At 45.2% G+C, this 57,671-nt stretch carries 52 protein-coding genes and 1 other RNA gene (1 of these 53 running past the window's edge); 44 read left to right on the plus strand and 9 right to left on the minus strand.

Annotated elements, in window-relative coordinates; translation table 11 throughout:
- The 7 genes from C8D85_RS00005 to C8D85_RS00035 form a co-directional block, all read left to right on the plus strand.
- Positions 1-1,602: tandem-95 repeat protein (locus C8D85_RS00005; protein ID WP_133559325.1), on the plus strand; the 1,602-nt coding region annotated here is incomplete at its 5' end.
- A 20-nt stretch (positions 1,603-1,622) separates the two neighbouring features.
- Positions 1,623-3,131 (plus strand): TolC family protein, encoded by a 1,509-nt coding sequence (locus tag C8D85_RS00010; RefSeq protein WP_133559326.1) that lies wholly within the window; start codon positions 1,623-1,625, stop codon positions 3,129-3,131.
- Positions 3,132-3,938, plus strand: coding sequence for an efflux RND transporter periplasmic adaptor subunit (locus tag C8D85_RS00015; protein WP_133559327.1), 807 nt, complete (start codon positions 3,132-3,134; stop codon positions 3,936-3,938).
- The gene (locus C8D85_RS00020) at positions 3,928-5,274 is read left to right on the plus strand and encodes an efflux RND transporter periplasmic adaptor subunit (RefSeq protein ID WP_133559328.1); all 1,347 of its coding nucleotides are present in this window, start codon (positions 3,928-3,930) and stop codon (positions 5,272-5,274) included. The genes C8D85_RS00015 and C8D85_RS00020 overlap by 11 nt, the downstream gene beginning before the upstream one ends.
- Positions 5,275-7,356 carry an HlyD family efflux transporter periplasmic adaptor subunit gene (locus C8D85_RS00025; RefSeq protein ID WP_133559329.1) on the plus strand — a complete coding sequence of 694 codons (2,082 nt, stop codon included), beginning with the start codon at positions 5,275-5,277 and terminating at the stop codon, positions 7,354-7,356.
- Positions 7,357-7,382: 26 nt separating this feature from the next.
- Entirely contained in the window at positions 7,383-8,366 is a 984-nt protein-coding gene (locus C8D85_RS00030) for a Bug family tripartite tricarboxylate transporter substrate binding protein (protein ID WP_162847509.1), read from the plus strand.
- Between the two features lie 13 nt (positions 8,367-8,379).
- Positions 8,380-8,598 (plus strand): hypothetical protein, encoded by a 219-nt coding sequence (locus C8D85_RS00035; protein WP_133559331.1) that lies wholly within the window; start codon positions 8,380-8,382, stop codon positions 8,596-8,598.
- A gap of 10 nt (positions 8,599-8,608) precedes the next feature.
- On the opposite strand, the gene asd is transcribed toward C8D85_RS00035, so the two are convergent.
- Complete coding sequence (asd, locus tag C8D85_RS00040; RefSeq protein WP_133559332.1) at positions 8,609-9,469, minus strand: archaetidylserine decarboxylase; 861 nt, start codon at positions 9,467-9,469, stop codon at positions 8,609-8,611.
- A gap of 17 nt (positions 9,470-9,486) precedes the next feature.
- Positions 9,487-10,962 carry an HDOD domain-containing protein gene (locus tag C8D85_RS00045; protein WP_133559333.1) on the minus strand — a complete coding sequence of 492 codons (1,476 nt, stop codon included), beginning with the start codon at positions 10,960-10,962 and terminating at the stop codon, positions 9,487-9,489.
- A gap of 128 nt (positions 10,963-11,090) precedes the next feature.
- Between C8D85_RS00045 and motA the strand changes: the two genes are divergently transcribed.
- Both motA and C8D85_RS00055 read left to right on the plus strand, forming a co-directional pair.
- Entirely contained in the window at positions 11,091-11,945 is an 855-nt protein-coding gene (motA, locus tag C8D85_RS00050; protein ID WP_133559334.1) for a flagellar motor stator protein MotA, read from the plus strand.
- 9 nt (positions 11,946-11,954) lie between these two features.
- Positions 11,955-12,857 carry a flagellar motor protein MotB gene (locus C8D85_RS00055; protein ID WP_133559335.1) on the plus strand — a complete coding sequence of 301 codons (903 nt, stop codon included), beginning with the start codon at positions 11,955-11,957 and terminating at the stop codon, positions 12,855-12,857.
- Between the two features lie 29 nt (positions 12,858-12,886).
- Here C8D85_RS00055 and rsgA read toward each other — a convergent pair whose 3' ends face one another.
- Positions 12,887-13,921, minus strand: a complete 1,035-nt coding sequence (rsgA, locus tag C8D85_RS00060) for a small ribosomal subunit biogenesis GTPase RsgA (RefSeq protein ID WP_133559336.1) — start codon at positions 13,919-13,921, stop codon at positions 12,887-12,889.
- A gap of 74 nt (positions 13,922-13,995) precedes the next feature.
- Here rsgA and orn point away from each other — a divergent pair, with 74 nt between their 5' ends.
- The 13 genes from orn to C8D85_RS00125 all read left to right on the plus strand — a co-directional run bounded on the left by orn (position 13,996) and on the right by C8D85_RS00125 (position 27,709).
- Complete coding sequence (orn, locus tag C8D85_RS00065; protein ID WP_133559337.1) at positions 13,996-14,544, plus strand: oligoribonuclease; 549 nt, start codon at positions 13,996-13,998, stop codon at positions 14,542-14,544.
- 115 nt (positions 14,545-14,659) lie between these two features.
- Complete coding sequence (locus C8D85_RS00070) at positions 14,660-16,138, plus strand: NAD(P)H-hydrate dehydratase (protein ID WP_133559338.1); 1,479 nt, start codon at positions 14,660-14,662, stop codon at positions 16,136-16,138.
- Positions 16,139-16,180: 42 nt separating this feature from the next.
- Positions 16,181-16,648: a tRNA (adenosine(37)-N6)-threonylcarbamoyltransferase complex ATPase subunit type 1 TsaE gene (tsaE, locus tag C8D85_RS00075; RefSeq protein WP_133559339.1), complete on the plus strand. Its 468-nt coding sequence runs from the start codon at positions 16,181-16,183 to the stop codon at positions 16,646-16,648.
- 110 nt (positions 16,649-16,758) lie between these two features.
- Positions 16,759-18,087: an N-acetylmuramoyl-L-alanine amidase gene (locus C8D85_RS00080; RefSeq protein WP_133559340.1), complete on the plus strand. Its 1,329-nt coding sequence runs from the start codon at positions 16,759-16,761 to the stop codon at positions 18,085-18,087.
- 24 nt (positions 18,088-18,111) lie between these two features.
- On the plus strand, positions 18,112-20,124 hold the full coding sequence (gene mutL / locus C8D85_RS00085) for a DNA mismatch repair endonuclease MutL (RefSeq protein WP_133559341.1): 2,013 nt from the start codon (positions 18,112-18,114) through the stop codon (positions 20,122-20,124).
- Positions 20,125-20,127: 3 nt separating this feature from the next.
- Positions 20,128-21,060: a tRNA (adenosine(37)-N6)-dimethylallyltransferase MiaA gene (gene miaA / locus C8D85_RS00090; protein WP_133559342.1), complete on the plus strand. Its 933-nt coding sequence runs from the start codon at positions 20,128-20,130 to the stop codon at positions 21,058-21,060.
- 88 nt (positions 21,061-21,148) lie between these two features.
- Complete coding sequence (gene hfq, locus C8D85_RS00095; RefSeq protein ID WP_067097470.1) at positions 21,149-21,394, plus strand: RNA chaperone Hfq; 246 nt, start codon at positions 21,149-21,151, stop codon at positions 21,392-21,394.
- Positions 21,395-21,429: 35 nt separating this feature from the next.
- Positions 21,430-22,719: a ribosome rescue GTPase HflX gene (gene hflX / locus C8D85_RS00100; RefSeq protein ID WP_133559343.1), complete on the plus strand. Its 1,290-nt coding sequence runs from the start codon at positions 21,430-21,432 to the stop codon at positions 22,717-22,719.
- A gap of 38 nt (positions 22,720-22,757) precedes the next feature.
- Positions 22,758-23,996, plus strand: coding sequence for an FtsH protease activity modulator HflK (gene hflK / locus C8D85_RS00105; RefSeq protein ID WP_133559344.1), 1,239 nt, complete (start codon positions 22,758-22,760; stop codon positions 23,994-23,996).
- Positions 23,996-24,862 (plus strand): protease modulator HflC, encoded by an 867-nt coding sequence (gene hflC, locus C8D85_RS00110; protein WP_133559345.1) that lies wholly within the window; start codon positions 23,996-23,998, stop codon positions 24,860-24,862. Before hflK ends, hflC begins: the two co-directional genes overlap by 1 nt.
- A gap of 119 nt (positions 24,863-24,981) precedes the next feature.
- Entirely contained in the window at positions 24,982-25,179 is a 198-nt protein-coding gene (locus C8D85_RS00115; RefSeq protein ID WP_133559346.1) for a DUF2065 domain-containing protein, read from the plus strand.
- A 14-nt stretch (positions 25,180-25,193) separates the two neighbouring features.
- Positions 25,194-26,369: an ATP phosphoribosyltransferase regulatory subunit gene (locus C8D85_RS00120; protein WP_133559347.1), complete on the plus strand. Its 1,176-nt coding sequence runs from the start codon at positions 25,194-25,196 to the stop codon at positions 26,367-26,369.
- Between the two features lie 41 nt (positions 26,370-26,410).
- Positions 26,411-27,709: an adenylosuccinate synthase gene (locus tag C8D85_RS00125; protein ID WP_133559348.1), complete on the plus strand. Its 1,299-nt coding sequence runs from the start codon at positions 26,411-26,413 to the stop codon at positions 27,707-27,709.
- A gap of 119 nt (positions 27,710-27,828) precedes the next feature.
- Here the strand turns inward: C8D85_RS00125 and C8D85_RS00130 are convergent, their stop codons facing one another.
- The gene (locus tag C8D85_RS00130) at positions 27,829-28,824 is read right to left on the minus strand and encodes a GGDEF domain-containing protein (RefSeq protein WP_133559349.1); all 996 of its coding nucleotides are present in this window, start codon (positions 28,822-28,824) and stop codon (positions 27,829-27,831) included.
- Between the two features lie 200 nt (positions 28,825-29,024).
- On the opposite strand from C8D85_RS00130, the gene yegD reads away from it, so the two are divergent.
- Positions 29,025-30,386 (plus strand): molecular chaperone, encoded by a 1,362-nt coding sequence (yegD, locus tag C8D85_RS00135; protein ID WP_133559350.1) that lies wholly within the window; start codon positions 29,025-29,027, stop codon positions 30,384-30,386.
- Between the two features lie 30 nt (positions 30,387-30,416).
- Here yegD and C8D85_RS00140 read toward each other — a convergent pair whose 3' ends face one another.
- The 5 genes from C8D85_RS00140 to C8D85_RS00160 form a co-directional block, all read right to left on the minus strand.
- Positions 30,417-30,821 (minus strand): DUF2069 domain-containing protein, encoded by a 405-nt coding sequence (locus C8D85_RS00140; RefSeq protein ID WP_133559351.1) that lies wholly within the window; start codon positions 30,819-30,821, stop codon positions 30,417-30,419.
- 99 nt (positions 30,822-30,920) lie between these two features.
- A complete protein-coding gene (gene wrbA / locus C8D85_RS00145; RefSeq protein WP_133559352.1) occupies positions 30,921-31,523 on the minus strand; it encodes an NAD(P)H:quinone oxidoreductase in 603 nt (200 codons plus the stop codon).
- Positions 31,520-31,867: an arsenate reductase (glutaredoxin) gene (gene arsC / locus C8D85_RS00150; RefSeq protein ID WP_133559353.1), complete on the minus strand. Its 348-nt coding sequence runs from the start codon at positions 31,865-31,867 to the stop codon at positions 31,520-31,522. Before arsC ends, wrbA begins: the two co-directional genes overlap by 4 nt.
- Before the next feature lie 93 nt (positions 31,868-31,960).
- Complete coding sequence (locus tag C8D85_RS00155) at positions 31,961-33,688, minus strand: proline--tRNA ligase (protein ID WP_133559354.1); 1,728 nt, start codon at positions 33,686-33,688, stop codon at positions 31,961-31,963.
- A gap of 33 nt (positions 33,689-33,721) precedes the next feature.
- Positions 33,722-34,591, minus strand: coding sequence for an SMP-30/gluconolactonase/LRE family protein (locus C8D85_RS00160; protein WP_133559355.1), 870 nt, complete (start codon positions 34,589-34,591; stop codon positions 33,722-33,724).
- Positions 34,592-34,676: 85 nt separating this feature from the next.
- Here C8D85_RS00160 and C8D85_RS00165 point away from each other — a divergent pair, with 85 nt between their 5' ends.
- The 21 genes from C8D85_RS00165 to ftsZ form a co-directional block, all read left to right on the plus strand.
- Positions 34,677-35,105: an HIT domain-containing protein gene (locus C8D85_RS00165; protein ID WP_133559356.1), complete on the plus strand. Its 429-nt coding sequence runs from the start codon at positions 34,677-34,679 to the stop codon at positions 35,103-35,105.
- 79 nt (positions 35,106-35,184) lie between these two features.
- Positions 35,185-36,879: a DUF2786 domain-containing protein gene (locus C8D85_RS00170; protein WP_133559357.1), complete on the plus strand. Its 1,695-nt coding sequence runs from the start codon at positions 35,185-35,187 to the stop codon at positions 36,877-36,879.
- 185 nt (positions 36,880-37,064) lie between these two features.
- The gene (locus C8D85_RS00175; RefSeq protein WP_133559358.1) at positions 37,065-38,582 is read left to right on the plus strand and encodes a fumarate hydratase; all 1,518 of its coding nucleotides are present in this window, start codon (positions 37,065-37,067) and stop codon (positions 38,580-38,582) included.
- Between the two features lie 179 nt (positions 38,583-38,761).
- Positions 38,762-39,457 (plus strand): response regulator transcription factor, encoded by a 696-nt coding sequence (locus C8D85_RS00180; protein ID WP_133559359.1) that lies wholly within the window; start codon positions 38,762-38,764, stop codon positions 39,455-39,457.
- Between the two features lie 25 nt (positions 39,458-39,482).
- Entirely contained in the window at positions 39,483-40,805 is a 1,323-nt protein-coding gene (locus tag C8D85_RS00185; protein WP_133559360.1) for a HAMP domain-containing sensor histidine kinase, read from the plus strand.
- A 62-nt stretch (positions 40,806-40,867) separates the two neighbouring features.
- Positions 40,868-41,219, plus strand: an RNA gene (gene rnpB / locus C8D85_RS00190) — RNase P RNA component class A.
- Between the two features lie 163 nt (positions 41,220-41,382).
- Complete coding sequence (gene mraZ / locus C8D85_RS00195; protein ID WP_133559361.1) at positions 41,383-41,838, plus strand: division/cell wall cluster transcriptional repressor MraZ; 456 nt, start codon at positions 41,383-41,385, stop codon at positions 41,836-41,838.
- A complete protein-coding gene (gene rsmH / locus C8D85_RS00200) occupies positions 41,835-42,773 on the plus strand; it encodes a 16S rRNA (cytosine(1402)-N(4))-methyltransferase RsmH (RefSeq protein WP_133559362.1) in 939 nt (312 codons plus the stop codon). Before mraZ ends, rsmH begins: the two co-directional genes overlap by 4 nt.
- On the plus strand, positions 42,766-43,044 hold the full coding sequence (gene ftsL, locus C8D85_RS00205; RefSeq protein WP_228191752.1) for a cell division protein FtsL: 279 nt from the start codon (positions 42,766-42,768) through the stop codon (positions 43,042-43,044). The genes rsmH and ftsL overlap by 8 nt, the downstream gene beginning before the upstream one ends.
- Complete coding sequence (locus C8D85_RS00210) at positions 43,041-44,828, plus strand: peptidoglycan D,D-transpeptidase FtsI family protein (RefSeq protein WP_133559363.1); 1,788 nt, start codon at positions 43,041-43,043, stop codon at positions 44,826-44,828. The genes ftsL and C8D85_RS00210 overlap by 4 nt, the downstream gene beginning before the upstream one ends.
- A gap of 1 nt (position 44,829) precedes the next feature.
- Positions 44,830-46,293: a UDP-N-acetylmuramoyl-L-alanyl-D-glutamate--2,6-diaminopimelate ligase gene (locus C8D85_RS00215; RefSeq protein WP_162847511.1), complete on the plus strand. Its 1,464-nt coding sequence runs from the start codon at positions 44,830-44,832 to the stop codon at positions 46,291-46,293.
- Positions 46,283-47,644, plus strand: a complete 1,362-nt coding sequence (locus C8D85_RS00220; protein ID WP_133559365.1) for a UDP-N-acetylmuramoyl-tripeptide--D-alanyl-D-alanine ligase — start codon at positions 46,283-46,285, stop codon at positions 47,642-47,644. Before C8D85_RS00215 ends, C8D85_RS00220 begins: the two co-directional genes overlap by 11 nt.
- A gap of 14 nt (positions 47,645-47,658) precedes the next feature.
- The gene (gene mraY, locus C8D85_RS00225; protein WP_133559366.1) at positions 47,659-48,741 is read left to right on the plus strand and encodes a phospho-N-acetylmuramoyl-pentapeptide-transferase; all 1,083 of its coding nucleotides are present in this window, start codon (positions 47,659-47,661) and stop codon (positions 48,739-48,741) included.
- 6 nt (positions 48,742-48,747) lie between these two features.
- On the plus strand, positions 48,748-50,097 hold the full coding sequence (gene murD, locus C8D85_RS00230; RefSeq protein WP_133559367.1) for a UDP-N-acetylmuramoyl-L-alanine--D-glutamate ligase: 1,350 nt from the start codon (positions 48,748-48,750) through the stop codon (positions 50,095-50,097).
- Complete coding sequence (gene ftsW / locus C8D85_RS00235) at positions 50,094-51,284, plus strand: putative lipid II flippase FtsW (RefSeq protein WP_133559368.1); 1,191 nt, start codon at positions 50,094-50,096, stop codon at positions 51,282-51,284. The genes murD and ftsW overlap by 4 nt, the downstream gene beginning before the upstream one ends.
- On the plus strand, positions 51,285-52,355 hold the full coding sequence (gene murG / locus C8D85_RS00240) for an undecaprenyldiphospho-muramoylpentapeptide beta-N-acetylglucosaminyltransferase (RefSeq protein WP_133559369.1): 1,071 nt from the start codon (positions 51,285-51,287) through the stop codon (positions 52,353-52,355). It abuts the gene before it with no gap.
- Positions 52,355-53,776, plus strand: a complete 1,422-nt coding sequence (gene murC / locus C8D85_RS00245; RefSeq protein ID WP_133559370.1) for a UDP-N-acetylmuramate--L-alanine ligase — start codon at positions 52,355-52,357, stop codon at positions 53,774-53,776. The genes murG and murC overlap by 1 nt, the downstream gene beginning before the upstream one ends.
- Positions 53,777-53,778: 2 nt before the next feature.
- A complete protein-coding gene (locus C8D85_RS00250; protein ID WP_133559371.1) occupies positions 53,779-54,732 on the plus strand; it encodes a D-alanine--D-alanine ligase in 954 nt (317 codons plus the stop codon).
- Positions 54,733-54,736: 4 nt separating this feature from the next.
- Positions 54,737-55,429, plus strand: a complete 693-nt coding sequence (locus C8D85_RS00255; RefSeq protein ID WP_133559372.1) for a cell division protein FtsQ/DivIB — start codon at positions 54,737-54,739, stop codon at positions 55,427-55,429.
- Between the two features lie 65 nt (positions 55,430-55,494).
- Entirely contained in the window at positions 55,495-56,769 is a 1,275-nt protein-coding gene (ftsA, locus tag C8D85_RS00260) for a cell division protein FtsA (protein ID WP_133559373.1), read from the plus strand.
- 43 nt (positions 56,770-56,812) lie between these two features.
- Positions 56,813-57,671, plus strand: partial view of a cell division protein FtsZ gene (gene ftsZ, locus C8D85_RS00265; RefSeq protein ID WP_133560722.1) — the 5' portion only. The gene runs 404 nt beyond the window's last position; the window shows 859 of its 1,263 coding nt (coding positions 1-859); it begins with the start codon at positions 56,813-56,815; the stop codon falls past the right edge of the window.

The raw sequence follows: 57,671 nt of genomic DNA on the forward strand, positions 1-57,671 counted from the left end.
AGCAGCAGTGTGCCAGTAGCCACCGATGTGGATGGTACGATTGCCAGCTACCAAATGGTCAGCACGGTAGCAGAGGGCAGTTTAACCTTTAACCCGGATGGTACTTACAGCTTTGATCCAGGCAGTGACTTCGACGACTTAGCTGCTGGCGCGACTCGTGCGGTGACCTTTACCTACACCGCCACGGACAACAACGGTGCTGTGAGTGAGCCGAGTACCGTGACGATTACCGTGACAGGTACGGATGATGCGCCAGTAGCCAGCGATGATGCCCAAAGCACCGGCGAGAACACTGTTCTGAGCAGCAGTGTGCCAGTGGCCACCGATGTGGATGGTACGATTGCCAGCTACCAAATGGTCAGCACGGTGGCAGAGGGCAGTTTAACTTTTAACCCGGATGGCACTTACAGCTTCGATCCAGGCAGTGACTTCGATGACTTAGCCGCGGGCGCGACCCGTACGGTAACCTTTACCTACACCGCCACGGACAACAACGGTGCTGTGAGTGAACCGAGTACCGTGACGATTACCGTGACAGGTACGGATGATGCGCCAGTAGCCAGCGATGATGCTCAAAGCACCGGCGAGAACACTGTTCTGAGCAGCAGTGTACCAGTAGCCACCGACGTGGATGGCACGATTGCCAGCTACCAAATGGTCAGCACGGTAGCAGAGGGCAGTTTAACCTTTAACCCAGATGGCACTTACAGCTTCGATCCAGGCAGTGACTTCGATGACTTAGCCGCGGGCGCGACTCGTGCGGTGACCTTTACCTACACCGCTACGGACAATAATGGAGCAGTCAGCAACCCTCAAACCGTGACGATTACCGTGACTGGTACCGATGATGCGCCAGTTGTTGAGAATGATACTGCGGCTATCAGCGATGGTGTCGCTACTATCACTATCGACGTACTGGCGAACGATACAGACCTTGATGGTGGCTCGCTTACATTATTAAATGCAACTGTTCCACAAGAGGAGGGAGTAGTCGAGATTGTAGACAATAAAATTAATTTCACACCAGCTGATGGCTTTGTTGGAACGTCTACAGTCATTTACACAACTTCTGATGGTACTTCAACCAGTAGTGCATCGATCCAAATTTTAGTCAGTTTTTCTCAGCAAGAAATAGCGACCCAAATTGACACAGGGGAATTGCTAGTAACTTCATCAGCCTCACCCAGTTCGACAGCTGGTGTGATACAGCTATCTGATGTTGAGTTACTTCCGCTGGATTATGAACCTGTTCTGCTTGATGTCTTGGATGGTATCTCTGATCTCTTAGGGCAGGCTAATTTATCAACTGCTCAGCCTAACTTAAACTTAATCAGCGAGTTTAACGTGATTGAGGATCTAATTCAGTCCGAAGCTAATAGGATTGATACGCAGGACTTTGCACAAGGTGAATCTTTGGTGGACGAAGAATTTTTACTATTAGATGAACCAGATACGGAAAATTCTACTACACTGAATCAGGAAAACTCAGATGAAGACTTGATCGCAAGCTTACAAACGAGTGAACGTTTTAGTTCTCAGTTGAGCAAGATTTTGGATAATAATCAGGTTGAATTAGAAGTGTTGAAGAAAATGCTTTCTTAAGTTGTAGAAAGGGAGTGCTCATGGACGTATTAGCCAGTGTGACACGCTTTATTGTTGCGCTTGTTGTTTCTGTTGTAGTTGTTGGATGTACGACGGTCGTTCCTATAGATCTTGAGGAAAGGTCAATAGAAGCTCAGAGAAGTCTGATGACCAGTATTCAAACGCAGGAACCTCTTCTTGACGATTTGACATTATACGATGCAATGGCTAGGGCGCTAAAATATAACCTAGACGCTAAGATAGAGCTTGAAGATGAAATGTTTCGTCGTCGTCAAAATGAAGCGATGAGAACTGGAATGTGGCCTGCAGTTGTCGCTTCTTTTACTACCAACTCACGAAGCAACGATGCGGGCTCAAGTAGTCGATCTCTTTTGTCAAATCGTGAATCGCTGGAACCGTCCACATCAACTGAAAGGGATTATTATACGGCCGATTTAACGGCTAGTTGGAACTTACTTGACTTTGGTCTTGCATACGCTCAAAGCCATCAAGGCAATACGGAGGAGTCAATCGCTCAGGAGCGTCGAAGAAAAGTCATAAATCGAGTGTTAGAAAGTGTTCGAACAGCCTATTGGCGTGCGGTGAGTGCAGAAAGAACTTATACGAAATTACTTGAATTAGAGAGTCTAGCTCAACGAGCGCTGTACCAGGCAAGCCAATTGGAGAATAGTCGTCGGGTCCCACTTCTTACAACATTAGAATATCAACGGGATTTACTGAAAGTTCAAAAAAGTGTTCAAGAGTTACAAAGAAAACTGATGTTAGCCAAATATCAGTTAGCGGCCTTAATTAACTTGCCTCCTTCAGCAGATTTTAAATTACAGGTTCCTAATCGAACTGATCGTGTTCCAGGATTACCTGCGTCTGCACGACAAATGATTCGTTACGGGCTTTACTACAGACCAGAATTGAGAGAACTATTTTATGAACAAGAGATCAATAAGTTTAAACTAGATGCTGCTTTTTACGAATCGCTTCCAGGAGTTGAATTTATTCTTGGTGGAAATTATACGTCAAATGAATATTTGTATAACGATAGCTGGTTAAGCTTTAGTAGCCAGATTAGCTGGAACTTGATTTCAATGTTTCGCTATCCCCTCCGTAAGAAAGTATTAGAAGCCGAAGCTGATGTTTTGTTCGCTCGGCAGCAAGCCATGGTGATGGCAATTATTACTCAAATACATGTTTCTCGAGCAAGATATATTCGTCTAACCCGTGAGCTGAATACTATCCGCCGTAGCCACGATGTCCAAGAAAGAATTGCCGGTATTACTGAAGCTGGTTTTAAAGCAAACCAAGTGAGTCAGCGTCAGCTAGTTATGGAAAGAATGAATGAAATCTTAAATGAAATTAGTTATGACTCTGCTTATGCAGATTTACAAAATGCCTACGCGAGTTTGTACTCTTCAATGGGGTTAGCTTATTTTGATATAGATTTGAATGAAGATTTAGATATAGACGAACTTGCTGAGAAGCTTGAGTATCAATGGACTCAACGGTCATTGGTTTTACCTACATTAGGAGGGTGAATGTTCGATCTTAATAAGCTCTATTTGGTTTTTTTTACGCTTTTTATAATTCATGAATCTATAGCGGAAACAGAAAGATCCTCCTCAGATTTTTTAAATAATAAGGTGGTTTCTGATGCCACTGCTCGTGGTGTTATCTTAGCTAGAAATGAAGCAATCTTAGCATCTAATGTAAACGCGCAGGTTTTAGAAATGCCTTACTTTGAAGGGGATTTTTTTAATAAAGGAGATCTTCTTGTTCAATTTGATTGCCGAAAACCTTATGCAGATATGAAGTCTGCGATAGCAACCGAAAAACTTAAACAACAAAAGTTAATGGCAAACCAAGAGCTATTCAAATACGACTCAATTAGTACATATGAAGTAGAGGTCTCCAAAGCTGAGCTCGTTATTGCTCAAGCTGAAAAGGAGGCCCTTCAAAGTTATCTTGCAGGCTGTAAAGTTCTTGCCCCTTTCGATGGGCGAGTTAGGGAAAGAATGGTTAATAAATTTGAAATGGTGGCAGCGAATGAGCCTCTAATTTCTATTATCGACGATTCACATTTAGAAGTCGCACTGATTTTGCCTTCAAGGTGGTTGCAGTGGCTAAAAGTGGGCCAAGCTTTTGAGTTTTCAATTGATGAGTTGAAACAATCGCATTCTGCTGAAGTTGTTAGGGTATCGCCTACGGTTGACCCCGCCAGTCGAACAGTGAAAGTCATGGCTAAAATTAAAGAAGGTGAGGCGTCGAAACATGGAATACTAAGTGGTATGAGTGGTGTCGCAAGCTTCCGCACTAAGACGAATGGTGACGAAGATGGAGGTTAAGGCTGCAGCATTAACTAGCCAGAGTGCTTTGTCTCATTCCGCCCTTAAGCTCTTAAAGTATGAGTCTGAAATTCGCAGTTGTAAAACGGTCGATCAGCTGATTGATCATATGGTTAACCAGCTAACGCGAATGGTTTCTTGTGACTTAGTATTTTGCTTTCACCGACTTAATAAGAAGAATGTAAAGGCCAATGCCGTTAATAACCTTTCTGGTATTGATGTAAGTAGCCCACTGATTAATGAATTGAATAAATGGGCATCGCAACCAGAACGATTAGAGAAAATCTGGAAGGGACGAATGTCCGAGTGCTTTGGGCTGACAAATGACCTTCCAGGCGATTTCGGATATTGGGCGCCCCTAGCATTCCCTTCTAAATCATATAAAGAATATTTTTTTCTGGTTATACGCTCCGATGATGTAAGTGATCAGCAGATGTTGTTGCTAGAGCATCTATCAGAGTTATATTCAAATGCGTTTTTTGCAATTGAAGGTGCTTCGGTTGTTACCCGAAAAAAGAAAGCATTAAGCCGTACGGTGTGGTTAACAGGATTGACTATAACTGCTGTTTTGCTTGGAAGTGTCAAGATGCCTCTGAGTGTAATGGCTCCTGTAGAGGTAATTCCAAGAGATCCTTTCGTCGTTACAGCCCCTTTTGAAGGAGTAGTCAAGAAAGTAAGCATTTTGCCCAATACTTTTGTTAAAAAGAATGAAGTTCTTCTTAGTTTTGAAGACGTCCGCTGGCGTAATGAGCTTGCTCTTGCTCAAAAAAATGCAGCAGTTTACGAAGCTAGATTAGATCGACTTGAGGGGCAGTCCTTTAGTAATGCTGATACAACTCAAGAAATTGCTATTGCTCGTGCTGAGTTGGATTTGTCGCTTGAGCAACTCGCTTTTGCAGAACTAAGGTTAAGTCAGACAAAAGTTATAGCTCCAGTAGATGGTCTTGTTATCTATTATGATCAGCAGGAAATGCAGGGGCGTAAAGTGATCATTGGTGAGCAAATCCTTAAGGTTGCAGATCCCAAAAAGGTAAATTATCGAATAGATTTGCCTGTGAGACAGCTGCTTGACTTTGATTTCACTCAGCAAGTATCGATCTACTTAGATACCAGCCCTTTGAATGGCAACCGAGCTGAACTCATAAGTGCTAGCTATGCTCCTAGAGTAAGTTCTGAGGGCGTGGCGAGTTATACGCTTGTTGCAAAGCACTCTGAAGGAAATATTCCTGCGATAGGTGCTCGTGGAACGGCCAGAATATATTCCAGTGAAGCGCCTCTTATATGGCACTTAATTAGACGACCAGTGAATGTCATACGTCAATGGATGGGTCTATAAATGCTATCTGAGAATATGCCTTTACCATCCTTAAGAGAAGAGCTGAAGATCTCTGAAATAAATAAAAAGAGAGGCGTTAGGCGTTGGCAGTTATACGATCCTATACGTAATAGCTTTTTTATATTGGGTGAGGCTGATGTCAGCCTTTTAACTCTGTGGCATTGCGGTTCAGTCAAAGAATTACGTAAAAGCCTTAGTAGTATGGGCGCAAGCTTAGATATTGATGGTCTTGAGGAACTGATCAATTTTCTCATTAAGAATCAATTAGTAGTATCTGTTAGTGGTTATGAAAAAAACAAAACTAATAACAAAGGTCGTCTATTAAGCAATGTTCTTGATCGCTTTAGAAGTCAGCGATTCGCTCTTTTTCAAATGAAAAAAATATTATGGTGTTTGGAGCCTATTATAAAAATTTTTAGCACAAGGTGCTTCTTTATTTCTTGGATGGTTATTTCTGTTTTTGGTATATATTTCACTGCATTGCAGTGGGATGTATTAATTGTAAATATAGAACGTTATGCCTCTATTAAAACTCTACCTTTGATAATTTTATCATTAGTTTTTGTGAAGTTTTTTCATGAGTGTGGGCACGCGGCAATAGCCAATAAATTTGGATGCAGGGTGGGGCGACTAGGTGTAGCAACATTTTTTATGATTCCAATGTTTTACACTGAGTTAGATGATGTGACCCGCTTGAAAGATAGATTTCAGAGAGCATGGGTAAGTAGTGGCGGAATACTAGTAGAGCTAATAATAGCAGGTTTCTCTACTTTCTTATGGAGTGTTTCTGATGATGGGGTGTTACGAGATATTTTTTTGATCCTTGCAACCACATCGTTATTAACCAGTGTTTTAATTAATTTAAATCCATTTGCTAAATTTGACGGTTATTATTTGTTATCTGATATTTTAGATATTGATAATTTAATGAAAAAGGCGATAGCTTGGAAAGATTGGTTCTTCGATATTATAGTCATAGGTAAAGCACATTGCCCTAATGAATTGATGGCGCTTGATAAAGTGAAGTTTGTTTCTTTTGGCGTATTGGTTCAGCTTTATCAAATCTTAATATTAATGTTAGTAATATGGTCTATTTATCTTATTTTAGGCTTTTTTTGGGGAACTATCGTATCTTCTCTAATGATTTATCACTTTCTCTTTAAAGCTATTTTTAATAAGATTTTATTCTGGTGGAATTGTAGAGACTCTCTTACAAAATTGAGGAAAGCATTTTACTTACTGTTAATAATTATATTACCCATTTTGGCTCTATATCCGTTTGAAAGTACGATTATGGCTCCAGGGATTGCTAGGGCTGAGCAAATTGATGTGATTACTGCTCCTGCAGATGGGAGGTTAGAGTACATATCTCGTGATAAACATATTGATCAAGGAGAGCTAGTATACAAAATGTATTCTCCTGAACTTGATTATGATTATCGTAAGGCAAGTTTAGCGCTAAACATTGCACAAGAAAGGCTTGCTCATTGGCGCTATACACTTCCTCAAAGAGAGTTACTTGGAGTTTACGCTGAAGAAGTAAATCGCGCTGAAGCGGAGGTAGAAGCGATTCAGGTAAAGAGAGAGTCTTTATCTCGTACGTCTAATAGTCGTGGTCGATTTGTAGATGTCCCTCATTCGATTTCAGAAGGTGATTGGGTCAAAGAGGGTACAGAGTTAGGTCGAGTGATATCGGAAGATACTTATGAAGTGATAGGGTTTGTCCATGAACGTGATATTAACCGTATAAAAAAAGGGGCTAGAGCAACCTTTTACCCTGATGATTCAAGCTTCTCTCCATTTAAATTGTCCCTCATCGATTATGATCAATATGCAATAGACCGCTTAAATACTATCGCTCTAGACCAAGCATATGGTGGTGTAATTCGTACAACTGAAGACGAAAGTGGTCATGCGATACCAAGAGAAGCGTTGCATAGAGTTGTTTTAAATGTAGATGGCAATGTGGAGCTCAATCAAGAGCTATCAGGTCAGATATCATTGGAAGTAAGTGCTCAGAGCTTTTTGCAGCAAAGTGCTGAAAACTTCGTGTCACTTTTGTTTTCGGAGCTAAGGCGCTAGGGCTACGAATTATGTTAGGAGGCGTTATGAAAAGGCGGGATTTTTTGTTAGCAACAGCAGCCTTAATGGGGCAGTCTTTTGTTCCAAATGTATTTGGCGCGGCAGAGGCAACTGGAAAATTGGTGTATGGATTAGATAAAAATGATCTTGGAAGTCGGTTAGGACGTTTATCATCTAGGCTGCTTTACGAAGTTGCACCTTCCTACTTATATGATTTGGTGAACGTCTCCGAAGACAGTACCCTAAGGGCGACAAATATAGTTAAGAGGTCTGTTCCGGATGGTGGCACATTGTTGCAAGCCACTGGAACGATTATGTCATTATACCCTTGCTTGTATGAGAATTTACCTTATGACCCCATTAACGACTTTGTCCCTGTTGGTTTTTTGGGTGAGAGTACTTACATGCTTGTAGTCGGGTCAACTGTCCCAAATTCAGTCAAAACAGTGGATGACTTTATCGACTGGGTTTTCGAAAACCCCAGATATAGAAATATTGGAGCAACGCTTTACGGCTCAGAAGGTCATTTAGCAGGGCTGACTTTAGCTCATGAGAAAAATATAGCTTTAAGTGTTCAGGCTTATGGGGGAACTTCGATTTTGGTGGAAGATTTGCTGGATGGCTATATCGCGGCAGGATTTTTAGCCACTGGAGAGGCCACTGAAGCAATAGCCGCGAGGCGTTTAAGAGTGTTAGGTGTTACAAGTGCCGAGCGCCATCCTCCTTGGCCTTGTGTCCCAACTCTTGCAGAGCAGGGTGTTGCAGGTATGGATTTTAAAGGGTGGTATGGTTGGTTAGCGCCTAGCAATATTCCGCTTAAATCGTTATTGAAATTGTCTAATGCTTTTGAAGTGATGCACCAACAGCCGGTTTTTAGAACATTACAGGCATCATTGGCACTTAATCCAATCGATCTTTCTCCTGCGGAGATTCAGTTTAGAATATTAAAAGATATGGAAAGTTGTGAGCATCTTTATCAGAAATACGGCTTATCTAGAATCGTGGTATGAAGGGGGGATGGAAATGTTTTTGAACAGGTATGCGATGGTAAGTCTTGTCCTTATGAGCTGTAGCATTGGCTTGAGTTATGGTGCAATCGATCCGATTGATGAGGAAATTTTAAATGACTTAAGGCAGAAAACTCCTGCGGACTTTTTCAAGCCTAATGGTGATCAATGTCTTGCTGAAGAAGGGTACTTGGAAAAACAATCAGCCGCTAAGGATGCGGCTGATCTTACTTGATAGGAAAGCTTTACGCGTCTTGGAGTTGGCCAAACTCCATGCCCATTTTAGTCGGCGTTTCAGCACTTAGTGACTCAGACCAAGCGACTGCATCTTTTCCGAAAAGTACGATAGCAGTGGAACCTAATTTAAAGCGTCCCATCTCATCGCCTTTTTTCAGCTCAACGTTTGCTAATTTTTCGTAATCCCATGTTTGCACATTTTTACTGAATGGGGTCACTTGTCCAGTCCAAACCGTTTCAATGCTCGCTACAATCATTGCTCCAACTAAGATTACAGCCATCGGGCCTGCGGCTGTGTCAAAAATACAAACCGTACGTTCGTTACGTGCGAATACATTTGGAATTTGTTCAGCAGTGACTTTATTGACAGAGAACAGTTTGCCAGGTACGTGGATGGTTTTTACTAATTTGCCGTCTAGTGGCATGTGAACGCGATGATAATCTCTAGGAGATAGGTAGACCGTTGCGAATTTGCCGCCTAGAAATTGATTCGATAGTTCAGCGTCGCCACCTAGCAATTCTGTTAGGCTGTAACTATGTCCTTTAGCTTGATAAATGGTGCCATATTCAATATTCCCCAATTGACTGATTGCTCCATCAGCCGGGCAGGCAATGGCTTTCTCGCCTTCTACGATAGGGCGAAGCTCAGGTTTTATGGCTCGAGTGAAAAACTCATTAAAATTACGGTAGCTGTTTGGATCTTCGTTGATGGCTTCACTCATATCAACGTTATATTTTTTAATAAACTGCTCTATAAAAACGTTTTTAACTGAGGTATTAGTGCACTCCGCAACTCGCCCAACAAGGCGTGAGAGTGTTTTTTGAGGCGTAATATGCTGAAGAAATGCAAAAAGTTGGTCTTTGTTCACAGTCATTCCTAGTCTGGTTACTGGTCAGCAAGTTTGATGATTTTTTTAAAGGTATCAAACTGCTCACGATTAAGTTGAGTTTGGCCAAATAGCCAATATATGTAGGTGTTTGCTTCATCTATGGGAGATGAAGCCAAGAATAAATCTTGGGTGCCCTCGAAAAGCTTGTCTGTGCCTTCGGGCATGTCTTTGCTCATGGCGTTCAGTTTGGCGTTATCAAAGTGAACAGCGACACGTTTGGTGTTGAGCTTTGAAATAACGGAAGAGGGCGAGTTCCAGCGTACGCGCCTTAATATGTCGGTATCAAAACCAAATTGTAGGATCGGGCGTAATTTTTCATCTGCCTTGTTGTGATGAAGGATTAATACAGCGCTGCTAGACCCCTTAAAGAGGGTGAGCATTGCTTTCATAGCGAGCGTAGCTCTTTGTTTGCTATCCGTTATGCCTTTTAGCTTCGACTGCAATTGGTTGAGTGGGTTTGCAGCAACTCTTTTAACCGTTCCTGCTTGAGCACTGGATCGAGTAAATAGAATTGGTGACAGTAAATGGGCTGCCAGACTTGGTTTACCTAAATGTTTGACTTCTCGGGCCGCTTCCGTCGTTGCAAAGTGGGTAAGTTGAACGGCATCTCCTAGGCGAATATGAAGAATCGCAGCTACGACACGATAAAAGAAGGGGAGATTCTTGCTACCCCAGCCAACTATGTTGGCCTCTTGTGCTACTCGCGTTGCACAGTAAGCTAGGATCAAAGGTCCATTCATCAGAATGGTGATACGCTTATCTTCCGCAAAACCTGGCAGTTGATCGGGTGTATGAGTTAACCGAGCGATGCTTTGCAGCTCTTCTGCAGTTGGAATCTGGTCTGTTAGAAAAGACTCAATAATTACCGTTGGAACCTTCCAATATTTGAAAAGCGCGACGGTGAGTTCATCGATACGGCAGCCGAGCACGGCAGCTTCGGCTTGGCTAGCACTGCTCCCGCGGCGGATTTTTTGGGTGACTTGCTCCATTTCATCGTGAGCATGGAACCATAATAACCAGCGAGTTACATCGCGGAAAAACGTAATCCAATAGACATCGTCGATATGGCTAATTTTCTTTTCTATCGCCCAACGCTTAGCAATCGCTGCTGCCTCATAGCTTATTTGAACTTCTCTTAGGAACGCTGCATGAGCACCATTCTTAGATTGAATGGTAACGGGCTCAAGCACATCAAACACCTTGCCAATCCCAGTCATGCCGATCATTGAGGCAGCATGGATAGGGCTTTTGATGTCATTACGCTTATATTCCACCATGGTGTTGGCTTGGTTTAATATGGCGAAGGCGAGTAGCGGTTCCGATGCAATGTTTTTTTGCATTCGGTCAAGTGTTTCGTCAGGCGTTTTGATTTGCTTCTTAAGCTTAGCAATGCTGTCAGAGCCAACTGGAAACTTCCTGTCTTGCAGATAGAGTAGCCATTCGTTGAGGCCAAAGGGTGACTTATTGTTCATAGCTCGTTACATTTAGGGCTCAAGGCATTGTTAACTAGTCGATTTAGCGTCATTTTTATCGCTCGTACTGAACAATCATACTGTATATTGCTAGGTGAGCATACACTGTAAAAAACTAGGATGAAAACATGTTCGTAATTGCTGGAATGCTAATCGTTATCGTAAGTGTGGTATCAGGCTATCTGGCTTCGCATGGTGAAATGCTTGCTCTGTGGCAACCGTTCGAAGTATTGATAATTTGTGGTGCCGCCTTAGGGGCGTTCTTCATTGCCAATCCAGCAGCCTTGCAGAAAAAAACCTTTAAACTCCTGCCTCAAGTATTCTTCGGTAGTCGTCATAATCAGAATTTTTACTCTCAGTTACTAAGCTGTGTGTTTTGTCTTTTTCAGCGCAGTCGGCAAGAAGGTTTCTTGGCTGTTGAGCAAGATGTGGAAGCCCCCTTTGAAAGTGAATTATTTCAGCGTTTCCCAGATGTGATTCGAGATCATGAGTTGGTTGAGTTTTTTACCGACAACTACAGAGTGTTTACCATAACCGGGATGCCATCTCATGAACTTGAGGCGATGATGGATTCTGAGCTGGAGCTTATTGCTGAAGAACTTGTGGCTCCGGGGCATGCGGTCAACAGAGTGGCTGAAGCATTACCTGGTTTTGGTATTGTGGCGGCCGTGCTCGGTATCGTTATTACCATGGGGTCTATCGGAGGTCCGATGGAGGAGATTGGTTCTCACGTCGCAGCTGCCTTGGTGGGGACGTTTTTAGGTATTTTCTTTGCCTACGGTTTTGTTGGTCCGGTTTCTGCTCACCTCGAGCGACTTGGGGAACAGCAAATGCAATCTTATTTATGTGTAAAAGCTTGTCTTAACGCTATGGCTTCGGGCCATCCTCCTGCGATTGCTGTTGAAGCAGGGCGAAAGATGTTGCCTCCACATCTGAGACCTAGTTTTATTGAGCTGTCTGACTTAGTGAAACAATTTCGCTAAGAGGTATGTATGAATAGTTACGAGCCAGTCATACGACGCGTTAAAAAGGTTAAAAAAGGTGGGCATCATGGGGGCGCTTGGAAAATAGCCCTTGCTGATTTCGCACTTGCAATGATGGCCTTTTTCCTTGTGCTTTGGATTATTAATGTTGCATCGCCGGAGGAGTTGGCGGCCATAGAGGGGTATTTTAATGACCCTGCTGGTATGTCAACTGCTGGTTACAGTAGTCATCCTATTGATTTAGGGGGCAGTCCAGCGAAGAGTCTTGAGCGTAAGTTAGATGCCGATTTACCTGAGCCTGGCAGTTCTATGGATGCAACCCGTGAGCAAGCGCAAGGAACAGGGAATGATGGCAGTGAGTTAGAAAAGATGAATGCCATGTTGATCGAAGAATTTAAAAGCATGGATCGCATTAATTCCAACGATAAGAACATGCGCATAGAGATCACCCCCGAGGGTGTGCGCATTACTCTAATTGATGATCCTGAGAAGCCAATGTTTGAGCGGGGTAGTGCTCAGTTGGTGCCAGATATGGAAAATACATTGCTTTCCATGGCAGGCATTTTTAATCAAGTAAACAATCCTGTGGTCATTACTGGGCATACAGATTCCTCTGCTTTTATTGGTGATGGTTACGAAGATAATTGGGATTTATCAAGCGAACGTGCAAATGCCGCGAAAAGAGTCTTGGTGGAGGGCGGTTTAGCTCATCGAAGAATCGCACAGGTGATTGGATTGGCGGATACAGTTCCATACAACCGTGTAGACCCTGAAAGTGCTGAGAACAGACGTATTTCAATTACTTTGATGACAGACGATGCTTATAAGCGAATGCTAAACAGTAGTCGGTTAAAATATGGTGGGGAACAGGTTCAGCTAGATGCGGCCATGACCCCAGAGTCTGTATTCTAGGGGCATGGCCTACATGTGCCATTGGCTAGTTAAAATGCATCGTTATCACGGATAGATTGACGTATCCGCAAATAGCTTTCAAATCGATGGGGCGTGATTTCGCCTTTTTCTAACGCCTCTCTGATGGCGCAGCCAGGTTCTTGTTCGTGAGAGCAGTCGCGAAACTTGCAGTAGCCCAAATGAGGGCGGAACTCAGTAAAGCCTTCCAATAACTCATCTTCACTGATGTGCCACAATCCAAATTCACGTATTCCTGGAGAGTCAATCAAGTCACCGCCAGAAGGCATGTGAAAAAGACGAGCTGTTGTGGTGGTGTGAGTGCCTTTTTTACGTTTCTGTGATAGTTCACCGACGCTTATTTCGATGTCAGGTAGGAGTGTGCCGATCAAAGAAGATTTGCCTACTCCAGATTGCCCAACGAAGACACTGATACGATCTTGCAAGAAGTCGTAAAGCTGGCTCATGCCTTCAGCGTCTTTGGTTGATGTGCGAATAACACGGTAGCCAAGATCCACATAAGTGCTGAGAAGGTTCTCAAGCTCTTCTTTGTTGGATTCATCAATCAAATCACACTTATTCAAAAGAATGACCGGCGGAATGTCGACTGTTTCGGCTGCGACAAGATATCGGTCAATCAGGTTGGCGTGTGGTACAGGTTCGGCGGCGATTACTACCACAATAAAGTCGATGTTCGCTGCAACAGGTTTTAAGCGACCGTGCATGTCTGGACGCTGTAGCAAGGTGTCACGATCTGCGCGAGCGACCACGACGCCACCTTCATTTTGCTTTGGACGCCAAACGACCTTATCGCCAGTGACCAATTGGCCAAGGTTGGCGCGCATATTACAACGAGTGCTGATGCCTACATGCGGTTCTTGTGTGCCTTCGACTTCTACTTGGGTGCCAAAGTGCGAAATGATGATGCCCTCAGTTTCAGGGCCAAGATCCGATGACTGCAATGTCTCTTCTGCACGATCGGCACGCTTTTGAGTGCGCTCCATACGTTCTTTTTGAATACGCTCAATGCGCCAGGCTTGTTGTTTGGTCAGCTTTCGTTTTGACATTCGTATTTGTAGGTCGTTAATTTAAACGCATAGAGTATAATGGACGGCAATTAAAATACAGGATTGAGTGCGATATGAGTTACAGCGAAGACAACCTAATCTGGATTGATTTAGAAATGACCGGATTAGAGCCTGAAACAGACACTATAATTGAGATTGCGACCATCGTAACAGATAAGGATCTGAATGTTTTAGGTCGAGGCCCTAACTTGGCCGTTCATCAAGACAAAGCTGTAATGGATGCGATGGATGAATGGTGTACTACGCATCATGGTCAGTCAGGCTTAACTGAACGGGTGCTTAACTCTGATATTTCGATGACTGAGGCTGAAGCGCAGACCATTGCGTTTTTGGAGCAGTTTGTGCCCGCTGGAAAATCGCCCATTTGCGGTAATAGCGTCGGTCAAGACCGTCGTTTCTTATACCGCTACATGCCAAAACTTGAAGCGTATTTCCATTACCGTTACATCGATGTGAGTACGATCAAAGAGTTAGCAAAACGCTGGAAGCCAGAAGCGTTAGATGGATTTGAGAAAAAGGGCGCACATTTGGCTCTTGATGACATCATCGAGTCCATTGAAGAGCTGAAACACTACCGCAAGACCATGTTTGGGCTTGGCTAATAGGTACAAAGGGTATTGTTGCACTCGTGTCGATACCCTTGCTTTTTGAGTTGTGCTTGTTTCTACGGCATTGTCATAATGCGGGCAATTTTTTCTGCAATAGGAGACAGCAGTGATGGCATCTGTACTTTCTCGTCGTTATCTAACTCCGCTTTTCGATATCCCTAGTATCCGCTCAATTGAGCAGGCAAGCTTTGCTCATGAAGGCGATAGTTTTCCTATGATGCAACGGGCTGGCCTAGCTTTATATCAACACATCATTCGTCGCCATCCTTCCCTGACTCGTATAGCTGTTGTGGTTGGTGGTGGTAATAATGGAGGCGACGGCTGGATTGTCGCTCAACTTGCAGCGCAAGATGGTATTAATGTCCGAGTATATGATGTAGCCAGCTCGCCACGTAAAGGTGACGCCGCTAAAGCTGAGAGCTTGGCAGCAGCCCAAGAAAATATCCACTTGTGTGCTATCGAGGAGCTTGCTGAAGAATCAGCGGCCGTCATCGTAGATGCTTTGCTAGGGATAGGTTTTCGAGCGCCTTTATCGGATGTCTTTAAGCGTGCTATCACGATAATCAATGAACTTTCGGCTAATCATGCTTGGGTGGTTAGTGTGGATTGCCCCAGTGGTTTGGACCTTCAATCTGGCCAGACTGAGTTGGCGGTTAGTGCTGATCTAGTGGTCACTTTTATTGGTGATAAGGTGGGGCATTATTTGCAGCAAGGGCCAATGCATTGTCATGAAATCGCCACAGAAAACTTGCAAGCTGTTGACTTGTCAGAGCAACACCAAGCATACTTTCTTGATCCTGCCGCACTTGCTCTAATCTCCCCTTGTAAACGTCAACTGAACTCTCATAAGGGAACTTATGGGCACGTCACGGTCATAGGTGGGGATTATGGGTATGGTGGTGCTGCAATTATGGCTAGTGAAGCGGCGGCCAGAAGTGGTGCTGGAACCGTTTCTGTTTATACCCAAGCAAGACATCTAACTGCCTCTTTGGTACGTAATCCTAATGTGATGGCACTTGCTTCAGATGATGCGCAGATTGAAGACACTCTCCGAAGTCTTGACTCAGTTATGTTGATAGGTCCAGGTTTAGGTAAAAGTAATTGGTCTAAGTCGCTTTGGAGTCAATGTGCACAGCTATCTCATTCAAAAGTGATTGATGCTGACGGTTTGTATTGGCTGAAACAAAAGCCTATTGCTGGAAAGGCGTTAGTGTTGACGCCGCATCCTGGTGAGGCGGCGGCTTTGCTGGGTAAGACCGTTGCAGATATTTTGCATGACTTGCCAAAAGCCGCTCGAAGTATTGCCAATCAATATCAGGCAATCGTGATCCTGAAAGGCACTACAAGTATTGTGGCATCTCCCGAAGGTCAAATGGTTATTGTGGGTAAGCCTTGTCCGGGATTGGCGAAAGGTGGTTCTGGCGATGTCCTGAGTGGCATGGTTGGGGCGTGTCTTGCTTACTATTCCGATGCATTTGAAGCCGCAGTGATTGCAGCGGCTTGGCATAATCATGCAGCGTTAAAGTGCGGACAAGATATTGGAATGGTGGCGATGCAGCCATACCAGCTATTAGATTATTTGGAATAAAAATCGCACACAGGTGTGTGTAGAAAAGTGAGTAAATAGAATATGTTAGAAAAAGAAATTTTTGGCGAAGAAGCAATGGAGCTGTTCGGTGAAAAGCTGGCAGCATCACTCAAAAGTGGTGGGGTGGTGTATTTAGATGGCAATCTAGGTATGGGGAAAACAACATTGGTACGTGGGATGCTTAGAGGGCTAGGTTATAACGGTCCAGTCAAAAGCCCAACTTATACTATTGTAGAGCCCTATGAGCTGGCTGGTATTGAGGCATTCCACTTCGACTTGTACCGTATCAGTGACGCCGAAGAGCTAGAGTACATGGGGATTCGTGATTACTTTAAAGAAGGGGCGTTATGTCTGATTGAGTGGGCTGAAATGGGGGAAGGAGTGTTGCCAAAGCCAGACCTTATTGTTCATTTGGACTTGGTGCGCCATGGTCGCTCTATATCGATTGAACCGAAGACTGAATACGGTGTCGAAGCTGTGAACAAGATAACACAGCGGCTTGCGAGTTAAAGTCTAAGAAGGAGGCCTTGTCGCCTCCTTTTTTATTTCCTAGAACGGTCTATTTGAGATCATTCTCAGCAAGCGTTATAGTGTGGTGATATATTTGCTAGCTGTCTGATATGTATAAAAAAATCTTTTCAATAAAATGGCTGATGCCATTGCTTTTGCTGACAATGAGCGCTGTACTGCAGGCTGCTCAGGTTAAGGATATCCGGGTTGGAGAGCAATCGGGCTCAACGCGTCTAGTGTTTGAGTTAGACAGCTCTGCTGAGCACCGAATGTTCCCTTTGAGTAATCCTGATCGAATTGTGCTGGATATCAGCAACAGCAATATTTCTCAACAGGTCGTTAACAGTCTTTCTGCCTTATCAAGTGATGCATTGCTTCGGGTTCGTTATGCAAAGCGAGATACGGGTATGCGCTTTGTGTTGGATTTAAGTAAAAAGGTTAAGGCTAAATCATCAGTTTTGGCCGCCTCGGGTGACTATGGCCCAAGAATTATGGTGGAGCTTGAATATGGCGCTAAGAAAAGTGAGATAGCCGTCGTAAAGAGCTTGGCTTCCATTTCTGATGAAAAACGTGATGTGGTCGTTGTGATAGATCCTGGGCATGGGGGGAAGGACCCTGGTGCGTTGGGTCAATATAAAGTTCGTGAGAAAGATATCGTACTGTCGATTGGGCGTGAGTTGGCGAAACGCTTGAACGCCATCCAAGGTATCAAGGCAGTGATGACTCGTTCAACCGATGAGTATCTTCAGTTGCGTGATCGTTCGCGTATTGCTCGAGAGGCAAATGCGGATTTACTGATTTCTATCCATGCTGACGCGTTTACTAAAGCCTCAGCACGAGGGGCTTCTGTTTGGGCCTTATCTCTTAGTGGAAAAACTTCAGAAATGGGTCGTTGGTTAGCACAGCAAGAGCAAGCCACAGACTTGGTTGGTGGGATTTCCTTAGATGACAAAGATCAGTTGCTTGCGGAAGTGCTATTGGACATGTCGATGAATTCGACGATCCAAATGAGCCTAGATATCGGTAGTAAAGTGCTTCGTGAAATGAAAACAGTGGCGGTTTTACATAAGAGCTCTGTTCAGCAAGCTGGCTTTGTTGTGTTGAAGTCCCCTGATATTCCTTCCATTTTGATTGAAACAGGGTTTGTTTCAAATAAGACCGAGGCGAAGAATCTCTCCAGCGGTACCTATCGTCGCAAGTTAGCTGCTTCAATCGCGACGGGTGTAGAAGAGTTTTTCGAAAATAATCCCCCTGACGGTACCTACATTGCGTGGCGTAAGCAGCAGAAAGGTGGCTATACGTATACGGTGTCAAAGGGTGATACTTTATCTGAGATCGCACGTAAAAATGGTGTGTCCCTTGATTCGCTACGCTCTGCAAATACTCTTCGTAATGACGTCATATGGGTCGGTCAAAAGCTCTCGATCCCTGCTGGTTAATCAGCTGTCTCGCAAAGGAAATTTATGTCTAGAATTAATTTGCTATCTCCGCGCTTGGCCAACCAGATTGCGGCCGGTGAGGTAGTAGAGCGTCCCGCTTCGGTTGTAAAAGAGTTGCTGGAGAACAGTTTGGACGCTGGTGCAACGCAGCTCGATATAGATGTTGAGCAGGGTGGTGTTCGCGGTATTAAAATCCGTGATAATGGCCGCGGCATTGTTAAAGATGATCTCTCATTGGCGCTTAGTCGTCACGCGACCAGTAAAATTATTACCCTTGATGATCTAGAGGCTGTATCCACACTGGGGTTTCGTGGTGAAGCTTTGGCCAGTATCAGCTCTGTTTCCCGTTTGCATTTAACTTCCTGCGCAGAAGGTGAAAGCGCAGCGTGGCGAGTTGAAGCAGAGGGGAAAGACATGGCAACGTCTGTACGTCCTGCTTCGCACCCTCAGGGTACTACCATTGAAGCTCGAGACTTGTTTTTTAATACACCGGCTCGCCGTAAATTTCTTCGTACCGAAAAAACTGAGTTTGGTCATTTAGAAGAAGTGGTCAAGCGTTTAGCGCTAAGTCGCTACGATGTAGGATTTCGCCTCAATCATAATGGCAAGCAAGTCTATGACTTAAGACCTGTGCAAGACCAACTGCATGCAGAGCATCGTTTAGCGACTCTGTTAGGCAAGAAGTTCATTGAAAATGCACTCACCATTGATGTAGAAGCGGCTGGATTGCGCTTATGGGGCTGGATTGGTTTGCCCACGTTCTCACGCTCACAGGCTGATTTGCAATACTTCTTTGTAAATGGTCGCGTAGTGCGTGATAAGTTGGTTGCTCACGCAGTGCGTCAAGCTTATCGAGATGTTTTGTACAATGGTCGTCACCCTACTTTTGTGCTTTACCTAGAGTTAGATCCAGGAACCGTAGATGTTAATGTGCACCCAACCAAGCATGAGGTTCGCTTCCGAGATGGGCGTCTGGTGCATGACTTCTTATTCAGTCGTATTCATAAGGTTCTTGCTGATGTTCGGCCAGAGACTGGTATGTCGGGTAGTGCCGAAAATCCGATTCAAAAGCAAGAGGCTCAAATTCAAGAGCAGGAGAAATTAGGGCTGGGGCACCCAGGTCAGGCCCGTGATGTTTCTTGGATGAGTTCTGGTCAAAATACGCAGTCAGAGGCCCAAAGTTTTGCTGGGAGAGGTTTTTCTGGTCCGAGCAACTATACTCCTCAAGATATGACAGATGGCGCTCGTATCGCTGGGCAATTAGGTGTTGTTTCTCAAATGAGTGATTTCGCAGGCCAGTTTGTCACTGAGGAAGTGGACCCAGAAACAGGCGAAATTAAACAGGTTGCTGCGCCCGTTTCATCTACCTCTGAGTCTTATGCGGGCTCGGTTGTGCCGCAAACGGATATTGGTACAGGTCGCGTGCGTGAGCCATTACCAAGAGAGGGGGTAACACCGCCACTTGGGTATGCGGTGGCTCAATTGCACGGCATTTATATTCTTTCGGAAACAGAGCAGGGCATGATTATTGTGGATATGCATGCGGCTCATGAGCGAATTGTTTATGAGCGTATGAAAGCTGCATTCTATTCGAAAAATGTTCCGTCACAGCCATTATTAGTTCCCATTAATGTGTCTATCTCTCAGGCTGAGGCAGATTTAGTCGAAGATAATCATGATGTGTTTGTTCAGTTTGGCTTTAACATTGAGCGTTCAGGGCCTGAGAGTGTCATGGTCCGGGAAGTGCCAGTCATATTGATCAATGGCGATATCGAAAGTTTAGTGCGTGATGTCATCAGTGATCTTGTGGTAAATGGCACAACAGATTTATTGCAAGCACGGGCTAATGAATTGATGGCGACTATGGCTTGTCATGGTGCTGTCCGAGCAAATCGAAAATTATCCATTGCCGAAATGAATAGTCTACTGCGAGATATGGAAGTTACAGAGCGCAGTGGGCAGTGTAACCATGGGCGTCCAACTTGGACTCAGTTGTCGATGTCTGATTTAGATAAATTGTTTTTACGAGGCCGTTAAGTTATGTCCAAACCTAAAGTTGTCTGTTTGATGGGGCCAACGGCTTCCGGAAAAACAGGCTTAGCAGTCGAACTGGCCAGCCAGCATGGCTATGAGATCATCAGTGTTGACTCTGCACTTGTGTACAAAGGGATGGATATTGGTACGGCTAAGCCTGATGCTGAGACTTTGGCGCAGGCTCCCCACCGCCTAATAGATATTATTGATCCAAGTGAAAGCTATTCAGCCGCAGATTTTATGGCCGATGCTTGTCGTGAAATAGATGACATCGTTGCGCATGGAAAAACGCCGCTACTGGTTGGTGGAACAATGATGTACTTCAATGCTTTGCAGAAGGGGCTTGCTCCAATGCCTGCAGCGGATCCTGCTATTCGAGCTGAGTTTGAGCAATATGCCGCGGAGTTTGGTCTGGCGAGTTTGCATGATCAGCTGAAGCAGATCGACCCAGTGGCTGCCGAGCGCATTAACCCAAATGACCCACAGCGATTACAAAGGGCATTAGAGGTCTTTCGGTTAACAGGTAAAACAATGACACAGCTTTGGGCGGAGCAGGAAGCCCAAGAGCTGCCGTTTGATATGATTAACCTAGCTGTGATGCCCCAAGATCGCGCAACCTTGCATCAGCGTATAGAACAGCGTTTCGATATCATGATGGAGCAAGGCTTTTTGGCCGAAGTGGAGGCGCTATATCAGCGTGGAGACCTGACGATTGAGATGCCTTCTATTCGCTGTGTGGGGTATCGTCAGCTTTGGCAATATCTTGAAGGAGAAGATTCTCTAGAGGATGCTATCTTTAAAGGGATTGTCGCGACTAGGCAGTTGGCGAAACGTCAGCATACTTGGTTGCGCGGTTGGGATAATTTGGTGATATTCGATAGTTTACAAAAGGATCTTTTAGGACAAACCTTGAAATACTTGCAAAGCGAGATTATATAAGGGGAAATCAGGAAAATTTTGTTGTATTATCTATAGTATTGTTTTGCCAATATTTTAATTATAAGTTTGCTTGCTTAAGGAGAATCCGATGTCAAAAGGGCAATCACTACAAGACCCTTACCTAAATGTGCTTCGCAAAGAGAGAGTGCCTGTGTCAATCTTTCTTGTGAACGGTATTAAACTACAAGGACAAATCGAGTCATTTGATCAGTTCGTGATCTTGTTGAAAAACACTGTTAGCCAAATGGTGTACAAACACGCAATCTCGACGGTTGTTCCTTCTCGTACAATTCGTCTACCGTCCCCTGATCAGGCGGAAGATGCTGCAGAATAAGTTTGCTCGACTAGAGCAAGCAGAGGTTAAATAACTTGTTTTTCGAACGCCCAGAAAGTGGTGAAATTGCTGTATTAGTCCATATCGATTTTAATGATCAAGAAGATAGACATGGACCTGAAGAATTCGTAGAACTCGCTATCTCTGCTGGTGCAGACCCTGTCGCTGTCGTGACAGGGTCTCGTCAAAGACCTGATTCCAAGTTCTTTGTCGGCACTGGTAAGCTAGATGAAATCAAAGACATTGTGATTCGAGAAGAAGCTCAAGTAGTGCTTTTTGATCACGCCTTGTCCCCATCTCAAGAACGTAATCTTGAAAGTGTCCTCAAGTGTCGAGTGCTAGACCGTACCGGTCTTATCCTAGATATATTTGCTCAACGTGCGCGAACTCACGAAGGTAAGCTACAAGTAGAGCTTGCTCAGCTTCAGCACATGTCAACTCGTCTTATCCGTGGTTGGACCCACCTTGAACGTCAAAAAGGTGGTATTGGTATGCGTGGCCCTGGTGAAACGCAGCTAGAAACTGACCGTCGTTTATTGCGAGATAGAATAAAAGCAATCCAAAAACGTCTTGAGAAAGTAAACTCTCAGAGGGATCAAAGTCGTCGAGCTCGATCTCGTTCTGATGTTCCTACAATCTCGCTAGTTGGCTATACCAATGCTGGTAAATCAACTTTGTTTAATAGGGCAACAGGAGCAGAGGTTTACGCAGCCGATCAACTGTTCGCGACACTTGATCCGACCCTACGCCGATTGGATCTAGAGCAAGTGGGGGCAGTAGTTTTAGCGGATACAGTAGGGTTTATTCGAAAACTGCCGCACCGTCTTGTTAAAGCGTTTCAGGCGACTTTGAAAGAGTCTGCGGAGGCTGATTTATTGCTTCACGTTGTTGATGCTGCCGATGTCAACCGAGATGAGAACATTGCTGCAGTTGATGATGTGTTAAATGAGATTGGCGCGAATGAGCTGCCAATGTTGAAGGTTTTTAATAAGATTGATGCCTTGCCTACTGGTGAAGCCAGAATAGATCGTGATGAGCAAGGGAACCCAACGAGAGTTTGGTTGTCTGCACGTGAGGGGATTGGCATTGATTTACTTGAGCAGGCAATTGCGGAACTGCTGTCTGAGGAAATCGTTAAGGAAACCATTATTGTGCCGGCGAGTTTGGGTCGTTTTAGGGCGATGTTGTTCGAGCAGGGCGCTGTAAAGGGTGAAACTTATGATGAGTTAGGGCAATCTGTACTTGAATTATGTCTGCCTCGTAAGGATTATTTACAGATTCTTGCTAGAGTAGGTATGTCTGAAGAGCAAATTCAGGCAGCCTAAATAATCGGATTATCATTACAAGAAAGTGGAGATGTAGTATGGCCTGGAATGAACCGGGTAATAACGACAACGACCCATGGAACACGGATAAAAACCGTAATAACAATGGTGGGCGTAACCAAGAACCTAATAATGACCCTTGGGGTCGTCAAGGTCAGAACGGTGGTAAAGATCAATCACCTCCAGACTTAGATGAGGCTTTTGGCAAGCTGATGGATATGCTTGGAGTTAAAAAGAAGCGTGGTGGTAATGGCGGTTCTGGCTCAGGCGGTGGTCCAGGTATGGGAGGCAAGTTAAGCGGTGGCCTATTAGGTGTCGTTGTAATTGGCTTGTTTGCTCTGTGGGCGGCTACAGGTATTTATCAGGTGGACCAACAAGAACGAGGTGTTGTGCTTCGTTTGGGTAAATTCCACGAAACTGTTATGCCAGGTCTTCATTGGAATCCGCCAATGATTGATTCCGTTACTAAGGTAAACGTTACTAAGGTTCGTTCACATGACCACAAGGCTTTAATGCTGACGGTTGATGAGGCGATCGTTGAAGTTGGCGTTTCTGTTCAATACTCCATTGATAATCCGCGTGACTTTGTTATTAACGTGCGTTCTCCAGAAGACTCTCTAGCGCAAGCCGTTGAAAGTTCTTTGCGTCACGTTGTCGGTACAACTGAAATGGATCAAATCTTAACAGAAGGTCGTGAGGTATTAGCGGCTGATGTGAAGGATCGACTTCAGTCATACATTAATGACTACGGCACTGGTCTTTTGATTTCCAAAGTTAACGTTGAAAACACTCAAGCACCGAACCAGGTACAAGAAGCATTTGATGACGTTATTAAAGCGAAAGAAGACGAGCAGCGTGTTCGTAACGAAGCTGAATCTTATGCTAACGGCATCATCCCTGAGGCTCGTGGTCGAGCTCAGCGTATTCGTGAAGAAGCTGAGGCGTACCGCTCTGAGGTGGTTGCTCGTGCCCAAGGTCAAGCAGATCGTTTCGATCGTTTGTACCAAGAGTATGTGAAGGCGCCGCAGGTGACGAAGCAGCGTTTGTATCTAGAAACATTAGAGACGATCTACAAAGATTCAAACAAAGTGATCATCGACTCGAAAAATGGTAACAATATGATGTACTTGCCGCTAGATCAGATTATGAAACAGCGCCCAGCAACATCAAGTACTGGCAGTATGAGCTCTTCGTCTATTAGCTCGTTAACCGATCAAGTGATTGCAGAGATTCGTAGCCGTCAATCGGGAAGTTCTGTACGTGAGGGGAGAAACTAATGAAAAACCTATCTTTTGCGATTCTTTTTATCGTACTGGCTGCGGTTTTAGTGGCTTCTCAAACTCTGTTTGTTGTCAAAGAAACAGAGCGAGCGGTAGTGCTTAAATTTGGTGAAATTGTACGTGATGATGTTCAACCTGGTTTGCACTTTAAATTGCCTGTTATGAACGAAGTTAAAAAGTTTGATGCACGAATTCTAACAATGGATTCTCGCCCTCAGCGTTACCTAACGCTTGAGAAAAAGGCGGTGATCGTTGATTCGTATGTTAAATGGAAAATTTCTAACGTTGCTCGCTTCTATCAGGCGACTTCTGGTGATGAGTTTGTTGCTAACCGAGTGCTTTCATCTCGCGTAGATACAGGTCTACGTAACCAGTTCGGTGAGCGTACAATGCATGAAGTAGTGTCTGGCGAACGTGAAGAGTTAATGACCGAGCTACGAGATCGTATCGATAGTGTTGCTCAGACTGAACTTGGTATTACGATCGTTGATATCCGAGTTAAACGAATCGACCTACCACCAGATGTTAGTGAATCCGTATACCAGCGTATGCGTACAGAGCGTGAGCGTGAAGCGCGTGAGCATCGCTCTAAAGGTTTGGAGCTTGCCGAAGGTATTCGTGCGGATGCAGACCGTCAGCGTGTCGTTCTTGAGGCGGAAGCTCAGCGTGATGCGGAAATGATCCGTGGTGATGGTGATGCGCAGGCTGCTGCAATTTATGCTCAGGCATACCAGCAGGATCCAGAATTCTTTGACTTCTACCGTAGCCTTCAGGCTTATCGTGAAAGTTTTGCGAATAATGGTGATCTGTTCGTACTAGATCCAAACAGTGAATTCTTTAAGTACTTTAAAGAGACCAATTAATTCTCTGTTTTTGACTGACTTGTCAGTGCATTATGCCTGTAAGTCAGTCATCAATTCATGATAGAATCATCAAAACCGGGCAAGGCCCGGTTTTTTAATGGTCAAAATATAGAGAGTCTATGCAGGAATTGTTGCATTCGCTTCTGGTCGGCTTAAGTCTTTTGTTGATTGCCGAAGGGGTATTACCATTTTTAAAGCCTAATCAATGGCGTGAAATGATGGTAAAAGCGATCTCGAGCTCTGATCGGAGCTTAAGGTTGTTAGGGGCGGTGAGTATGTTTCTTGGATTAACGCTCCTATTTCTGACCCGAAGCTAAGAGGATACAGTTTAATGACACTAGCAGATCGCTGGTTGCTTCCAGATGGGGTTGATGAGGCTCTGCCAAAACAGGCTGCCAAAATTGAACACCTTAGAAGAACCCTGCTAAACCTACATGAAAGTTGGGGTTACCAATTGGTCATTCCACCTCTCATCGAGTACCTAGATTCTTTACTTATCGGTGCAGGTTCAGACCTTGAGATCGAAACGTTTAAAGTTATCGATCAACTAACCGGACGTCTTATGGGGATCCGGGCCGACTTCACATCTCAAGTAGCTCGTATTGATGCTCACTGCCTTAAAAATGATGGTGTTGAGCGACTAAGCTATTGTGGTAGCGTGTTACGCACAACGCCAGCAGGTCTCGATGGCACTCGCAGCCCAATTCAACTGGGTGCTGAGCTCTACGGTCACAGCGGTATTGAAAGTGACTTAGAGATTCTTTCTCTTATGCTGGATACCTTAACTCAAGCAGGTCTGAGTAAGCTCGTGTTAGACGTTGGTCATATTGATGTCGTGCGCGGCGTTATGGCAGCATCTGGGCTGACTAGCGAACAGGAAACGAAGATTGCTGCCTTGTATCGTGCTAAAGGTTTGCCTGAGTTAGAGGCATACTTATCAACACAAAGTATTGATGCTCAAGCTAAGCAATGGTTGCTGGCGCTACCTCGCTTGTGTGGTGGGGTTGAAGTGTTAGTAAAAGCCGAGTCTATCTTAGCGGATGTGAGTGAATCAGTTTCTGATGCTTTGGCTCAGATTCGTGCTGTGGCCGACGTAGTAGCGACGCGCTTTAGTGCGGTTGGCTTGCACTTTGACTTGTCTGATATGGAATCATACAGCTATCACACAGGTTTGGTGTTTGCGGCTTACGTACCAGGACATGGAAACGCTGTCGCTCGTGGTGGTCGTTACAACTACATCGGTGAAGTGTTTGGTCGTTCACGTCCAGCAACAGGTTTTAGTACTGATGTGAAAACACTTGTGTCATTAGTTGATGTGGTTGTTGAAGATCGCTCTAGTGTTCTAGCGCCAGCAACGCACAATGACGCACTTTGGCAAAAAATTAAGTCCCTGCGTGCAGAGGGCTATCGTGTGATCCAGCAATTAGATCAAGACACGAATGCATCAGATTTTGATTTCCAGTTGATTGCCAAAGGCGATGACTGGGAATTAGTGAAAGTTAATTAATCGAATTTCGGTTTAGAACAATCTTAAGCGAGACCATAAAAATGGGTAAGAACGTTGTTATTCTAGGCACTCAATGGGGTGACGAAGGTAAAGGTAAGGTCGTAGACCTTCTAACAGAAGATGTTGCTGCAGTAGTGCGCTTCCAAGGCGGTCACAATGCCGGCCATACTTTGGTTATCGATGGCAAGAAAACCGTTTTGCACTTGATTCCTTCTGGCATTCTTCGTGACGGTGTGCAGTGTATCATCGGTAACGGTGTTGTACTGTCTCCTGCTGCATTGCAAAAAGAAGTTAAAGAGCTTGAAGAGCAAGGTGTACCGGCTGTTGAGCGTTTGAAAGTAAGCCCAGCGTGTCCTTTGATCCTGCCATACCACATTGCAATGGATCAGGCTCGTGAAATCGCGAAAGGCGACAAGAAAATTGGTACAACTGGCCGCGGTATCGGCCCTGCGTACGAAGATAAAGTGGCTCGTCGTGCTATTCGTGTAGCAGATATCCTAGATAAAGAGCGTTTTGCTGAAAAGCTTAAAGAAGTATTGGCATACTACAACTTTATGCTAGAAAGCTTCTACAAAGTAGAGCCAGTGTCATTTGACGAAGTGTACGAAGAAGGTCTGAAAATGGCTGAATTCCTTCGCCCAATGGTGGCTGACACGATTACTCTTCTGCATGACTTGCGTAAAGCAGGTAAGAACATCATGTTTGAGGGTGCTCAAGGTTCTCTACTTGATGTTGATCACGGTACATACCCGTATGTAACGTCTTCAAACACAACTGCTGGTGGTGCGCCTGCAGGGACAGGTTTTGGTCCTCTGTACCTAGATTATGTACTAGGTATTACAAAAGCATACACGACACGTGTTGGTGCGGGTCCATTCCCAACTGAGCTTGATTGTGAAAATGGTCAGCGTCTGGGTGAGCGTGGCCATGAATTTGGTGCGACGACAGGTCGTCAGCGTCGTTGTGGCTGGTTCGATGCGATGGTTCTTCGCCATGCGGTACAAATCAACTCAATCTCTGGTATCTGTCTAACAAAACTAGATGTACTGGATGGTTTTGAAACAATCAAAGTATGCGTTGGCTACCAAAATGCTAACGGTGAATCTGTTTCGGGCTCATTGGTTGACAGCGAAGGCTACGAACAAGCAATTCCTGTTTACGAAGAGCTTCCAGGTTGGTCTGAGTCTACTGTTGGTGCGCCAAGCTTTGACGCGCTACCAGCTAACGCTCAGGCTTACATCAAGTTCATCGAAGAGAAAATCGGTGTGCCAGTAGATATTATTTCTACAGGTCCAGACCGTAACGAGACAATCGTTCTACGTGACCCATTCAAAGCGTAATAACGATTTGATTTAAAAAAACCGAGACAGTGTCTCGGTTTTTTTATGTCTGTATGTCTGGGTAAAACATTTCAAATAAAAAATAGCTACCGAAGTAGCTATTTTGTTTTCAGAGTGGTTTAGAACAGATCAATGTCGCCATGGGTTACACTGTTGTCCTTAGCGAGACCTGCTTCTACTATCTCTTTATAGAAAGTCACTCGATTACGGCCGTTTTGTTTGCTGTAATAAAGAGCTTGGTCGGCTTGATCCATTAAAGTGACGTGGAAAACATCTTTTTGAAATTCGCAAACGCCGATACTGATTGTGATTGGGTCAAGGTTATTCATCACGATTTCTTGGACATTTAGGCGAAGCTTATCAAGGTTCTCTGCACATTGGCTGCGAGTACGATTGCGCATTAAAATGACGAACTCTTCTCCGCCAAAGCGGAACAACATGTCGTCCTGTGTAAATGTTTGGCGCATTACCCGAGAAACGTGAATCAGCACTTCATCGCCGTAAAGGTGACCAGCACTATCATTGATATTCTTGAAATGGTCAAGGTCAATAATCGCAATCCAGTTTGATTTTAAATCACTCTCTTCTTCAAACGCCGTACCTTGGTAGAGCTTGACGATCGATTCTTCAAACGTTTTTCTATTCATCAGTCCTGTAAGTTCATCTGTTTGAGATTCTGCTAACAGTGAACTGAAGTTGCCGTAGATACTTAGCATACCTTTAACAATGTAGCTTTCCGAACGGCTCGGTTTGTTGTCTAGGGTAATGATTAAGTATTGGTTTTGTTGGCGGCTTTGTTGGAGTACATGGAAAGAAGTGTACTGATCGTCGTGCGCTTTCATTAGTTCATCTAGATGCCATGTATTGATGTAATCTAATGAGGCTCTTGTGCTGTCTGATACGCTGATATCTTGGTAGCGGTATTCACATGATTCGCCGTTAGTCAGCGCTATTTCCATCGTCGGTTCATCTTGACCATTGAGAGTCAGGATTGAAGTGCGGATTGGGCTGAGGATCTCTCTAATACTTTTTAACAGGCTGAATGCCAGAAGTTCTTTGTCTCGTTGCGAGGTGAAGTTTTCAATGTGGTGAAGAATGTTGTTAGAAATGCTCAAACCTACTATCCCCTAGGTGCAACTGTATGATTGTTCATAGCATGAAACTATAACAGAAAAATATTATAAACCTATTGCATGGCCTGTGACAGACCCAATCTAGAAGAGAAAAGTTACTTATTCTTGCGGTCACCGTTATTCTTATGGCTATAGTATGTTAGAGTCCGCGCCCAAGTTTTTGATCAGATAGGTTGTTTTTCGTGTATTGCGGTTTTGATTACGGTACCTCGAATTGTGCTCTCGGAATTTTGAAAGAAGGTAGGCCTGCTTTAGCTAGGCTAGAAGGGGAGCATTGCTATTTGCCTTCGACTGTTTACGCCATGAGTCGTGATTTGATTAGTGAAGCGGTAGCAAAAGGGTTGCCAGAACATTTTAAATCAGAATTTATTGAAAGCCGCCGTGGGATTCTGAGTCGTGCTCGTAGGTTTCGTGTAGAGGAAGATTATGGTGTTGATGATCAGGTGCTATTTTTTGGTCGCGAAGCTTTCTCTGAATACTATCAATTTCCAGAAGACGGCTATTTTGTTAAATCGCCTAAGTCCTTCTTAGGCGGCTCCGGATTAAGGTCTGAGCACATTGCTTTCTTCGAAGATATCGTCACGCTGATGATGCAAAATGTGAAGAAGGCATCAGAGCGTAGTTTGGGGGTTGATTTACGGCACACTGTTATTGGTCGTCCGGTGAACTTCCAAGGAATCAATGCCGAGGAAAGCAATCAACAGGCCTTAAATATTCTGTCGGTTGCAGCGCGTCGAGCGGGATTTGACAGTGTTGAATTTCAGTTTGAACCCATTGCTGCAGGGTTAGATTTTGAGCGTAACCTAGATAAAGACCAGACGGTATTGGTTGTAGACATAGGTGGTGGTACAAGCGATTGCGCCATGGTTCGAATGGGGCCAAGCTATCGTGATCGATTAGATCGAACTGAGGATTTTCTTTCGTATACAGGTGAACGTGTCGGTGGTAACGATTTAGATATTCAGTTAGCTGGACGTCAGATTATGCCTTTGTTTGGTATGGGGGCGGAGCTGAAGACCGGTTTGCCTATGCCAACACAGCTTTATTGGAATGCAGTCACCACAAATGATGTCACAGCGCAGTCGACTTTTAATGGTCTTGAAACGAAACAGCAAATGGATCAATTACGCTTAGACATGGTCCTGCCTGCTTTGATGGATCGCTTCAAAACCATGCGTGAACATAAGCACAATTTCCACATTGTCAAAGATGCTGAAGAATCCAAGATTAAGCTTTCAGAGCAAGAGAAAGTGAGTGTGGATTTAAGTTACATTGAAGATATGTTGAGCTTAGAGATTGGTAGAGAGCAATTTGCTCAATCGATCATTCACCCTGTCGAGAAAATGGTGACGCTGATGTTGGATGCTATAGAGCAAGCGGGTGAAAAGCCTGATGTGATCTATATGACGGGTGGCTCGGCCAAATCGCCAGTAGTTCAGGCTGCTGTGAGAGAGCACATCGGCAACATCCCTTTGCTTGATGGCGACCACTTCGGTAGTGTTGCCAGTGGTTTGACCGTTTGGGCTGACCGTATATTCCGTTAGCGGTCCTCCTCAAAGTCTTTTATAAAGGGATTAAGTCACAGGTAGCTCACTTAATCCCTTCCAGCGCGCATACAACATTCCAAGGCAAAACAAACCAGCCCCAAGCAAGGCTTCGCTCATGCCGATAGGCCAAAGTGTAGGGTGAAACCAATGTGTCACTCCAGCGGTGAAGTAGAATAAACTGATGAAACAGATGCCGATGGCGCCTTTGTAGCTGCCATTGATATTGCCCCAAAGAGATAAAGCTAGTGGTAATAAGACTGCGCTTAATAAAAGCAGAGGGTGTTGTAGCTCAATTTCAGACAAAACAAGATGCCACCAGATCAAAACGAGCATTAGGCCAATATGATTCAATATCAGGATAGGGCGATAAGAGCGACATAGACCTTGATAGTGCAGCTGTTCGGATGCGGAGATTGAAAATCGTTTTGCCATGGCTTAGTTCGATGCTTAATCAATAATTAAGCGAGCTATAATACTTTCTAATAGCTCGCCATGTATTGATTTAGGTCGTATTGAGCGTGGTGAAATGACTCAGCGTTTCTTTAGCTTAATAGCCAATTCGGCAATGCGTTGGCCTTGAGCTTCACACAATGCAATTTCTTCGTCACTTAGGCCAGTGTATTGGGTGTGGGGAGCAAAATGAGTCACACCATAAGGTGTACCGCCTGTAGCCGTGTGTATCAGGTCTTTGTTTTTATAGGGTAGCCCAGCCCAAATCATACCGTGGTGAAGTAATGGGATCATCATGGATTGAATGGTCATTTCGTGACCGCCGTGCATGGTGCTTGCGCTGGCGAAACCACATGCAGGCTTGTCCGCTAATTGGCCGCTCATCCATATAGGGCTCGTCTGATCGAGCATCAATTTTACGGGTGCCGCCATGCTGCCAAAATAAGAGGGGGAGCCAATGGCTAGGCCATCGCACGCCGCAAAATCCTCAACCTCGCAGTACGGATAGCCATCTTCTGGCAGTGCAGGGCTCGTTTGCTCATGGCTAAATGAGGCTTCGGGCAGTTGGCGAATGACGGCATGAGCATTAGGTACTTTTTGTACGCCACGAGCAATGTGTTTAGCCATGGCGGCTACAGAGCCATGGCGAGAGTAAAACACAACCAGAATATTGGCTTGGCTCATGAGAATAGCTCAAGTACGGATTCTGGCGGGCGACCAATTTTCGCTTTGTCATTATGAATAACGATTGGGCGCTCAATCAGCTTCGGGTTTGCTGTTATGGCTTCAATTAATGCGTCTTCATTGGACTCTGACTTAAGGTCTAGTTCTTTGTAGATGTCTTCTTTAGTACGCATAAGCTCACGAGCTGATGCCATACCAAGTTGGTTAAGCAGAGTTTTGATTGTTTCGTTTGAAGGGGGAGTTTGAAGATACAAAACAACTTCTGGCGAAATGCCTTGTTGCTCAAGAAGAGCTAATGTTTCACGGGACTTTGAGCAGCGCGGATTATGGTAAATTGTTGTCATGTTGACCTCAGTAAAGGCTTAGGTTTTGTCTTAGCTGTGGATCAGATAAGGCAGCAAGCCAAGTAGTTTTAGCCTGCCGCCTTTGATTTAAGATTACGCTAATTTTTGCTGAATGAACGTTAAGGCATCTGCTACAGCAACGTCTTCACCGTCACCAGTTTCACGGCTCTTGTATTCAAGAGTACCTTCTTTTAGGCCGCGATCACCTACGACAATGCGATGCGGAATGCCAAGTAATTCACAATCTGCAAACTTAACGCCAGGGCGTTCTTTACGGTCATCAAGGATGACATCAATGCCTTGTGCAAGCAGTGAGTTATAAAGCTCATCACAAGCCTCTTTAACAGACTCAGACTTCTCGTAGTTCATGCCTACGATAGCTACTTCAAAAGGTGCGATGGCTAGCGGCCATTTAATACCTTTTTCATCAAAGTTCTGCTCGATGGCTGCTGCGACAATACGAGAGACGCCGATGCCGTAACAACCCATGTGCATCACCTGAGCTTTACCGTTTTCATCTAGCACCGTAGCTTTCATCGCTTCAGAGTAAGTTTGACCAAGTTGGAAAATATGACCTACTTCGATGCCGCGTTTAATCACAATGGAGCCTTGGCCGTCAGGAGATGGATCGCCTTCAACCACGTTGCGGATATCTGCCACTTCAAAGTCATCACAATCGCGGCCCCAGTTTAGGCCGGTGAAGTGGTAGTCGTCTTTATTTGCACCGGCACAGAAATCAGAAATCACAGCAGCGGAACGATCAACAACTACTTTTACGCCTGCTTCTTTTAGGCCGCGAGGTCCGATAGAGCCAGGTTGACAGCCAATTTTGGCAACAATATCTGCTTCGGAAGCAAATTCGAATGGCACAACAGCGCCCTTAAGTTTTTCTACTTTGATCTCGTTGATAGTGTGATCACCGCGTAGAACCAAAGCGATAATCGTGTTCTCACCTTCTTCATCAACACCTTTGATAAGCATGGTTTTAACCGTCTTCTCAACAGGTAGTTTCAAAAATTCAGCGACAGCTGCAATGGTTTTGCAGTTTGGTGTATACACTTCTTCGATTTCTTGAGTGGCTGCATCGGGCGTTGATTTCAGGCTAACGGCTTCAGCAAGTTCTACGTTCGCGGCAAAGTCTGACGTATCGCTAAATGCGATATCATCTTCGCCTGAATCCGCTAACACATGGAATTCATGTGAGTAAGCACCACCAATAGAGCCTGTATCCGCGCGAACTGGACGGTAATCAAGGCCAATGCGGTCGAATACGTTGCAGTATGCTTGGTGCATAATGTCGTAAGTTGATTGCAAGCACTCTTGAGTAGCGTGGAACGTGTAGGCGTCTTTCATCACAAATTCACGTGAGCGCATCACACCAAAACGAGGGCGTACCTCATCACGAAATTTAGTCTGGATTTGGAAGACGTTTAGCGGCAACTGTTTGTAGCTTGTTAGCTCGTTGCGAGCGATGTCCGTGATAACTTCTTCGTGAGTTGGGCCAAGGCAATAATCGCGATCGTGGCGATCTTTCATACGAAGCAGCTCTGGGCCGTATTTCTGCCAGCGTCCAGTTTCTTGCCACAACTCCGCTGGCTGTACCCCAGGCATGATGACTTCAAGTGAGCCTGCTTTTTGCATTTCTTCACGAACGATGTTCTCGATCTTGCGAAACACTTTCACGCCAGTGGGTAGCCAAGTGTATAGGCCTTTAGATACTTGGCGGATCATGCCCGCACGGATCATTAGCTGGTGGCTCGCGACGACCGCATCAGATGGGGCGTCACGAAGAGTAGAAAAAAGATAGTTGCTTGCGCGCATAATATGTCGTCTTTCTAAAAATAAGTGATGAAATTAACCCGCAAAGCGGAATTCAATTTGGCCTTCATTTTCAACATCTAAGGCGAAGATGCCGCCGGCTTGAGGGAATTGCTCAAGCTCTGCGTCTGTTTGTGCTGCTCGGCAAGTAGATACAAACAATGTCTTCATATCTTCGCCGCCAAAAGCCACCATCGTTGGGTACGTCGCAGGCAGCGGGTATTCTGCTAGGATTTGACCCTCAGGGCTGATTTTTACTACACGTTGGCCTTGGTAAAGTGCCGACCAGTAGTTGCCGTCTGCATCAACAGCTGCGCCATCTGGGCGTCCATTGCCACGAGGAAACTCGATAAAAGTGCGCTTGTTAGTCGCTTCACCAGTTGTTACATCATAATCAAATTTGTAAACGATGTGGTTTGGTGTATCTGAGTAATACATGGTTTTTTGATCTGGTGAAAAAGCTAGGCCATTAGATGTCCATGCCGCTTGATCCAGTAGGCGTTGTTGGCCTTTTTCAAACTGATATAAACCGCCAAGGAAGGCATCTTTTGGAGAGTACATTGTGCCAGCTAAAAAGCGGCCTGCAGGGTCACAGCGGCCATCGTTGAAGCGCGTGGTTTTTTGATCGTAGTCCGCTTGCCAGTATGACACTAGTGGCGCGTTAAAGTCTGCGAATGTGTAGACACCCGATCGAAACGCGGCGATAAATCCGCCGTTGTTGGTCAATGAAAAACAGCCGATTTCTTCTTCGAATCTACGAACTGAATGGTCACCAGATTGAGTGTTGTAGGCGTGCAATTCAAAGGAATCGATGTCAACAAAGTATAGAGTCTGAGTTTGTTCATCCCAGCGAGGGCACTCTGCGAGTTTGGCTTGTGCGTCTAGGACACAACGCATTTCCGTCATGGGAACTCCAAGTCGTAGGGTAAGATTAAAAATAGAATGCTATAGTGCTTATGTAAGGCCATAAAGTAAATAGGAAGTCGGTTACATGTTTGAATTAGATGCCGTTTTGCAGAAAGATTCTGTTCTGATTGGTGATCTTAAGCTTTGCCAGGTTAGGCTTATAAATAATCGCAATGCTCCATGGGTGATCTTGGTGCCTAAAAGAGCCTATGTTGAGGAAATTCATCAGCTGGATCATTCGGATCGTATTCAGCTGATGGCAGAAAGTTGCCTTATGGCGGAAACAATGCAGGACCTTTTTTCCCCTGATAAATTAAATGTTGCCGCTATAGGTAACAAGGTTCGTCAATTGCATCTTCATCACGTGGCCCGTTTTGAGGCTGATGAGTGCTGGCCAGAGCCTGTTTGGGGTAAAATTTCGTCGAAGCACTATTCTGATCAAGAATTGGCCGATATTTTGCAAAAGTTTAAACGATTGCTTGGTGATGAGCTTATCGAGCCATGTAATGGCTAAGTAAGGTAGTGTCAGAATAGGCTTATTCAAACTCCTCATGGTTGGCATCGCATCCATACAACATTAGGACATTCGAAGTATGAGTATTAGACGAAGAAAAAAAGCAGTTAATAAGGTAGTAAAGCTACTAAATTTAGCGACGTCGACTAATTCTAGTGAATCCGCAATGGCGTTGCGTCATGCGGAATCCATCATTCTTCAAAACGGACTATCCCAAGGGGATATTCCTATGTATCAATTATGTGATAGAGCGATGCTGTTCAAAGTAAGCTGGAATGGCCAGCCTCGCCATACAAAAGTAGAGAAGCCAACAACGACTTCTGAATCCTTTGCTCAACGTCGCTTTAGTGAGAAGCCAGCGGATGCAAGTCGAGCTTATGCAGGAGCAAAAACTATCTTAGACGATATAGACGAGGCAGCTGAAGATTTAGCTACGGCAGAGCCAGCAGAAGTTTTTACTTCTGAGTTTGAGGCGAACCAGGACGCTGTTGGTGACGACGTTTCGGAAATGTCTTCAACTGAAGTTGAAGCTGAGAAAGCAGAAGATGTGGCTGAATCTGAAGAGTGTGTTGAAATGGAACTTGATCTTGAGAACGTAGATCTGTCGGTTGATGCATCTGTTGACCAAAATGTGGATCAGCAAGCAGATACGGAAGAAGTATTTTCCGAACCTCTTAGAGAAGAAAAAGTGTTCACTCATGACAATGTGATTAATGCAGCGAATGCCTTTAGGCCGACTGGGGAACAGTTTAAAGAAACTCTCCGTAACCAATATGCGTCAAGCAATCCTGAAGTGCCTTTTGAGGAAGATGCTTATTGGGCAAAAGTGCATGGCTTGCTAATGGATTTTGATGAATCCGAAATTTTGGTAGAGATGGACGGGCTGGAAGGCCAGCTAACGTTGGCTCAAGAGGCGCTTAAAGCGAAACGTAGCGAGCGTGCTGCCGTTGAGCAAGAAGAACTAAAGGAGAGAACGGAGCGGGCGCGCATTGAACAAAGCTTCGAAGAAGCCATCGAGCGTGCGTTTCAAGCAAGGGCGAGAGCCTACGAAGCATGGGAGTCGAAAAGAGCGCAGATGCGAATGGATTCTATGCGCGCTGAGCAAGATGCTCAGCAAGGTTTTTCCGAGCTGTCTGAGCGTTTAACTGCATGCAAGGAGCAGTATTCACAGCATTTGCAGCTAAAAGAGGATTACCGTGCTGCGAAAATCATGCATGAGCTACGTCGTCACCTTGCTTTGGCAGCCAAAGGCGATGAACAAGCCGCTCAATCCTATGACACGGTGATTGCAATTATGTCAGAGAGTGAGCTTTCACTTAGAGACCTTGAGTTCTCGGATATACGTAACAAAAGTCTATTTATACGACTGTTAGAGCGAGAGGCGGCCCAGATCGCAGATGTGCATGATCGTGAAATGTACACTGAGGAAATGCTGGATAAGTTTTTAATGGCAAGCCGACAATCGCAGCCATCCAAAGCATCTGAAAACCCTATTGAAAGGGTTGAGCGACTTTTAAAAAGTATTGAGGGTGTAGGGCATTTTGAAAGTCAAAAGGTGATCGAACAGGTGCTTGCTTTAATGGAGTCTCACCAGGTCAGTGTTCGAGATCTTGATTATGGCTGCATCAATAAATACTCAGTGTTTATTTGTTTGATAAATTGGGAGGCTGAGCAAATCCACTCTTTGTCAGAACGCGAAAAGTTCACTTCATCAATTTTAGAAGAGTACGTTCAATATTCTGTTACGAATCCGCGCTCATCGCAAAAAGCCTAATTGCAAAAAAGACGATTTTCATAAAGCCCGTATGCTAGTGCTGCTGTCATACGGGCTTTTTCTATATTGATACCATGAATGTGCGGTATATTTGGTGAAAATTTTGCTTTTGCCTTTCAAAGCTAGTTCGCTTCTTTTAACATTCTGCTTCCACATAAAAATATAATACTCAGCAGGAGAGTCGCATGAGCATTATCAAAGAAGATGACCTGATTAGCAGTGTGGCAGATGCCCTTCAGTTTATCTCTTATTACCACCCTCTAGACTTTGTAAAAGCCGTTCACGAAGCTTACGAGCGTGAAGAAAGCCAAGCCGCTAAAGATTCCATGGCCCAGATCCTTATCAACTCACGTATGTGTGCAGAAGGTAAGCGCCCAATCTGTCAAGATACGGGTATCGTAACGGTATTTGTTAAAGTGGGTATGAATGTTCAGTGGGAAAGCTCTATGAGCGTAACTGACATGATTAATGAAGGTGTACGTCGTGCTTACCTTCACCCAGATAACGTTTTGCGTGCGTCAATTCTTGATGATCCTGCTGGTGCTCGTAAAAACACCAAAGACAACACTCCTGCGGTGATTCATATGGAGGTTGTTCCAGGTGACACTGTTGAAGTGCATGTTGCAGCTAAGGGTGGCGGTTCTGAGAACAAGTCTAAGCTTGCAATGCTAAATCCATCTGATTCTATTGTTGAATGGGTTAAGAAAACGGTTCCAACAATGGGGGCGGGCTGGTGTCCACCAGGTATGTTGGGTATAGGTATCGGTGGTACTGCAGAGAAAGCCATGGTGATGGCGAAAGAATCTCTAATGGAGCCAATCGATATCCATGAACTGAAAGCTCGTGGTCCACAAAACCGTGTTGAAGAGCTTCGTTTAGAAATTTTTGAAGCGGTAAATAACTTAGGTATCGGTGCGCAAGGCCTTGGTGGTCTGACAACGGTTCTTGATGTAAAAATCATGGACTACCCAACGCACGCAGCCTCTTTGCCTGTTGCAATGATTCCTAACTGTGCGGCAACTCGTCACGCGCACTTCGTTCTAGATGGCTCCGGCCCAGCTGATCTTGTACCGCCATCATTGGATGATTGGCCAGATATCACTTGGGAAGTAGGTGAAAACGTACGTCGTGTAAACCTGAACGAAGTGACGCCAGAAATGGTGAAAGAGTGGAAGCCAGGCGAAACGGTTCTTCTTAACGGCAAAATGCTGACTGGCCGTGATGCGGCGCACAAGAAGATGGTTGAGATGATGGCGAATGGTGAAGAGCTACCAGTCGATCTTCAAGGTCGTTTCATCTACTACGTCGGCCCAGTTGATCCTGTGAAAGACGAGGCAGTTGGCCCTGCAGGTCCGACTACGTCGACTCGTATGGATAAGTTCACACACACTATGCTTGAAAAGACAGGTCTGCTTGGCATGATCGGTAAAGCTGAGCGTGGACCTGTTGCGATTGAAGCGATCAAAGAGTTCGGTGCTGTTTACTTGATGGCTGTTGGTGGTGCTGCATATCTAGTATCTAAAGCGATCAAGAAGGCAGAAGTTGTTGCATTCCCTGAATTGGGTATGGAAGCGATCTACGAGTTTGATGTTGTAGATATGCCGGTAACCGTTGCTGTTGATGCGGCTGGCACGTCAGTTCACTTGACTGGTCCAGCTGAATGGAAAGCAAAAATTGAAGCGCAAGTTGTTGAAGTGAAATAACTTTCTGCTTCTCTAGTAAAAAAGCGCCCCATGAATTGGTTTTCATGGGGCGCTTTTTTTATGTCAATGTGTCAGCCCCATAGCAAAAACTGTCAGTTCTTTGAAAAGAGGGGTTTAATTGTTCGCATACTACCATACTATGGAATAGTCAAACGACTTTACATTTATAAGGGTTGAATATGGTTAAGTTACTATTAGCGGACGATGATGCACGTTTGTCGGATCTAGTGAAGGAATACTTTGATGGTGAAGGGTACGAAGTGACACATGCGTGGAATGGTCAAGAAGCCCTAGATTACATGGAGCAAGATCGTCCTGACATTGTTATTCTGGATGTCATGATGCCAGTGCTTGATGGTTTTGAAACATTGAAGCAGATCCGAAATAAGAGTTCCATCCCAGTCATTATGCTGACAGCTAAGGGTGATGATATCGACCGAATTCTTGGTCTTGAGATGGGGGCTGATGATTATCTATCTAAGCCATTTAATCCACGCGAATTGTTGGCGCGTATCAAGGCAATCTTGCGTCGAGCTTCGCAAGAAAAAGAAGACGACCCGATGTCAGACTTGGCATTGTCCGATGTGTTGCTAAGACGCCGTGATCGCACGGTGTACCTGCATGATGAACTTATTGAGTTGACTACATCTGAGTATGCGTTATTGGAATGTATGATGCTGGTGCCAGGGCAAGTTATGACAAAGCAAGAATTGTCAGAAAAGGCGTTGGGTCGAAAGCTCACTATGTATGATCGTAGTCTAGATATGCACATTAGTAACCTGCGCAAAAAAGTTGGTAACTTTGAGAACGAAGAACCTCGTATCAAAACCGTGCGTGGCGTTGGATATATATTTGTAGATGGAGCTGAGTGCTAGCATTTTCTGTTAGCTGTCACATGGTATGAAAAATACATTTTTGCGTGTTTTCTTAGTTGTTCTCTTTTCCAATATGGTCGTTGTGGCGATTGGCTTAGGGGTGGTTGATTTTGTGCAAGACAAAGACCAAGTCTCTGCCGATGTGCTTGGCGATGTTGGGGTAGACTTAGTATCTATCTATGAGAAAAGCGGTACAAGTGAGTTACAAGCGCAAGCACGTATTTATGAGCAGCAGCTACAGGGTAGTATTTATATCTATCAGGAAAACGGGCGCCCATTGCTGCGCCCTTTACCAAGGAACTTTCGAGAGCAGTCAGCTTTAGATTCGGAAGCGGATTCGGAGGCATCTCAAGCGGCGGCGGACGCACGTCGCAGTCAGTTTATTCAGGTGATTGGTGCCAGTAATACGCAATATTTGCTTGTCTTTAGACCGCAAGATAATAGTGATGAAGTGAGTCCATGGGTGATTTCATTGCTTTCTCTGTTGGGGCTTCTGGTATCTAGTGCGATTTTGGCATATTGGCTAATGGGGCCACTTCTGAAACTACAGAAAATCACTCGCTCATTTGGCCAAGGTGATATGACTGCAAGGGTGGATTCTCGTTTGGTTAAGCGTAATGACGCGATTGGTAATCTTGCGCGTGAGTTCAATGAGATGGCGGGGCGTATCGAAACGCTTTTAAGTTCGAAAGAGCGGCTTTTGCGAGATGTGTCACATGAGCTAAGAACTCCACTGGCGCGAATTGAGGTTGCGTTAACCATTGCTGAAGATAAGCAAGGACAAGAGGCACAGCAAAACTATTTAGATCGTATCAGAAACGAGCTTCATGAGTTAGATGAGTTGATTGGTCAGGTGTTGACTTTGTCGCGCCTTGAAGCTGCATCTATGCAAAAAGAGCAGATGGATTTGCAGTCATGGTTGTCAGACATTGTTGAAGATGTGCAGTTCGAATCTCAGCTAAAAGGCATCACGATTACTAAAACGGGTAGTTCTCCTAAAGCATTGCATGGTGACCCGGTGCAATTACGACATTCGGTAGAAAATGTACTGCGTAATGCATGTTTTTATTCCGGTGAAGGCAGTACCGTTCAAGTGGAAGTGTCTGAAGTGGATCGTAGGGCGATTATTTCAATAAAAGATAATGGTCCTGGGGTGGCTGACGAGATGCTCGAAAAGATCTTTCATGCGTTTTTCCGCTCCTCCTCAGCTCGTGAATCAAACAGTGGCGGTTTTGGTGTTGGGTTAACCATTGCGAAGCGTATCATTCAGGCCCATAACGGTGAGATACAGGCTTTTAACCGCCCAGAAGGCGGTTTAGAAGTGAAGTTTTGCTTGCCGATCTCATAAAAATACACCCATAGCGATATTTTTCTTGCATTTCATCTGTCGCCCTGTAGTATGCCCCACCGCAAGTTGGCCAGACAGTCGCCGCTTTAACTCTGTTAAAGGGGAGGAAAGTCCGGGCTTCGCAGGGTGAAGTGCCAGGTAACGCCTGGGGGGCGAGAGCCTACGGAAAGTGCAGCAGAAAATATACCGCCTAAGCAGTTTACTGCCGGTAAGGTTGAAATGGTGCGGTAAGAGCGCACCGCGCGACTGGCAACAGTTCGTGGCATGGTAAACCCCACTTGAAGCAAGACCAAATAGGAACTCATTGGTGTGACCCGCACTGAGTTCGGGTAGGTTGCTTGAGCTGTGCAGCGATGTACAGCCTAGATGAATGACTGTCCACGACAGAACCCGGCTTATCGGCCAACTTGCTCCCTCTCTCCTCTACAAACTCCTTTCAATCTTAAAGATTTCGTAAGTTTTCCCTTAGAGGCACATAAAGAATTCGCATTTTGCGAATTTTTTTTTGTATTTTTTTAACTAATACTAAAATTAGTGTTAAATTGTGGGGGAAAGTGTCGATAAGTGGGATATGGGCATGTTTAGAGGTATTCATCAGGTGAGTGTGGACGCAAAGGGGCGATTGTCTCTTCCTGCGCGCTTACGTGATGAATTTCTTCAGTACGAGGATGCTGGTGTTGTTGTGACAATTGACCCTATGTCGCGATGTTTGTTGCTGTACCCGCTTTCAGAGTGGGAGCAGATACAAGAGAAGCTGGATCGCTTGCCTTCATTTCAGCCGCAGGCAAGACGTCTTCAAAGGTTGCTAGTTGGTCATGCAACCGATCTTGAGATAGACAGTGCAGGGCGTTTGCTTTTACCTGCACCTTTGAGGGAATTCGCCAAAATACAACGTAAATCCACGTTGCTTGGGCAAGGGAAAAAACTGGAAATCTGGGGCTTGGAAGAGTGGGAATCGCAGCGCGAAGAGTACCTGTCTGAAGTCTCCTTAGAAAATTTAGAAATTGATACGTTAATGGATATCTCATTATGACAGATACAACACCTGAACATATTAGCGTCATGCTGAATGAATCGGTCGATATGCTAGTGACCGATGAAGCGGGAACATATGTGGATGGCACCTTCGGTCGTGGTGGTCATACCCGCTTGGTGTTGTCTCGTTTGACCACTGGCAAAATGCTTGGTTTCGATAAAGATCCAGTCGCTATTGGGCACGGAAAGGCGCTAGAGCAAGAGGATGATCGATTTACCATTGTTCAAGATAGCTTTGCCAACATGGCGGAGCACATCCCGCAAGTCTTTGGTGCTGACAAAGTCGATGGTGTGATGATGGATCTAGGAGTGTCATCACCACAATTAGACGATGCTTCACGCGGCTTTAGCTTTATGAACGATGGCCCACTAGATATGCGTATGAACCCTGATGCAGGAATAAGTGCCGCTCAGTGGATTGCTGTCGCACCGGAGAAAGAAATAGCAGATGTCATGTATCAGTACGGTGAAGAGCGTTTCTCTCGTCGAATTGCACGTGCCATTGTCGAGTTTCGCTCGCACACCCCCATTACAACCACTAAACAACTAGCCAAGATCGTTGCAGAAGCTCATCCCGCTTGGGAAAAAGGCAAAAACCCTGCTACGCGAGCGTTTCAGGGAATTCGCATTCATATCAACAACGAGCTTGGTGATTTAGAAAAAGGGTTAGAGGCTGCTGCCAATGCGCTTAAGGTGGGCGGTCGCTTGGTGGTTATTAGTTTTCATTCCCTTGAAGATCGCATTGTGAAGCAATTCATGAAAAAGCAATGCAAAGGGCCGGACTTGCCGCGCCATTTGCCTATCCAGAATGCGCACATGAATATTCACTTTAAAACGGTTGGTAAAGCGATCAAGCCATCGAAAGGTGAAGTGAGTGACAACGTTCGCTCTCGCAGTGCAGTGCTTCGGATTATGGAGCGAATCAGTGAGTAATGATTTGGCTAAGCCGCTTAGTTTTTTACTAAGTCTGGTATTGCTAGGCGTGCTCGCAATTGTGCTTGTTGTTCAAGTTTATGATTTCCGTAGGGACTTTGCATACCTACAGAAGCTAAAAAAAGACGAAGTGAATTATGAGGTGGTTTGGGGGCAGTTGCTGCTAGAGCAAAGTGCGTTAACCCAACCTAGTCGATTAGAACAGGCTGCCGTAAGAGAGCTGGAAATGCATGCTCCAAGCCCAGAAGAATTGGTCATTGTGAAACCATGAACGCAGACGATAAACAGTACTCACCCAGCAAGATACGCTTATACGTTGTCTATGCCATCGCGTTTGCTTTGTTTTCTGTGGCGGCAGGGCGTCTCTTTTATCTAACAGTTTTGGATAAAGAGTTTCTGCAGAACCAGGGTGAAATGCGTGCGGTAAGGACGGAGTCGATTCCTGCTACCCGAGGCATGATTCTGGATCGTAACGGTGAGCCGTTAGCTGTTAGTACACCGACTTGGACGGTTATTGCTAACCCGCGTGATTTATGGGGCTTGGCGGAAGATCCTGAAAATTTATCTAAGCCTGCTTCTGAGCGTAAAACTCCGGAAAAAGAAATTGCCAGATTGGCAGAAGCTATGGGAGTGGGTTCTGCACTTCTGAAAGAGCGATTTGAGATCAACCGTAATAAAGGCTTTATGTATCTAAAACGTCAGGTACCTCCGCATGAGGCTGAGGCGATCTTAGATGCGAAAGTGGTTGGTGTGACGAAGATTAAAGAGTACAAGCGCTTCTACCCAGCTGGGGAGGTGACTGCCCAAGTCGTAGGTTTTACCAATATCGACGATAGAGGCCAAGAAGGGTTGGAGTTGGCCTACGATCAAGCGTTGCAGGGTACGCCTGGTAAAATCTCATACATGAAAGATTTGAAAGGCAATATTATTCGTACTCTAGGGCAAGAGGTGCCTGAGCGTGCTGGTGAGAATATCGAGTTAAGTATCGATATGCGTCTGCAATACTTGGCTTATCGTGAGCTTAAAGCGGTTGTGACAGAGCAACGAGCCACGTCAGCCTCGGCGGTGATCCTAGATGTTCGAACCGGTGAAGTGCTTGCGATGGTGAACCAGCCATCATTCAACCCCAATGACCGCTCTGATTTGGAGCCTGAAGAACTTCGCAATCGTGCTGTGATTGACTTGTTTGAACCTGGCTCTACGATGAAGCCTTTTTCCATTACGGCGGCACTTCGTTCAGGTCAATATTCAACAGAATCCGTTATTGATACCAGTCCTGGATACATGAAGTTTGGGCGTTATACGATCCGTGACTTCCGTAATTACGGCAAAATTAATTTAGAAACCGTATTGGTTAAGTCGAGCAACGTTGGTACATCACATATTGCTCTATCTTTGCCTCAGGACACCATCTGGAATATGTTCTACGAGCTAGGCATTGGTTCCCCTGTAGGGTTAGGGTTTCCTGGTGAGGCTACCGGAAAGCTACCTATGCATCCAAAATGGCATCCATCGGAAATTGCTACGTTGTCCTATGGTTATGGCTTATCCCTTTCTACTTTGCAGCTTGCACAGGCGTATATGACTTTAGCGAATCATGGCTATAAAGTCCCTGTTACGATCTTTAAACAGGATATTCCTCCACAAGGTGAGCAGATCGTGCCAGCGAATATAGCTCAAGATGTGGTGAAAATGCTGCAGGCTGTTGTAACTGAGGGTTCGGGTAAAAAAGCCCAGATCCCTGGCTACAATGTGGCGGGTAAAACCGGAACTGTACACAAAGTTGGTGTTGGCGGTTACGAATACGATCAGTATATTTCCCTGTTTGCTGGTATGGCGCCCGCAACTAACCCCCGTCTAGCAATGGTAGTGATGGTTAATGACCCTAAAGGCCGACAATACTATGGTGGTGAGGTTTCTGCTCCAGTATTTTCCCGTGTCATGGAAGGGGCGCTAACAACGCTAAATGTTCCGCCGGATCGTCCTGAAGGGCTTCGTGAAGTGCGCTTAGATGATACGGCAAAAACACCATATCGAATCGTACAAGGAAACTAACATGTTTACCCTTGAGCAGCTTTTAGAGTGGTTAAATCTCGAAAACTGTTGGAAAAATGAGCATATTGAGTATCGGTCCTTAGAGACCGATTCTCGTTTAGTGGGGGGCGACTCAGTCTTTATCGCCTTGCCTGGGGTGGCCAGCAATGGTTGGGACTATCTAGATCAAGTCGCAGCGAAAGGTTGCTCTGTCGCCATATTACCCAAAGGCTTAAATCTTAAGCACGACGATCTTAAACTGATAGAAGTTGACGATATTGAGCTGCAATTGGCTCTACTTGTGAGAGAAGTCTACGGACCGCTGCCTAAGCATATTATTGCTGTGACTGGCACAAATGGTAAATCCAGTATTTGCTACTACATTGCGCAGCTTGCTCAAGCGGCAGGTTTCTCTAGTGCGATGATTGGCACTTTTGGTATTGGTCCAATCAATCAATTGCAAGAAGCCAAACAAACGACACCAGATCTCCTTACTTTACACAAGCTTTTGTCTAGCTTTGCGGCGCAAGGTGTTGAATTGGTTGCTTTTGAAGCTTCATCTCATGCGCTTGATCAAAAGCGTTTGGCTGGTGTTCCTGTGTCAACGGCCGTTTTCTCAAACCTTACGCGTGATCACCTTGATTATCATGGCTCAATGGAGTCTTATGCTCTCGCAAAGCGACGCTTGTTTGAATTTGACTCCTTAACCTACGCCATCGTTTGTGCTGATTCGGATTACGCCGATTTTATGCTAGAAACATGCCATGCTAAGGCGTGGCGTTATTCTGCTCAAAGTAAGACGAATGCTGACTTTTTTGTGGTGGATAAAGCCTTTCGTCAGGATGGTTTGGAGTTGAGCATTCGAGTACATGACAAACAGTATGCGGTGTCATTACCGTTACTTGGTGATTTCAATGTGCAAAATGCCTTGGCCGCATTAGCAGCAGTGGAAAGTATTGCGGCGGATGTCGATAAGGTTGTGCCAGCCATGATGCATTTAAAAGGTGCGCCAGGCCGGATGGAGCCTTGCAAACGTAGCGGTGCACCATTGGTGCTTGTGGATTATGCCCATACTTCGGATGCACTCGAGGTGGCGCTTAAAGCGGTGCATGAACATGTTGCCGGGAAGTTAGTGTGTGTATTTGGTTGCGGTGGTGATCGAGACAAAGGAAAGCGCTCGATGATGTTGCAGGTGTCTCAGCAGTTTGCCGATAAAGTTTACCTTACATCGGATAATCCTCGCTCAGAGTCTCCAACGGCCATTATTGATGAGGCGATGTGTGCTTTTGATGAACAGCTTGCTGAAGTGGTGGTCGAGCCTGATCGCCAACGCGCTATTGAGTCAGCTATCGCATCCGCAAGTTCCGAAGACATTGTGCTGATCGCTGGCAAAGGTCATGAAACGTATCAAGAGATTAGGGGTGTCAGACAGCATTTTGACGACCGAGAGGAGGCGCTGAAAGCGCTTAGCAAGTATGTTAATTAACCTTACCTTATCTGATATTGCTACCATTGTTGGCGGTCGTCTCATTGGTGATGATGCCGTGGTTTCAGAGGTCTCAACAGATTCTCGTGATGATTTGTGTGGCAAGCTTTTCGTTGCTTTAGTGGGAGAGCGTTTTAATGGAAACGAATTCGCAAGTCTTGCTATAGCGCAGGGTGCCACTGCGGTTTTAGTCAGTGAGGAAGTTGATGTCAAACCTCGCATCCAGGTGGCCGATACCGCACAAGCATACCGAGCTATAGCAAAACATATTCGAAGGGCATTTCAGCATCCAGTCGTGGCGATTACTGGAAGTAATGGCAAGACGAGTGTGAAAGACTGGTTATCTCAGGCGCTCTCTACAGACGCAGTCACGCTAAAAACTCAAAGTAATTTAAATAATCAGATTGGCGTACCTAAAACATTGTTGGGGTTGGCTGCTGACCACCAGTACGCAGTGATTGAGGCTGGTACGAGTTTCCCGGGTGAGATTGAAATACTGGGTAGTACGATAGAAGCCGATGTGGTGGTGTTAACCAATGCAAGTGGCAGTCATCTTCAGGGCTTTGGTTCTATCCAAGGCATTGCGGTTGAGAAAGGTAAGCTTATCGAAACGGCTCGGCCTAATGCGTCGGTTGTGTTGAATGCTGATGATCCCTCCTATTCATACTGGTTGAGATTGTTGGCTGAAAGAAGCTTGCTGAGTTTTTCGTTTCATGATCATGAGGCGACGTTGTTTGCCAAAGACATGCAGGAAACCGTAGGTGGTTCACAAACTACTCTGATTTACCAAGACGAGAGCTTTCAGTTGAAGCTAGACCGACCTGGGAAACATCATGTAGCGAATGCTATGGCGGTTGCATTGGCTATGGTGGCCTTAGGGTTTGAGTTTGAACGGATCATTAATAGCTTAAAGCATCCTGAACAGGTGCCAGGGCGAATGGAGCTGGTTCCTACAAAAAGTGAAGCTGTTGTCATTAATGATTGTTACAATGCTAGCCCTAAATCCGTTGAAGCGGCGATCGATGTTTTATCCTTGTATAAACAGCATACAAAATGGATGGTTCTTGGTGCGCTAGGGGAGTTGGGTGATCAAGAAATTGCAATTCATGAGGCGCTGGGTAAGTACGCTGCCAAAGCGGGTGTAGATCGCTTGGTAACCATTGGTCCGGTTGCAAAGTTTGCAGCGGAAGGGTTTTCAAACAACATAAAGTCTGAACAGCAGCTTTATGCTTGTCATAGTAAAAACGAAGCGCTAGAGCTTCTCTCTACGCTTGATGCTGAACATGTCATTTTGGTTAAGGGGTCTCGCTCTGCCAAGATGGAAGATATTGTAAACGCTCTAAAAATTTAGGAATTGGCATAACCATGCTACTGCTATTAACGGCTTATCTTAGCAAATACTTTACGTTTTTTACCGTCTTTAACTACCTATCGTTGCGAGCGATCCTAGGTGTGTTGACGGCATTGTTTATTTCTTTACTGATTGGCGGCAAAGTGATCCGTTTGCTGCAGCGTTTACAGATTGGGCAGGCGGTGCGTGATGATGGGCCGCAATCTCATTTGAGCAAAGCTGGAACCCCGACCATGGGTGGGGTAATGATTCTGTTTTCGATCGCCATTAGTACCTTACTGTGGGGTGACCTGACTAACCCATATGTGTGGGTGACTTTGCTGACTATGATTGCCTTTGGTGCCGTGGGCTGGGTAGATGACTATCGTAAAGTGGTAGAGAAGAATTCTCGAGGTTTGCCTGCGAAATGGAAGTACTTCTGGCAGAGTGTGTTTGGCTTATCCGCAGCTATTTATCTGTATTCAATCGCTTCAACACCTGCTGAGACAGAGTTGCTGATTCCTCTATTTAAAGACGCAGCCATTCCTCTAGGGATATTCTTTGTTGTATTTACCTATTTTGTAATTGTTGGCACGAGTAACGCGGTTAATTTAACAGACGGCTTAGACGGTTTGGCAATACTGCCGACGGTTTTGGTCGGTGGTGCGTTGGGATTGTTTGCTTACTTAACAGGTAACATTAAATTCGCGGAATACTTGTTGATTCCTTATGTGCATGGAACAGGTGAGTTGATTGTATTCTGCGCGGCATTAGTTGGTGCTGGATTGGGCTTTTTGTGGTTCAACACATACCCTGCTCAAGTGTTTATGGGGGATGTGGGGGCGTTGGCGTTGGGTGCTGCGTTAGGTGTGATTGCAGTGATCGTTCGTCAGGAGCTGGTTTTATTTATCATGGGGGGCGTGTTTGTAATGGAAACGGTCTCTGTGATACTACAAGTCGCATCTTACAAGCTAACCAAGCGCCGGATTTTCCGTATGGCCCCTATACACCATCACTTTGAGTTAAAAGGTTGGGCGGAGCCGAAAGTCATTGTGCGTTTCTGGATTATTACCGTCTGCCTTGTGTTGGTTGGGCTGGCAACGTTGAAGGTGAGGTAGTCAATCATGTCGCTAATCTCATCAGATCGCGTTCGTGCAGTGGTTGGTCTTGGTGTCAGTGGTGTTTCGACCGCTAACTTCTTAGCCAAACAAGGCTTGGATTTCTTTGTTGTAGACTCCCGTGAAAATCCTCCAGGTTTAGAGCAGGTGAAAACCATCTGTCCTGAGGATCGAATTTATACGGGCAGTCTAGATGCGCTTAAAGAGCTCGGTGTAACGGAGCTTTTTGTGAGCCCAGGCATCGCACTGTCTACTCCTATTCTTAAAGAGCTTGCGGCCCAAGGCGTACAGATGCGAGGCGACATAGATTTGTTTCGTGATTATGTTAAGGCTCCATTTGTTGCGATTACAGGCTCCAATGCGAAAAGCACCGTAACAACCCTGCTTAATGAATTGCTATTGGCGCTGGGCAAAAAGTCTGTTGCTGGCGGGAATCTTGGTCGTCCAGCGTTGGATCTATTAGAGGATCAGGCTGATATATATGTGCTGGAGTTGTCTAGTTTTCAGCTTGAAACGACTCACCATCTTCAGGCCGATGTTGCATGTTTGTTAAATGTCTCTGAAGATCATATGGATCGTTATGATGACTTATACGGTTATCAAAGAGCCAAGCAGCGGATCTATCGAGGCTGTAAGGCTGCGGTTTGTAACAAGCAGGATATTCTGACAGCGCCGTTGCTGGCCCAAAATACGCCGGTGCGTGCTTTCACAAAAGGTATACCAGACCTTAAAGAGTTTGGGTTGATCAAAGACGATGAAGGTACTTGGTTGTGTCATGGCGTTAAGCGTTTGCTAAATACCCAACAAGTCCGTTTGAAGGGAGAGCATAATTACGCCAATGTTTTGGCATGTTTGGCTATGTTGGACGTGATGGGGCTCCCTGTTGACGCACCAGAAGTCTTTGCTGTTCTCGAACAGTATGCTGGATTGCCACACCGTTGCGAGACAGTTCGTGAACTGGATGGAGTGGTATTCATTAACGATTCCAAAGGCACGAATGTCGGGGCAACATTGGCCGCATTAGAAGGACTTGGCGACAGTAAAACAAAGGTCATCCATTTATTGTTGGGTGGTGTGGGCAAGGGGGCAGACTTTTCTCCTTTGGCACCAGTCATTGAAAAATACGTCAAGCAAGTCTATGTATTCGGTAAAGATGCTGGTCAGATCATCGACATTATCCCTACTGATACGCCATGCTCACACTATCAGGACCTTTCTGAGGTGATCGGCTCTGTTAAAAATAACGTGCAGGCGGGTGATATAGTCTTGTTCTCTCCTGCTTGCGCAAGTTTTGATCAATATAAAAGCTTTGAGCATCGTGGTATGCATTTTCAGGAACTTGTTAATCTCCTATGAATATCAGAGCAATCCTAGAACCTATCTCATTTAGAGAGTTTCGTACTGTTGACCCTATATTTTTAGCGTCAGCCGCGTGCGTATTAATGCTTGGGATTGTCATGGTATCGAGTGCCTCCATTTTTCTCTCGGAGACAAAATACGGCCACCCTTTTTATTTCATGGCTCGTCAGCTGATCTACCTGGTGATTGGCTTGGGCTTTGGTTATTTCATGATGTCGATCCCGACGGAAACGCTACATAAGTGGGGAGTACCACTTATGATGTTCTCGTTGTTGTTGCTGATTTTGGTGCTGATGCCGGGGATCGGTAAAACGGTTAACGGTAGTCGTCGTTGGATTAACTTGGTGGTCTTTAACTTGCAGGCTTCAGAGGTTGCTAAAGTCTGTATGGTTGTTTATGTGTCTGGCTATTTGGTGCGAAGAGCTGATCGTGTAAGGCAACAATTAATTGGCTCGGGCATGCCGATGGTTGTGTCATTTCTGTTTCTAATTTGTTTGTTGTTGGAGCCTGATTTTGGGGCGTCGGTGGTATTGGTTGGGACGGTGATTGCCTTGTTGTTCATCGCTGGTGCGCCCATTTACCAGTTTATTGGGCTGGTGATCGCTGTCGTGGCTGCGCTTGGTGTTGTGGCGGTGTCAGAGAGTTATCGCTTAAAGCGGCTCATGAACTTTATTGACCCCTGGGCAGATCCTTATAATGATGGGTACCAGCTTTCTCAAGCGCTAATAGCCTATGGTCGTGGTGAATGGTTTGGCTTAGGTCTTGGGAACAGTGTTCAAAAGTTAGCCTATTTGCCTGAAGCTCACACGGATTTTGTTTTTTCTATCTGGGTAGAAGAAACCGGTATGATGGGTGGACTTCTGTTGTTAGTCGCTTTTGGTTTGATGTTGTCTCGTGTTTTCAAAGTGGGACAGCATGCCATGCGATTAGGGCGCTTATTTCAAGGTTATATGTGCTTTGGCTTTGCGATTTTGATTTTGGCTCAAGTCATCATCAATGTTGGTGTAAACACCGGCTTCTTGCCAACCAAAGGTTTAACGCTGCCACTTATTAGCTACGGTGGTAGTAGTCTCATCATTACTCTGGCCAGTTTGTTTGTCGTAGCGCGAGTCGATATAGAAAATCGTCGTCAAGACCCTGTTACAGAGTCGTCTAAATCTCCCGTAACTGCAGAGGAAGCTTAAGTGTCCAAACCCCGTAAAATAATGTTGATGGCTGGCGGTACTGGTGGACATATCTACCCAGCACTGGCGTGTGCAGCTGAATTTAAACGTTTAGGTTTGGATGTTTGTTGGCTAGGCTCTGCTGGTGGTATGGAGGAATCTCTTGTTCCTAAGTATGACATTCCTTTGAAAACGGTCTCAATTAAAGGAGTGCGTGGAAAGGGATTCGCAGGTTTGGTGATGGCGCCGTGGCGTATAGCTAATTCAATTGGTCAAGCGATTGCAATTCTTAGAAATGAAAAGCCAGATTTAGTCTTAGGGATGGGTGGTTTTGTTGCTGGACCAGGTGGTGTCGCAGCCAAAATGCTGGGAATACCATTGGCAATCCATGAGCAAAATGCTATTGCTGGCACCACTAACAAGCTGCTCTCTAAAATTGCAAAATTGAAAATGCAAGGGTTCGAGGGGGCTCTTCAAGATGGCTTGACGCTAGGGAATCCTGTGCGGAGTGATATTTTATCTCAGCAGAGTCGAGAGCCTAGAAAAGACAACGCGAGGCCTTTGAAGTTGTTGGTTGTGGGTGGCAGTTTAGGTGCTAAAGCCATTAATGATGTTGTGCCAACACTACTAGAGCAATGGTCACATGGGGTTCGCCTTGATGTTTGGCATCAGACCGGTCCTAAACTTCATGAGTCAGTCGTAGAGGATTATAAAAAACATAACGTTGAAGCACGTGTAGATGCCTACATTGATGATATGAGCCAAGCATATTATTGGGCTGATATTGTACTGTGTCGTTCTGGAGCGATGACAGTCAGTGAGCTTGCCATTGCCGGACTGCCTTCAATTTTGGTTCCGTATCCACATGCTATTGATGATCATCAAACTGCCAATGCGCGCTCTTTAGAGATTAAGGGTGCTGCATATTTAATGCCTCAGCCTACTTTAAATGTAGATGCTTTAAGTGCCTGTCTAGCTGAGGTTGTTGGGAATACTGAAAAATTACAAAACATGTCGGTGTCTGCTAAGCAAGCAGGACACCCAGACGCTACACGAAACGTGGTGTCTCATTGCATAAGGTTAATAAAATAATGATGGAAGCAAAATTTCGCTACGATATCCCTACCATGCGCCGTATTCAAAATATCCACTTTATCGGTGTGGGTGGTGTTGGTATGTCAGGTATCGCTGAAGTGCTATGTAACCAAGGTTACAACGTAAGCGGCTCAGATATGAAGGCTTCAGTAACGACGGATCGTTTGGCTAAATTGGGTGTGGAAATCTTTATTGGCCACCAAGAGTCAAATGTAAAAAACGCCCATGTTATTGTCGTTTCCAGCGCAATTGATGCAAGCAACCCAGAGATTCAGTGGGGCAGAGAGCATCGGATTCCGATCGTTAGACGTGCGGAAATGTTGGCTGAATTGATGCGCTACCGACACGGCATAGCCGTTGCTGGGACGCATGGCAAAACCACCACTACTAGTTTGATGGCATCCATTTTGGCTGCGACAGATGAAACACCAACATTTGTCATTGGTGGTCGCTTGACCAGTGCAGGAGCCAATGCACAGTTAGGTAGCAGTAAGTATCTGGTGGCAGAAGCCGATGAAAGTGATGCGTCGTTTTTACATTTGCAGCCACAGACCGTGATTGTCACCAATATCGATGAAGATCACATGGACACTTACAATGGTGATTTCGAACAGGTTAAGCGTACCTTTATAGAATTTATTCATAATCTACCATTCTATGGCTTAGCCGTTTTATGTGTCGATGATGAGAATGTTCGTGAGATCATGCCCGAGTTAAGCCGTCCAGTTTTGACTTATGGCATTGATGAGCCTGCTGATTTTTATGCGACGGAGATTTCACAAAAAGGGCGTTTTTGTGAGTTTTTAGCACATCGTCCCGAAGGTGAGCCACTTCGAATTCGTTTGCCAATGCCTGGGCGTCATAACATTCTGAATGCTTTGGCGACCATTGCTGTGGCCACAGATCTAGGTGTGGAAGCGGCTGCAATACAGGCAGGTTTAATGGGGTTCGAGGGCGTGGGGCGACGTTTTCAGGAGCAAGGCGACCTTTCTCTTCCTGCTGGTGGCAAAGTTATGTTTATAGATGACTACGGTCACCACCCGAGTGAAGTGAAAGCGACTATTAAGTCTATCCGTGCAGGCTGGCCTGAGAAGCGTTTGGTTATGGTGTATCAGCCTCATCGATACACACGTACCCGCGACCTTTATGAAGACTTTGTAAAAGTGCTATCTGAAGTAGATGTATTGTTGCTGTTGGATGTTTATTCTGCTGGAGAAACGCCTATCAATGGTGCGGACAGCAAATCTATGTGTGGCAGTATTCGTCAGCGTGGTTCTGTTGACCCTATCCATGTCAGCAGTGAGGATGACTTGAGAGCTATCCTAGCCAATGTGCTGCGTCCAGATGACTTGCTAATTACTCAAGGTGCAGGTGACATCGGCTCTATTTCCAAAAAGCTTGCGGCAGAGGGTGTGTAAGGATGGGGCTTCTAAAAGATAAAACGATTGCAGTGATTTACGGTGGCCGTTCCGCTGAGCGTGAAGTGTCACTCGAAAGTGGTGAACGTGTTGCTCAAGCTCTAATGAATAAAGGTTATCAAGTTTCCAAGATTGACTTGTACGGTGTTGACGGTAAACAGGATCCAGTAAAGCAGTTACTTGAGACTTCTTATGACTTTGCCTTCATTGCACTGCACGGTGGTGAGGGTGAGGATGGCCGTGTTCAGGCGTTGTTGGATATGCTTGAGAAACCATATACTGGTAGCCGTCCATTGGCTTCTGGGTTTGCAATGGATAAGGCGTTGACCAAAAAGTTTTGGCAAGGTCTTGGAATACCAACGCCCAATTACCTTTGTTTCACTGATACTCCCAATGTGGACCAGATAAACGAGGAAATGAGCTACCCATTGATAATTAAGCCTTCTCGAGAGGGGTCAACCATAGGTATTAGTAAGGTTCATAATGCCTCTGAGCTGGCTAAAGCGCTCGAAGATGCTAAGCGATATGACTCAGATATATTGGTAGAAGAATTTGTATCGGGTCCTGAATTCACCGTCACTATTATTGATGATGTCGCTTACTCGCCTATCGGTTTAAAGCCTTCAGAAGGTCATGAATTATATGACTACGATGCAAAGTACTTGTCTGACGATACTCAGTATTTATTGCCATGTGGACTTTCCGATGATCTGGAGCTTGAAGTGCAAGCTTTGGCGCTAGAGGCTTATCGCTCGTTGAACTGTGAAGGTTGGGGACGAGTGGACATCATGCAAAACGCTGAAGGCCAATTTACTGTGCTTGAGGTGAACACGTCGCCAGGGATGACATCACATAGTCTTGTTCCTATGGCGGCAGCTTATGCTGGAATTGATTATGACGCGCTAGTGGAAATGATTGCTGAAAAAGCATGGCAGAATTTTATAGGGGCTCACTAAGGTGATGCGTGCAGCTGCACTCATTGGGGCGGTGCTATTAATTGTGTTTGCGCTGTTTCAGGAGAATCCTGATCAAGTGGCTAGCAGTGCTCCAATGTTTGATATTCGTAAGGTCGAGGTAGTAGGAGATTTACACTATGCTGACCGCGAAAATCTTCAAAAAAGTTATAATCGTTTAATTGGCTTGGGGCTGTTCTCAGAGCCAATGCAAGCTTTAAAGTATGTGGCTGAACAGCCAGCATGGGTTGAGTCTGCTCAAATCAGAAGGGTTTGGCCGCATACAGTGAAAATAGAGGTGCGTGAACATAAGCCGGTTGCTTACTGGAATGAAGGGAAAATTATTACCGCTGAGGGGAAAGTGATTTCTCCTAGTCGAGTTTTGGATTTGCCCCTTACTCACCTGTTTGGACCAGCTGATACAGAAAGTGTAGTGTTAGACCAATTTTCGCTGATTAGCCAAATGCTTTCTACAAGTTCACTAAGGGTGGCAAGTTTGAAGCTTGAAAGCCGCGGAGCATGGAATATTTCATTTACCAATGGTGTTAGCGTAAAGCTTGGTAGAGATGAGGTTTTAGAGCGATTACAACGCTTTGTAGCAGTGTATAAAAGCGATTTATCGGGTAGAATAGATCGGATTGCTTCAGTGGATGCGCGATATCCTCATGGTGTAGCAGTTAAATGGCTCCCCGAAGAGTAAAAAGTTGGTCTGATTGTTGCTTTTTTGAACGATAGTGGGTTTCTTTAAGGATTTCTAGGATAATTATGATTGTTGGATTAGACGTTGGCACTTCAAAAATTACCTGTGTAGTTGGTGAAAAAAGTGTTGATGGTGTAATGGAAGTAGTTGGTGTTGGAACTCATGTCGCTAAAGGCATGAAGCGCGGTGTCGTGATCAACATTGAATCTACGGTACAGTCTATCCAGAGAGCTGTTGAAGAAGCCGAGCTAATGGCTGGCTGCAACATTCACTCAGTTTTTGTAAGTGTAGCAGGCAGTCATATTCGTAGTCAGAACTCCCATGGCATTGTCGCAGTAAAGGACGGCGAGGTTCATGTAGAGGACATTGAGCGAGTGATCGATGCGGCACAAGCTGTTCCGATTTCCTCGGATCAGCGTTTGCTGCATGTGCTGCCTCAAGAGTTCAATATTGATTCACAAGAGGGTATTCGAGATCCTCTGGGGATGTCTGGTGTTCGGCTTGAAGCAAACGTGCACTTGGTGTCTGGTGCAGCCAATGCGGTTTTGAATGTCGAGAAGTGTATCCGACGCTGTGGTCTTGAGGTTGATGGTGTTGTCTTATCGCAGTTAGCTTCGAGTCAAGTTTGCTTGAGTGAGGATGAAAAAGATCTCGGTGTTTGCCTAGTCGATATCGGAGCAGGCACAGCTGATTTAGCCGTCTGGTTAGATGGTGCAATGCATCATACTGCTGTGGTTGCGATCGCTGGTGATCAGGTGACAAACGACATTTCCATGGCTTTGAGAACGCCTACGCTTCATGCGGAGGACATCAAAATTAAATACGCTTGCGCAATGTCTAGTTTAGCATCTGCAGATCAGCGTATTGAGGTACCGAGTGTTGGCGATCGTAAGCCACGAGCTATCTCACGACATGCTCTGGCAGAGGTTGTAGAAGCTCGATACGAAGAAATTTATAAAATGGTGCTAGATGAGCTGAATCGCAGTGGCTTTGCCGAACGCATTCCAGCTGGCATTGTTTTAACGGGGGGGACCTCGTTGATGGAAGGCGCGGAAGCACTTGCTGAGCGAATCTTTGATATGCCAGTAAGAATTGCGTCGCCGAATGTGGCAAGTGGGCTCAATGAAGTAATTGATAACCCAAGTTACTCTACAGCAATTGGTTTGTTAGAGTATGCCGGTTCTGGTGTTCCAGTACCTGATGTGAGTGAGCCTCAGGTCGGTGCAAGGGCACCAAAGAAAAAGTTTCTGCCCGAAGTGGCGAGCGGTGAAGCCAAGCCTGCTTTCAGTCCAGCGAAGGCGTGGCACAAGGTAAAAGACTGGTTTCAAAGTTATATTTAGTCAGGAATGACAGCAGAATTATAGGAGCTTAACGCCCATGTCTATGAACGTATTTGATTTAGCCGAAGAAAATTTATCCGACAATGCTGTCATCAAAGTAGTTGGTGTTGGCGGTGGTGGCGGTAATGCCGTCAAGCACATGCTTGAAAGTAATCTTGATGGTGTTGAATTCATCTGTGCGAATACCGACTCTAAAGCCCTTATTGGCTTGGACTCAGGGATCACTTTACAGCTTGGTACGACTGTAACGAAAGGATTGGGTGCCGGTGCTAACCCTAATATCGGTCGCGACTCAGCACTTGAAGATCAGGAAAAAATTACTGAACTGTTAACCGGTGCTGATATGGTATTCATCACTGCTGGTATGGGTGGTGGTACTGGTACAGGCGCTGCGCCAGTTATCGCAAAAGTAGCTCGTGAACTTGGTATTCTTACGGTTGCAGTGGTAACAAAACCGTTTCCGTTTGAGGGGCGTCGTCGAGCTAAAGTTGCAGATGAAGGTATTAAAGAGCTGCGTGACAATGTTGACTCATTAATTACTGTGCCTAACGAGCGATTACTACCTGTTCTTGGTAAGAATATTTCGCTATTGAAAGCGTTCGGTGAGGCTAACAATGTTTTGCTAAACGCGGTTCAAGGTATCACTGATTTGATCATGCGCCCAGGTCTGATTAACGTCGACTTTGCCGATGTGCAAACGGTTATGAAAGAAATGGGTATGGCGATGATGGGGTCTGGCTCCGCAACAGGTGAAGATCGTGCTCGTGTTGCAGCAGAGGCGGCTATTCATAATCCATTGCTAGAAGATATTAACCTGAAAGGTGCGCGCGGAGTGTTGGTAAACATCACGGCGAACGATGAGGTTGGTCTTTCTGAGTTCACCGAGGTTGGTAACATTATTG

Origin of the sequence: Marinomonas communis (assembly GCF_004363305.1) — a bacterium.
In the GTDB taxonomy this organism is placed as follows: Bacteria; Pseudomonadota; Gammaproteobacteria; order Pseudomonadales; family Marinomonadaceae; genus Marinomonas; species Marinomonas communis.

Bases quoted from the DNA above. Each gene is read 5' to 3' on its own strand.
- miaA (WP_133559342.1), top strand. From the start codon at position 20,128: ATGTCCAAACCTAAAGTTGTCTGTTTGATGGGGCCAACGGCTTCCGGA.
- C8D85_RS00210 (WP_133559363.1), top strand. From the start codon at position 43,041: ATGAACGCAGACGATAAACAGTACTCACCCAGCAAGATACGCTTATAC.
- C8D85_RS00120 (WP_133559347.1), top strand. From the start codon at position 25,194: ATGACACTAGCAGATCGCTGGTTGCTTCCAGATGGGGTTGATGAGGCT.
- rsmH (WP_133559362.1), top strand. From the start codon at position 41,835: ATGACAGATACAACACCTGAACATATTAGCGTCATGCTGAATGAATCG.
- hflK (WP_133559344.1), top strand. From the start codon at position 22,758: ATGGCCTGGAATGAACCGGGTAATAACGACAACGACCCATGGAACACG.
- C8D85_RS00020 (WP_133559328.1), top strand. From the start codon at position 3,928: ATGGAGGTTAAGGCTGCAGCATTAACTAGCCAGAGTGCTTTGTCTCAT.
- C8D85_RS00010 (WP_133559326.1), top strand. From the start codon at position 1,623: ATGGACGTATTAGCCAGTGTGACACGCTTTATTGTTGCGCTTGTTGTT.
- motA (WP_133559334.1), top strand. From the start codon at position 11,091: ATGTTCGTAATTGCTGGAATGCTAATCGTTATCGTAAGTGTGGTATCA.
- hfq (WP_067097470.1), top strand. From the start codon at position 21,149: ATGTCAAAAGGGCAATCACTACAAGACCCTTACCTAAATGTGCTTCGC.
- orn (WP_133559337.1), top strand. From the start codon at position 13,996: ATGAGTTACAGCGAAGACAACCTAATCTGGATTGATTTAGAAATGACC.
- mraZ (WP_133559361.1), top strand. From the start codon at position 41,383: ATGTTTAGAGGTATTCATCAGGTGAGTGTGGACGCAAAGGGGCGATTG.
- C8D85_RS00185 (WP_133559360.1), top strand. From the start codon at position 39,483: ATGAAAAATACATTTTTGCGTGTTTTCTTAGTTGTTCTCTTTTCCAAT.
- C8D85_RS00160 (WP_133559355.1), bottom strand. From the start codon at position 34,591: ATGACGGAAATGCGTTGTGTCCTAGACGCACAAGCCAAACTCGCAGAG.
- C8D85_RS00180 (WP_133559359.1), top strand. From the start codon at position 38,762: ATGGTTAAGTTACTATTAGCGGACGATGATGCACGTTTGTCGGATCTA.
- murC (WP_133559370.1), top strand. From the start codon at position 52,355: ATGATGGAAGCAAAATTTCGCTACGATATCCCTACCATGCGCCGTATT.
- C8D85_RS00155 (WP_133559354.1), bottom strand. From the start codon at position 33,688: ATGCGCGCAAGCAACTATCTTTTTTCTACTCTTCGTGACGCCCCATCT.
- C8D85_RS00015 (WP_133559327.1), top strand. From the start codon at position 3,132: ATGTTCGATCTTAATAAGCTCTATTTGGTTTTTTTTACGCTTTTTATA.
- tsaE (WP_133559339.1), top strand. From the start codon at position 16,181: ATGTTAGAAAAAGAAATTTTTGGCGAAGAAGCAATGGAGCTGTTCGGT.
- mutL (WP_133559341.1), top strand. From the start codon at position 18,112: ATGTCTAGAATTAATTTGCTATCTCCGCGCTTGGCCAACCAGATTGCG.
- C8D85_RS00250 (WP_133559371.1), top strand. From the start codon at position 53,779: ATGGGGCTTCTAAAAGATAAAACGATTGCAGTGATTTACGGTGGCCGT.
- C8D85_RS00170 (WP_133559357.1), top strand. From the start codon at position 35,185: ATGAGTATTAGACGAAGAAAAAAAGCAGTTAATAAGGTAGTAAAGCTA.
- C8D85_RS00070 (WP_133559338.1), top strand. From the start codon at position 14,660: ATGGCATCTGTACTTTCTCGTCGTTATCTAACTCCGCTTTTCGATATC.
- C8D85_RS00140 (WP_133559351.1), bottom strand. From the start codon at position 30,821: ATGGCAAAACGATTTTCAATCTCCGCATCCGAACAGCTGCACTATCAA.
- rsgA (WP_133559336.1), bottom strand. From the start codon at position 13,921: ATGTCAAAACGAAAGCTGACCAAACAACAAGCCTGGCGCATTGAGCGT.
- arsC (WP_133559353.1), bottom strand. From the start codon at position 31,867: ATGACAACAATTTACCATAATCCGCGCTGCTCAAAGTCCCGTGAAACA.
- C8D85_RS00125 (WP_133559348.1), top strand. From the start codon at position 26,411: ATGGGTAAGAACGTTGTTATTCTAGGCACTCAATGGGGTGACGAAGGT.
- C8D85_RS00220 (WP_133559365.1), top strand. From the start codon at position 46,283: ATGTTAATTAACCTTACCTTATCTGATATTGCTACCATTGTTGGCGGT.
- C8D85_RS00080 (WP_133559340.1), top strand. From the start codon at position 16,759: ATGTATAAAAAAATCTTTTCAATAAAATGGCTGATGCCATTGCTTTTG.
- C8D85_RS00030 (WP_162847509.1), top strand. From the start codon at position 7,383: ATGAAAAGGCGGGATTTTTTGTTAGCAACAGCAGCCTTAATGGGGCAG.
- C8D85_RS00115 (WP_133559346.1), top strand. From the start codon at position 24,982: ATGCAGGAATTGTTGCATTCGCTTCTGGTCGGCTTAAGTCTTTTGTTG.
- ftsW (WP_133559368.1), top strand. From the start codon at position 50,094: ATGAATATCAGAGCAATCCTAGAACCTATCTCATTTAGAGAGTTTCGT.
- ftsA (WP_133559373.1), top strand. From the start codon at position 55,495: ATGATTGTTGGATTAGACGTTGGCACTTCAAAAATTACCTGTGTAGTT.
- wrbA (WP_133559352.1), bottom strand. From the start codon at position 31,523: ATGAGCCAAGCCAATATTCTGGTTGTGTTTTACTCTCGCCATGGCTCT.
- C8D85_RS00055 (WP_133559335.1), top strand. From the start codon at position 11,955: ATGAATAGTTACGAGCCAGTCATACGACGCGTTAAAAAGGTTAAAAAA.
- C8D85_RS00165 (WP_133559356.1), top strand. From the start codon at position 34,677: ATGTTTGAATTAGATGCCGTTTTGCAGAAAGATTCTGTTCTGATTGGT.
- C8D85_RS00215 (WP_162847511.1), top strand. From the start codon at position 44,830: ATGTTTACCCTTGAGCAGCTTTTAGAGTGGTTAAATCTCGAAAACTGT.
- C8D85_RS00025 (WP_133559329.1), top strand. From the start codon at position 5,275: ATGCTATCTGAGAATATGCCTTTACCATCCTTAAGAGAAGAGCTGAAG.
- murD (WP_133559367.1), top strand. From the start codon at position 48,748: ATGTCGCTAATCTCATCAGATCGCGTTCGTGCAGTGGTTGGTCTTGGT.
- C8D85_RS00035 (WP_133559331.1), top strand. From the start codon at position 8,380: ATGTTTTTGAACAGGTATGCGATGGTAAGTCTTGTCCTTATGAGCTGT.
- hflC (WP_133559345.1), top strand. From the start codon at position 23,996: ATGAAAAACCTATCTTTTGCGATTCTTTTTATCGTACTGGCTGCGGTT.
- mraY (WP_133559366.1), top strand. From the start codon at position 47,659: ATGCTACTGCTATTAACGGCTTATCTTAGCAAATACTTTACGTTTTTT.
- C8D85_RS00175 (WP_133559358.1), top strand. From the start codon at position 37,065: ATGAGCATTATCAAAGAAGATGACCTGATTAGCAGTGTGGCAGATGCC.
- C8D85_RS00255 (WP_133559372.1), top strand. From the start codon at position 54,737: ATGCGTGCAGCTGCACTCATTGGGGCGGTGCTATTAATTGTGTTTGCG.
- C8D85_RS00045 (WP_133559333.1), bottom strand. From the start codon at position 10,962: ATGAACAATAAGTCACCCTTTGGCCTCAACGAATGGCTACTCTATCTG.